Raw genomic sequence first — 42,985 nt, forward strand, 5'->3', positions numbered from 1 at the left:
GAGGGATACCATAGGTCCCAGGGTGGTACACTTTTCATTCCCGCTTTTGGGCCATTATTGCATTACCAGTGACAACAGGCGCTGAAAGCCATCCCCAACGTCGATAGGGTGTCCAAGGCCACTCCGGAAGACCTGCTCCTCATCTCGTTCTCCGGCCATGGCCATGTGGATGACAACGGCGTCTTCTACACCTTCAGCCACGACACCGGCCAGGGAGAGGGCAAAACTATCACTCCTGCACTGCTTGCCCATATAGTTTCCAGCGATGAGCTTTCCCGGTGGCTGCGCTATGTGGATGCCGGGGATATGGCCATGATTGTGGACGCCTGCCATTCCGCCGCAACCGTCGGCGACGGGTTCAAGCCCGGCCCCATGGGCAGCCGTGGCCTGGGGCAATTGGCCTACGACAAGGGGATGAGAATACTGGCCGCCAGTCAGGCCGACGACGTGGCCCTGGAGAGTGACAAACTCCAGCAGGGACTCCTTACCTATGCTCTGGTGCATGACGGCATGGATGCATTCCAGGCCGACTTCAAGCCGCAAAACAAGGCGATCACCCTGAGCGAATGGCTTGCCTACGGTGTCAATCGGGTGCCGACACTCTATGAAGAAATCAAGACCGGGACCCTCTCCAGTTTCGGTCGTGGCGAAGCCAGTCGCGGCACTGTGATTCAGCTGGGAAATCGGAAGCAAAGCTCCCCGGCAAAAAAGAATCCCTACCAAACCCCGGCACTGTTCGACTTCACGAGAAAGGCGAGGGGCGATATCAGTCTGGCGATACAATAGATTATTTGGAGAGAAGTTGCCTTTAAAGCGTTTTGCCGGAGAATGGCGAAAATTTAGTTAAAGCTATATTTGATTTAACCGATTAAATATTTGTGTGGGCATCCAAAAAAGATCTAAATGCTTTTCCGTAGAGAATTCTCCATGGGTAAATGAAGGGAGGTTTGAATGGTTAAACTTCAGAATTGTTGTTGAGATTCCGGGGGCAACCTCTAATTGCAGCAGATTAAATTCAAAACTAATCGGAGGAACATTCATGAGATTGCTTGTTTTCATCACCTTCTTATCGCTTGCTGTTGTCAATGTGTCTGCTGCTATGGCCGATGAACTGGCTGTTTTTTGCAATGATGGAGAATCATTCATCATACCTTCAGAATCTGATGCTGCTCAGGCTTGTGAGAACCATGGAGGCGTCGCTTTTATTGGTACGGTTAAAAATTAGTTCCATCTAAATGAAGGTGGGTAATGGTAAAACTTTACTTCTAGTCTTTCGAAGGAGAAAATATGAAAAATGCAATCTATTCAATTATCATTGCTTCGGTAGTCTTGATGAGCTCAACGGTTGCATTTTCTGGATGCGATGACATTTCTGATTACAATACCAGAAAAGCTTGTGAGGGTGATTGCTCTTATATTACAGATTATAATACCAGAAAGCTGTGCGAAGGCGACACAAGTTATGTAACTGATTACAATTTAAGAAAAGCCGCGGAAGGCGATTGTTCATACATCTCTAATTATGACAGGAGAAAAGCCTGCGAATCCTGCAGTGACAAAAGATGGTGGGTGACTATGTATATGCTCCATGAGGTGTTTGAGTGTAAATAATGGTCTTAGTGCCCTTGTAGGCTGCCGACAGGGTTGCAAACTCAGATGCTGATCCTGAAGGCTTCTCGGGTGTTGCTGAAAAGAAAAGCGCTATCTGGTAAACGCGAGGCCGCTGTGATCACCTTCCGCAACCTGTTCCTAATCACCGGCCTCGCGTTTCTTGCTGTCCTCCCTCTCGGAATTCTGGCTATCCATCTCCCCAGCGGTTTCAATTCAATCTACCTCTATGCCACAGCCTCGATCCTTGTCTCCTGGCTGTATCTATATTCTCTGCGCCGACTGCTCGATCGCCGAAACCTCGTCCTACGATCTGCTCTGGGCGCGGGATTATCGCGTTGATCCGGCCAAGCTTGGAGGGAGAACCCTCGTCACCGGCCACAGTCGGACACCGCTTTTTGCTATTCGCAATTCACTGCAGAGCCGCCACGTCAATCTGGACAACGGCTGTTTCAGTAAGGGAGAGCTGGGAGAGGGAGCGTTGGTGGCGCTGGATCTGGATATTCGAGAGCTGATTGTGGTGGAAAATTGTGAGCCGGTCTGAAGTTTTTGTCCGTCAAAACTATTATCGCCTCTGGCGAGGAGAGATGGTTTTCGATCAAGGTCTGGCCGGGACGTGAAAAGGAGAAACGATGTGATGAGATACGTTGCCATCACCGGATTGTTTGTGACGCTCATGCTGGCTTGCTCCGCCTGCACCCCGGCCATTTACGGCGTTCCGCAGCCCGAGTGGCAGAAGTTGACCGACGCGCAGAGGTTGGAGGCGATCCGGGGGTACAACGTGCGGGAAAAGCTGCGCGAGGAGCAGCGGCTGCGCCAGGCAGAGCGTGAAGCGAAGGAGGCAGAGATCCAGGCCATGGAGTCCCGCCGTCGGCAGGAGGACATGCAGCGCCAGGTGGAGGGTATCTACCGGGGCGATGCCGGTCATTACGGCGATCTGATCCGGGTCACCATACAAGGGGGGCAGTTCCGGTTTGGGAGCAAAAATCGTTCTTTTCAGCCGGTTGCCCTGAAGATTGCCAACGGCGAGACGAAGAGGGTTGAGATTGTCAGCCACGAGCGGTATGCCACCTACCGCGCCGAACTTTACCTGCGATATCTGGATGGTCTGCTCCTGTTTGACACCGATGGGCGTCTCGACGGGAATCTCTCCCGGTTGGTATATGAACCTGGTTGGCGCCGCGGCAGGTCGTACGTCGTGACCTCTCCGGAGGGCCGTGGCCTTCATGAAGTGCAGGTCAGCGTTGAGGTTGTTCCGCATCTCCGCGAAGGAGAGGTGCATCGGTAATGGCTGTCACTGGGGGCACTATGTCTGAAATGGAGGGGATGATGACGCAACTGACCTGGCAGGACCTGTATATCAAAGCCTACCGCTTCGCCGCACTGGCCCACAGCGGCCAGACCGTGCCGGATACCGACATCCCGTACCTCATGCACCTGAGCCTGGTCAGCATGGAGGTGATTGCCTCGTTCTCTGCGGAGCCGGATGTGGATACCGCGCTGGCGGTGCAGTGCGCACTGCTGCATGACGTGATTGAAGACACGGCGATTACCTATGAGCAGGTGCTGGCGGATTTCGGCCCGATGGTTGCCGCCGGGGTGCTGGCGCTGACCAAGGATGAACGGTTTCCCTCCAAGCAGGAGCAGCTGGCGGACAGCCTGCGCCGCATCAGGGAACAGTCCCGTGAAGTCTGGATGGTGAAACTGGCCGACCGGATTACAAACCTGCAGCCGCCGCCTTCCTACTGGACAACGGAAAAAAGACAATCTTACCGTGCCGAAGCGGTATCGATCCTTGACTCCCTTGGCGAAGCCAGTCCTTGCCTTGCAGGGCGACTGCGGGAGAAGATTGATGCCTACGCTGTGCATCTTTACCCGAAGAGCGAGACCCTGTGACCTCCTTCCGCAATCTCTTGCAGGCATCATGAGACCGTCTACGACGCGGCACAAAATCAGGACTTTCCTCTGGCGCCTGATCGGGCGGATTGCCTTCAACCGAATCCGTATCGTCGGTCGACCCCTGCCGGTGGCCGGGCCGGTGCTGTTTGTGGGCACCCACCGCAATGGCGCTCTGGATGCGGCGCCGTACGTCGCGACGGTTCCGGACGCCATTCCCATGGTATCCGCCCAACTGCACCGCCTTCCGCTGGGCCGCCTGCTGTTCGCCGGCATCGCCGTGTCCCGGCCAAAGGATCGGGCACGGGGCATCGAGGCCGACAATCTGGAGGCCATGGGACAGTGCCTCGGTGTCCTGAAAGAAGGAGGACAGCTGCTGATCATGCCGGAGGGGACCAGTACCCTCGGCCCCAGGCACCTGCCGCTTCAGCGCGGCGCTGCCTGGATAGGCGCCGCTGCTTTGGAGGCCGGGATTGCTCCGCTGATCGTCCCGCTCGGCGTCCATTATGAAGACCCGACCGCATGGCAGAGCCGGGTGGAGGTGCTGGTCGGCGAGGCGATTCGCCCGGCAGCCGGCGATACCGCAAGAGCCATTCACCAGCGCATCACTGAGGGGCTGGAGGTTGTGGGCGCCAACTTTGCCGACGAGGAGGAGCAGCGCCGTGCCGAGGCGCTGGCCTATGCCTGCACCCTTGGCACCACGGTATCCTATGCCCAGGCGCTCAAGCGATTTGAGCGGGATATGCCGCCTGACTTGCTCGGCATCGGCGGTGAACTGGACAGGATTGCCCGGCAGGAGAGGCTTTGCCGTCACCAGGGGATTCCGCTGATGCCGGTTGGTCCCTGGCCGCTGTATGCCGGTTACTGGCTGATTCTTGCGCCGCTGGTGGCGCTGTTTTCTCTGCTCAATGCCCCGGTCCTCTTCGCCGGTGTCGTTGCCAGCCAAAAGCTGCCGGACGACCGCAACGTGATTTCCTTCTGGCGCATGGTGATCGGTCTGCCAGCGGCACTGGTCTGGACCGCTGTCGTTTCGCTTCTGATCATCTGCTGGTCGGGCCCGATCGGGGGGATTGCCTATTGGTTCATTACCGTTGCCGGGGTAGTGGTGTGGTACCGGTTCCGCAAGCTGTCCATTGCCCTGTGCAACGGGCTGTGCCATGCTGCGGCCCGGCAACCCCTGCTGGCTGCGTACCGCACGCTGATGAGGTGTTTGTCCGATGAAACGTCTCCTTGATCCGCCGCTTCGCTATTTCAGCGTCTACCTTGCCGTCATTGCCGCCGCCGAGGCGCTGCGCCTGAGTAACTGGGCCGTGCTATTCGGCGTCATGCTGGTCATGATGCTCTGGCTCGGCAACCGGTACGCCAGCCGGCCGGGGTGGCGGAGCATGGCCGCCATCTGCGCCTTCCTGGCCATCGGGATGAATGTGTCCTACCAGGCCATGGCCGGCGCGATACCGGCGGTGCGGGCAACGCGTTTTGATGCCCAACTGCTGGCCATTGATCGGCTGCTGATGGGGGAAACGCCAGCGGTCCTGCTGGAGCGGGTCACCTCTCCTGTTCTTACCGAGCTGTTCAGCTTCTGCTACTTCTTTTTCATGCCGCTCCTGTTCGTCAGCCTGGTTCGCTATTTCTTCCGGCAGCGTGAACTCCTGGGGGAATTCTACACCGGGCTGTTCACCGTTTACGGCCTTGGCTTTCTGGGCTATCTGCTGCTGCCGGCGGCCGGGCCGTGGCTGGCCCACGCCGGGATGTTCAGCGTGCCCCTCTCCGGCGGGCCGATAACGCTGGCGAATCAGGCCATGGTCGAACATGGCAGCATCCGTGTCGACGTCTGGCCCAGCCTGCACTGCGCGGTCTCCGCCTACATCCTCGGTTTTGCCTGGCGGCACCATCGCCGCGAGTTTCTCTTCCTCGTGGTGCCCGTGACGGGGCTGTGGGTTTCCACCATGTACCTGCGCTACCACTATCTGATTGACGTCCTCAGCGGTTTTGCGTTGGCTGTCTTTGCCTTGTGTGAAGCGCGCCGCTATTCCCGTTACGCCATGAAGGAGGCCGCATATGTCACTGCTGCTTGAGTTCAAAGACCCGCTGCTGCTCGACCCAGCCGTTGCCGGGGGCAAGGGGGCCAACCTGGCCCGGTTGACGCAAGGGGGCTTCGCGGTACCCCCCGGCTTCGTGCTCCCTCCAGATACCTACCGGATATTTATGGCGCAGGATCCAGGCCTGGAGGACGAGTTCGATGCACTGCCGCTTGACGACCCCGCCGCCCTGGAACAGTCATGCCGGCATCTCTGCGCGCGCATTTCGCGGCTTCCCGTGCCGGTTCAGCTCTGTGACGCCGTTGCCGAAGCTCTGGCCGCCTTTTCGGACGGGACGGCATTTTCCGTGCGCAGCTCCGCCACGTCGGAGGATCTTGGGGGAGCGGCGTTCGCCGGACAGCACGAGACCTACCTGAACTGCGTGGGCACTGACAGCGTGCTTGAACGCATCCGCGACTGCTGGGCCTCTCTCTGGAGCGCCCGGGCCGTCAGCTATCGACTCCAGGCCGGGGTCGGCCTGACAGATACGGCCATGGCGGTCGTGGTGCAGAAGATGGCTTTCAACCGCGTAGCAGGGGTCGGCTTCTGTATCAATCCCGTTACCGGCAATCCTGCCGAACAGTCGATTGATGCAAACTACGGGCTGGGGGAATCGGTGGTTGGCGGCGAGTTCTCGGTCGATCACTGGGTGCTCGACAAAAAGGGCGGGGCAGTGCTTGCGGCCCATATTGCTTGCAAGACGGGGCAGATCGTCGCCGGCGCCGACGGCACCTGGGTAGCAGATGTACCGTCAGGTGACGCCGATCTTCCCTGTCTCTCGGAAAGCGAGCTGGCTACCCTCTCCGAACTGATGCGGCGGGTCGAGGCGTATTACGGCTACCCCCAAGACATCGAATGGGGGATTGAAGGAGGGCAGCTCTGGCTGCTGCAGGCCCGGCCGATCACCCGCATTCCGCCGCGCTGGACCCGCGACGAATCGGCGGAACGCTTCCCCTCGGTCATCACCCCCTTGGCATGGGATCTGGTCGAAGAGGGGTTTCACCAGTCGCTGGCCTACTCGTTTGAACTGATGGGGCTGCCGCCATTCCACGGTAAATGGTTTGCCCTGTTCGACAACTACGTGTATGGCAACCAGAATGCGGTGGAAATCTATGCCGAGGGGACGGCGCGGGCGCTGAGCGTCCGCTCGGCCGAAGAGCTGATCGCCGCCCTACCCACGTTGCGCAGCCGCTATGGCTGGGTGCAGGATCTGCCGTTCGCCTGGTCGCGTGATCTTGACCGCTACCTGCTCGGACTGGGGGAACTGATGGCCGAGCCGCTGGCCGGGCTGCCGGTGGACCGGTTGTGGGACTATGTGCTGCGGGTGAAACGGCTGGGGGCGGAATACTTCCTCCCCAACATCGCCATTTCCATCACCCAGCGCACCCTCTACAAACTGGTGTACGGCATCGTCGAGGCGGCGGTCGGAAAGCAGGCCGCCGCCGGTTGTTTCGACCGTCTGTTGGCCTATTGCGAGACCAAGACCGGCTTTGTCAACAAGGAACTGTACCGGCTGGCCCGCAAGATCGCCCAACGCCCCCGCCTGGCGAACACCCTTCGCAGCAGCGAAAGCCGGACGTTCCTCGCCAGGGGCGGATTCAGCCAGGAGCCGGACATCGCCGCCCTGTTCCAGCGGTTTTTGCAGGATCATGGCCACCGGGAGGTGGAGTTCGATCCCTACCACGCCACCTGGCTTGAGGCGCCCTGGCTGGTGCTGGAGAACCTGAAGGTGATGCTGGATTCTCACCTGGAAGACCCGGCCGAAAAGGAACGCTCGCTCAAGATCGCCATGGCCGAAACGGAGCGGCAACTGGTCGCCGTCTTGCCGGAGGGGCTCCGCTTCCCGGTGCAGGAGCTTCTGCGCCTGGCGCGGGTCTACACATCGCTGGATGATATCGAACATTACCAGACTACGCGGTTGACGCTGCCGTTCCGCCGGGGATTGCGTGCCATGGGTGAGGCCCTCATGGCCATGGGGGTGGTGCAGGAGCCGATGGACGTTTTTTTTGCCTCGGCAGCGATGCTTGATCATGCTGTGCGGGCAAATACAGCCACAGTGTGGCAAGACCTGGCGGAACAGATCAGTCGCGGGAAAGAGCACTATCTGGCCAATCGCACCCGCTCACCCGAATGGGAGCTGGGGAGGACCGCGACGGCAGCCGGCACGTCTGGCGAATATACCGGCTTGCCGGGTAGCCCGGGGATGGCCAGCGGACCGGTTTTCAAGGTGTTTTCCCATGACGACTTTGCGGATTTTCCCGCTGGTGCTGTGCTTGTGGCCCGAACTACCAACCCAGCCTGGACGCCGCTCTTTTACAAGGCCTGCGCGGTAATCACCGAGAGCGGCGGACCTCTGTCCCATGGTGCGGTCACGGCTCGCGAGGTGGGGCTGCCGGCGGTCATGAGCGTCCGTGGCGTGCTGGAAAACCTGATGAATGGCCAGATGGTAACTGTGGACGGCACGGTTGGCAGGGTGATTCCGGAGAGTTGGTAGCAACCTCAAAGGGTACGGTTCCAGACCATCCTCACTTAGGCTACTGGAGAAGCGAAGTCTCAAAGGACTGCGCCATTTTTCGTTCAATTTCAAAAGGAGTCTGAACTTTGAAACGTGAAAAGCCGCTCCGAAGCAGAGCGGCTTTTCTATGAAATAATAAAGTCTGCTACTGTGGAACTCATTCCCCGTTCAAAAAAGGTGGAAGTAAAATGTGCCCAAAACGGCCACATTATGCTTCAAGTTACACAGTATGTAACTAGAAGCATTGATTTGCAGGGAGTGGAAGCATAAAATGGCAATAAATGCCCTGATTTCCGGTTGTAAACGGAGCATCTGCTCTTTCTTGGGAACGTGACAAAAAGTTCAAATGCCTGAAAAGTAACCAATCACGGTTCGTCCGGATGTTACCTGGAATCAGAAAACCGAAGCTCTGCTGCCATCCTTTCGATGGTAGCTGTAAGGATTGGCAGGTCTTTCCGACAGATGCCATACACCGCCTCGGCGTTCAGGTCGAAATAGTGGTGGGATATGATGTCTCGCGCCCCCTTGGCACCTTTCCAGTCCACATTGGGGTACCTTCGCAGGAGCTCGCCGTTCGTTATCTTGTCCAAATTTTTCAGACTCTCTCCAATTGCAATCAGCATCATGCAAATGGCATCCAAGCGGTCGAGCCCGTCGTCGGTGGCCAGGAAATCGTCAGGTTGTCGAACGGGAGAAAATCGGCGCTCGATCCTTCTGCCTGCTTCAAGTATCTGTCGTAGTATCTCACAGACCAAATCTACGTCATACATAGATGGCATCCCGGTCGATGCGACTTTTGAGAAAACAGTTCATCTGTTCACGATAGTGGACGATGTCTACAGGTTCATGGAGAGCTTCCTCCAGGGTTTCTTTCACATGGACGAGGGTGAACAGGTTCGGGTCACGCATCTTCACCACCACATCAACGTCGCTAGTGCCGGTAGCCTGTGCACGTGCCACCGACCCGAAGATCCCTAGGGCACTGATACCGTAGCGTTCAGCAAATTCATCCTTGAAGCTTTTCAATACCGCGAGAGCTTCGTCTCTGTCTATCATTTGTCGCCTCCTTAACCGCCGCTTCAAATTTTACGATATTCCCTATGGATTAGCGAAGATTGCTTGAGTCTCTGATCGCAATATGTTTCTCAATCCATTATATAGCACGGAGTGGAAGAGAATACGGAGCAAATATCCTTCCTCTTCAAGCATGTGATTTATTTGTAGGGGAATATTTGGGGGTACCGGTAATTGGCCTTGCAGGCCAGCGTTCCCTAGTTCAATGGGAATTTCATTTATTAGCTTGCTCTTCTTGTCACTTCTCCGGTCGTTGAAACGTGAAAAGCCACTCTGAACCCGAGTGGCTTTTCTATGAAATAATAAAGTCTGTTCCCGGTGTAACTCACCCCCCCCGGCCACCCCGCGCAAAAAAGGTGGAAGTAAAACGTGTCAAACGGGGGTCGAAGTAAAACGTGTCCAAAACGGCCACATTATGCTTCAAGTTACACAGTCAAAGAATTTATGACTAGATGGCGGAAGCATATGAGAATCGAACTCACCGAGGAGATTTCTCATCCCCCCCACCGGTTTTGAAGACCGGGCCGCCCACCAGCGACGGACATGCTTCCATGTGTTAAGATAAATCTCAACATAGGATATTTCACCATGCAACACAACCCTAATTTCATACCGCATAACGCCTCCATACCCCGAGCATCGACACCGCTCGTTCAGTTGTAACTTGATGAATATGGTATTAAATGGTATCAGTTTGCCTGACGGACATTGTTGCGGAATCACCCAAGAATACTCATGGAGGAACTATGCGACTTCACCAGTTACGATGGATGGGAACCCTTTCCTTGGTAGTATGCCTTGCTGCACCGGCCGCTTTTGCGGCGCCGAAAGAACAAGCCAAGGGGGAAACCCCCGAGGCGGCCGTAAAGAGGCTCTTTCCGAAGCTTCCCGCCACCGCGGTGAAAAAAACCGATATTGACGGGTTCTATGAGGTTGTGGCTGACGGGAATATTCTCTATGTCAACGTGAAGACCGGTCACGTGTTTGTTGGCGACATTTTTACGCGGGAGGGGAAAAACCTGACGGCCGAGGCTCGCACCCGCCTGACTGCCGAGCGCTATAAGCTCATCACCGAGGCCGACAAGGAGAAGGCGGTGAAGGTGGGGAACGGCAAGCACGTGGTCATCGAGATAACGGACCCTGACTGCCCCTTCTGCCGCAAGATGCATGAGTACTGGGGAAACCGTCCCGACGTGACGCGTTACGTCTTCTTCCTCCCCCTCGCGATGCACAAGGATGCCGAAAAGAAGGCCCGCTATATCCTGGCGGCTGACAATAAGGAGCAAGCCCTCTGGGAAGTCTATTCGGGGGAACTCGACAATAACCGCGAGAAGCTGAACAAGCCCTATGACGACAAGGGTTTGCTCAATGCCCATAAGGCTGTTGTCGCAAAGCTCGGCATCCAGTCGACCCCTGCCTTCTGGGTCGACGGAACTTTCGTGAACGGCGCAAATATCCCGCTAATCGAAAAGGTCATCGGCAAGTGTAACCTCCGGCCAGGAACTACTCCTGGTGAGCCGAAGGTGTGTGATGAAGGGCAGGGGAAGTGACCGGGGAGCAGGTTAACCATCAGTGATCCCGATAAAGGACTATAATCCGACGCGACGCTTTCCCTTGGTGAGCGTCGCTTTTATCGTCCTGAATGTCATAATTTTCATCCTTGACCGCATCTCAGGTCACTACGAGCCTCTGATCATTGAAACCTCACGGGGGCTGATCAGGACGAGGCAGTTTGTCGGTGGGCTCTCCGCCGACTTTGCCCTCGTTCCGGCGGCCCTCACCTCCCACCCTCTCCTTGCCTGGCCCACCGTGTTCAGCTCCATGTTCCTCCACGGCAACTGGCTTCACATCGGCTCAAACATGCTTTACCTCTGGATCTTCGGCAACAATGTGGAAGATGTCCTGGGACGTGGACGGTTCATCCTCTTTTATTTCACCTGCGGTGGGGTAGCCGCCCTGGCACAGGTCATGAGCGCGCCCGGCTCGGACATCCCGATGGTGGGGGCGAGCGGCGCCGTGGCAGGGGTTATGGGTGCCTACCTCCTCCTTTTTCCCCGAGCGCGGATACTGACCCTGGTGCCGATTCTGTTCTTCTTTACGTTCCTGGAAATACCGGCGTTCATCATCATCGGTTACTGGGTGCTCATCCAGTTTCTGAATGCCACCTGGCTGGGGGGAGGAGAATTGCTGCGGGGAGGGGTCGCCTATTTTGCCCACATCGGCGGGTTCGTGGCCGGCGTGACCTTTGTCTTGCTTGCGAGGATGGGAGGGCGCGGTGGCTACGGCCGTCTGTAGGGCGATTACGGCGTCGCCTCGAAACTGTTGAAACGAGGAGAGCCAGACATCCCCTCCTCGGCGAGGCGGTAGCGGTAGGTGAACCTGATCCTTTTCGGAACCTCTCCTTCCTTTACGGGAATCCGGATGGTGAAGGGGGCAATTTCATCCAGGGAGAACTGGTGCGGAAAGAAAAGGAACGTGCCTTCGCCAATGATTTTCCCGTTGGCGTCAAGAAGCGTCGCCGTGATCTCCGGATCGCTCAGGTAGTAGTAGCTCTGATTTTTCAGGGTGCCGTCGATGGTGACGCTTCCCCTGTCGCCGGTCGTCTCCCAGGAGACCCGAAGATCGTAGAATGAGTGGCTGTGGGGATACGTGTGTGTGGTCATCATGGAGCGATCACCGGTAGCGCACCCGGTCAGGAAGAAGAACAGCGCCATTAGGGCAAGGCGGCGAAATCCCATGGGGGCACCTCTTTTGATGCTGAATTGTCCCCGCGTGCGTGGGAGCGCGGGCCGCGGTTTCACTATGCCAAAATTATGCTACTATTCAACTATTTAATTGCGCGTTGGTCCCGTGCTATGCGCTTGCTTTGTGGAGGTACTGTTTGGAGTCGGTTTTAGGCGAGTTGGTCGTCATATTCCTTCTTATCCTGGGTAACGGTTTTTTTGCCGGTTCAGAGCTTGCCATCATTTCTGCCCGTAAGAGCAGGATCGCGCAACTGGTCGCCGCCGGCGACCCGAAGGCGAAGATCGTCGAACAACTTCAGGACGACCCGCACCGGTTTCTCGCCACCGTTCAGATCGGGGTCACGCTGGTGGGCTCCCTTGCCTCGGCTGTCGGCGGCGCAACGGCGGTCCGTTACCTGAAGCCCCTCCTGGAGGGGAGTTCCATCAGGTTTCTCCATAATGCCGCAGAACCACTTTCCATCGGCATCGTGGTGGTCCTGATATCCTACTTTTCCCTCATTTTCGGCGAGTTGGTCCCCAAGACCGTGGGGCTCCAGTACGCGGACCGGATGGCCCTCCATGTGGCCAAGCCGATCAATTTCATGGCCCGCATCACCGGGGTGGTGGTAAGTTTTCTCACCCTTTCCAATCGGGCGGTCCTCGCCGTGCTGGGAATCAAGGCCGAAGGAGATCAGGCCTTCGTCACCCCCGAGGAGGTCCAGCATATCGTGGCGGAAGGTCACGAGGCGGGGGTGTTCAGTTCCACCGAGCAGGAGTTCATTCGCAATATCTTTGATTTTACCCACACCTGTGTCCGGGAGGTGATGGTGCCCCGTACCCGCGTTGTCGCCCTCGATCTGGGACTTTCGCGAGACGAACTTGTCAACACGGTGCTCGAAAACAAGTATTCCCGCTATCCCGTCTACCGGGGGAGCATCGAGAGCGTGACCGGTTTTATCCACGGCAAGGACCTCCTGGGGGGGATCGTGACTGACCCGGCCTTCGACATCGAGTCGATCATTCGTCCGCCGTTTTATGTCCCCGAGGGAAAGAAGGTCAATGAACTGCTGAAGGAAATGCAGCGCAAGCGGATTCACATGGCGCTGGTGGTGGACGAATACGGCGGCATCAGCGGCCTTGCCACGACGGAGGATCTCCTGGAGGAACTCGTGGGTGAGATCGAGGACGAGCACGACATCGGCGAGCCGGGGAGCATCCAGCGGCTTCCGGACGGCAGCCTCCTGGTGGACGCCCTCGTCTCCATCAGCGACCTTGCGGAGCATCTTGAGATAAAGCTTGGGGACGATATCCCCTACGATACCCTGGCTGGGCTCATTCTCGATCGGCTCGGCCGTTTTCCGGAAAAGGGTGAGCGCGTCGAGTGGGACCGATTTACCCTCATCTGCGAGGAGGTGAAAAAGACCGCCGTTGTCAAGGTCCGGATCGTGGAAACGGTACCGCCGGATTCAGGCCATGAAGAAGACGGGGCCGTGAAGGTCTGAGGTCAAGGATGGATAGAGGACACTTCTACGCGCTGGTGGCATTTTCCTTTTGTGCGATACTAGGTTACGTGGTCTATGCCATTGTCTCACCGTTTCTGAACTCCCTCGGCTGGGCTGCCGTGATCGGCATACTTACCTTCCCCATTTATCGGCGACTGCGTACGGGTCTCGGCGGACGGGACACGCTTGCCGCTGGACTCATGACTCCTGCCACAGTTCTCACCCTCGTCGTACCCTTTGTGGGTCTGACCTTTTTTCTCGTTCAGGAGGCGGCCGTCGCCTACGGCTTTCTCGAAAAGATCGCCGCCGACGGCGGCAAATCCCTGGTGATGAGCATTCAGAATCATCCTGTGGTGAGGCCGTGGCTTGCGCGGATCGAGGCCTACACCGGCCCCCTCGGCTTTGAGATCGACACCCGGTTCCTCCCCGAAATGAAGGAAGTGGCGGCAAGGGTGCTCAACTACTCCAAGGAGATCGTCAAGAACGTCTTCATCTTCAGCATCAAACTGATCCTGATGGTGGTAACCCTCTTTTTTATCTACCGTGACGGCGAGCGAGTCCAGCGCCACGTCCTTGCCGTTATCCCTCTCACGGACGCCAACAAACATATCCTCACCGACACGGTTCGGCGAGTCTTGAAGGCGGTCATGTATGGTGTCTTTCTCACCTGTCTCGTTCAGGGGGCTCTCGGCGGCATCGGGTTCTGGGCTGCGGGGCTCCCTTCGCCGCTTCTTTTCGGGGCCATCATGGCGGTCTGCGCCCTCATTCCGGTGGTGGGGACGGGGCTCATCTGGCTTCCCGCCGCCATTTACCTCCTGGCAAACGGCGAGGTCGCGAAGGGAATCGGGCTCATCATCTGGGGATTCGTGGCAGTGAGTTCCATCGACAATGTGATCAGGCCCTTCTTCATCAGCGGCAAGGCAAAGCTGCCAGTCCTGGTCATTGCCATCGGCGGACTCGGAGGGTTGGCCTCCTTCGGGCTTCTGGGCGCTGTGGCTGGTCCCATCGTGCTGGCGCTTTTCCTGGCGCTGTTCGAGATGTATCGGGATGAGGTGGAAACGGGGGAGGGTAGGGGCAATTCATGAACTGCCCCTACGGCACGAGAGCCCTATTGGTAACTTGTCGATATCAGGTCCGGTGCGCTGCCCTGGCCCGTCGGTTGCCTATGGTGACCGAGATGAGGATGGAGATGGCGAGCACTCCCACGATGGTGCCGAGAGAGAAAATGATGGGAATCTGGTAGACATCCACCAAGAGCATCTTCGCCCCCACGTAGACCAGGATGACGGAAACCCCCAGCTTGAGATAGACGAACATCTCCATGACGTTGGAGAGGAGATAGTAGAGGGACCGCAACCCCATGATCGCGAACACGTTTGATGTGTAGACGATGAACGGGTCATGGCTTACCGCCAGGACGGCGGGAATCGAGTCGACGGCAAAGATCAGGTCGCTGGACTCGATCATGACCAGGGTCAGGAAAAGCGGCGTGGCCGCCCTGATACCCCCCTTGTTGATGAAAAACCGGTCATCGCGAATCCGCTTGGTGACTGGCACGAACTTCCGTACGAGCCGGATGAGGAAGTTTTTCTCCGGATCGATCTTTTCGTCTCCCCCAAAGGCCATCTTGAAGCCGGTCACCACGAGAATCCCGCCGAAAAGGTAGATGATCCAGTGAAACCGTTCTATCAGCCCAATGCCGGTCATGATGAAGATGGCCCGCATGATAAGCGCGCCGATGATCCCCCATTTCAGTATCTTGGGCTGGTGGGCCTTCGTGATGTGGAAGAAGGAGAAGATCATGATGAAGACGAAGAGATTGTCTACCGACAGGGACTGCTCGATGAGATAGCCGGTGAAAAACTCCAGAGCCTTCGTGGAACCCATCTCAAAATAGATCCAGACGTTGAAGGCAAGGGCGAGGGAAACCCAGACGATGGTCCAGGCGAGGGCCTCGCGGAATCTGATCTCGTGGCTCTTGCGGCTGAAAACTCCCAGGTCGATGACGAACATCACGAGGATGATCGCTCCGAACCCGAGCCACATCATGGTCTGCAGTGACATGTGATTCTCCGTGGATGGTGGTCGTGGTGGAGGAGGGCGGGGACGGCCCGTTACCGTCACCGCAGTGAAGTGCGTCAGAAGGTTCTGCTGTAAGCCATCTGCTCAAGCCGTGCGATCCGCTCCTCCATCGGGGGATGGGTGGAGAAGAGGTTAAGGAGCGCACCGCCCGTAAGCGGATTCACGATGAAAAGGTGGGCCGAGGCGGGGGTCGCCTGCTGCATAGGGATCATTTGCGATGCCATTTGCAGCTTCTTGAGGGCGTTGGCCAGAGCCAGGGGATTGCCGCAGATGCGGGCCCCCGACTCGTCGGCCAGGTACTCGCGGGAGCGGGAGACCGCCATCTGGATCAGCATCGCGGCGATGGGGGCGATGATCGCCATGGCGAGCCCGCCGATCATGCCGCCGGCCCCCTCGTCGTCATCGCTGCGGCCGCCGCCGAAGATGGCGGCCCACTGGAGCATGTTGCCGAGCATGGAGATGGCCCCCGCGAAGGTGGCCGCGATGGTGGAAACGAGGATGTCGCGGTTCTTTACGTGGGAAAGCTCATGGGCCATGACCCCTTCCAGTTCCTCCATGGAGAGGATGCGGAGGATCCCCTCGGTGGCGGCTACTGCAGCGTGGTTCGGGTTGCGCCCCGTGGCGAAGGCGTTGGGACTGTCGCTCGGGATCACATAGACCCGCGGCATCGGCAGTCCTCCCTGGGTGGCCAGGCGCCGCACCATGCCGTAAAAGGCCGGGTTCTCCGCCTCGGTGATCTCCCTGGCTCCGTACATCTTCAGGACGATCTTGTCCGAAAACCAGTAGGAAAAGAAGTTCATGGCGCAGGCCATGAAGAAGGCGAAGACCATGCCGGACTTGCCGCCAATGGCGCTCCCCATGGCCACCATGAGGAGGGTGAGAAGGGTAAGGAGCAGGGTGGTCTTGAGTCGGTTCATCATGTTTGGTTCCTCCATTTACGCCGCCGACGCTTCTTTGCCCCCCAGAGGTGGGATGTGGCAGGCGCGTTTAGGGTCTTGCCGGGGCAAATAAAAAAGACCTTTACCCACGGCGTCAATTGGCCTTGGATAAAGGTCTTGCATGCCTCGACAATAGTCGGAAGCCCCTGGCCCGGGTGTTGCCACCGTGGTGACGGACTTTGGGTCGGCACGGTGTGCCGATTGCTACTCCCCTTTAACGTATTTCAGGGTAATGATTCCGCTTTCCCGTGTCAAGGGTTTTCCTTCAAGGCACGCCTGTCCTTGCTTTTGAAGATGGAATCCTATAGCATCCACGGTTCATTGGCGATTGATCCCATGACGCGCCATTCGTCATGACCCAGGAGGAACCGTGGATACCGCCGTTCTGATGACCACCTTCGGCATTATTTTTCTCGCCGAACTCGGCGACAAGACCCAGCTTACCGCCATGGCACTCGCCGTCCGCTACCCCTGGAAAAAAGTCTTTGTGGGCATTGCCGCAGCCTTTGCCCTCCTGAACGTGGGGGCGGTTCTCATTGGCAAGATTCTGTTCGCGGTCCTTCCGCTGTTCTGGATAAAGCTTGTCTCAGGGGGGCTCTTCCTTTTTTTCGGTGTCACCACCCTGCGAGGAGGGGAGGATGATGACGAGGAGAAAGGGAAGAAGGCGTCTGCCCGGGGGCCGGTGGTCACGTCGTTCGTGATGATTCTCCTGGCCGAGCTCGGGGACAAGACCCAACTCGTCACCACGAGTCTGGCTGCCCAGTACGATTCTCCTCTGGCGGTCTTCACGGGGTCCACCCTTGCCCTATGGCTCGTCTCTCTTGTCGGCATCTTCCTGGGAAGACAGCTTATCCGAGTCGTATCGCTTTATACCATCCAGAAGGCGGCAGGCGTCCTCTTCCTTGTCTTCGGTGCCATTGTTCTCTATCAGGCCTTTTCCGGCCGTTGACCGATTGCTTTTTCGGCATCGCATCCGTACAATGGTTGCCGGATACCTATCCTGGCAGAGAGCCTGATGCCTGATAAATACGTCGAAAAATCCTTTCTCTATCTCGTAGCCCTCTCACTCCTTCTTCACGCGGGTCTGTTCGCTCTGATCATCCTGTATCCCCAGGCAAAACCGGTGCTGCGCCAGGAGCCGATCATGATCGATCTGGAGGATATTCCCGATCTGCGCCAGGCACCGACGCCGACCGATTCGAGAAGGGAAGTGCGCCGCCAAGCCGAGCAGCCCCGGCGGGTGCCGCGGGAAATGGCGCCGCGGGGAGACCGGGAACGGGACCATACTGCCTCGCTGCCTCCCGTTGCGAGGCCGATACCATCCCGGCCTGCAGCTCCCTATCAGGCCGCGCCGCAACCCCGTCGGGGCGAGGGGGTGGGGCCGTCAGCCACAAACGGCAGGACAGGGGAGATTCCGGTGCGGGAGGCTCCCCGAGGAGGCGGCATTTTGAAACCACGCGCGTCGGCGGATGCGCCTGAACTGGCCCAGCTCATGCCGAGCGCCCAGCGGCTTGCGAAGATCGAGGAAAGTTACCGGAAGAAGTACCGGGATGATGTGGCGGACGGGGATACGAAGTTTCTCGACACCGACGACCTTCAGTTCGGCTCGTTCCTGCGCCGGTTCGAGAATGCAATCTACGGGGTATGGCGCTATCCCCAGGAAGCGGCTCGGCTCGGCATCGAGGGGGTTACGCCGGTAAAGATCACCTTCAACAGGAGTGGGGCCATCGTAAAGTATGAAATTCTGCAGAGCTCGGGGAGCAGAATCCTGGATGACGAGGTGCTGCGGACCCTGCGTATGGTGGGACCGGTCGGACCCTTTCCCAAGGGTTACGACCGGGACGAGTTTCACCTCATCGCCTTCTTCCAGTACGGCATCGTTCGGGGAGCGAGCAGATCCCTCCGCTGACCGGCCTCAATCCTGCCTTCTGCACAGCCGTTCCCGTAGATATTCCTCAAATTCCGTATTGAACTCTTCCCGCTTGAGCGCCATGTCAACCGTGGCCTTCAGGAATCCCAGCTTGTCGCCGCAGTCGTGGCGCTTTCCCTCGAAGAGGCAGCCGTAGATTGCTTCGTCCTTCGAGAGTTTGAGGAGGGCGTCGGTGAGTTGGATTTCCCCGCCTTTGCCCGGTTCCTGCCGCTCCAGGATCGGAAATATCTCGGGGGTAAGGACATAGCGGCCGATGATGGCCATGTCCGAGGGGGCCTCCTCCCGTTTCGGCTTTTCCACCAGATCAGTAACCTCATATATACGATCGGTTATGCCGTTGGCCCTGACGCAGCCGTAGGAGGAGATGTTCTCCATGGGCACCTTTTCCAGGGCGAGAACCGGCCCCCGGTACTTGCGGTAGACATCAAGAAGCTGGCCGAGGCACGGTTTCTCGGCATCGATGATGTCGTCGCCGAGGAGCACGGCAAAGGGCTCGTTACCCACGAACTCCCGGGCGCAGAGGATTGCATGGCCAAGACCCATGGCCTGTTTCTGGCGGACGTAGAAGATGTTCACCATTTCGGCGATGTCCCGCACTTCGCGGAGGGTGTCGTTCTTCCCCTTTTCCTGGAGGAGCGCCTCCAACTCGAAGGAGATGTCGAAGTGGTCCTCAATGGCCCGCTTGCCGCGGCCGGTCACGAAGAGTATCTGCTCGATGCCGGCAGCCACCGCCTCTTCCACCACGTACTGGACCAGGGGCTTGTCGATGAGGGGGAGCATCTCCTTGGGTGAAGCCTTGGTGGCCGGAAGGAAGCGGGTGCCGAGGCCCGCCACGGGGAAGACTGCCTTTTTTACCTGCATCGGTGCACTCCTTGCGTTTCTCGTCAATTGTCTTCGTTTCGCAGTCCCGCCGCGATGTCCGGAATAAGCTCTTCCCTTCCCATGGCCATGATATGGATGCCGTCACAGAAGGGACGCGCCGCTGCCGCAAGCCGCCGGGCAATCGCCACTCCTGTTTCGAGGGGGCTCTCGGCGGCTTCCAGTTCGGCAACGACCTCGGGGGGAACCTTGAGTCCGGGGATGTTTTTCGTGATGTAGCGGGCCATGCCCGCCGATTTCAGAAGAATGATGCCGGCGATGATTTTGACGCCCAGTGGGCGCACCGCCTCGGTGAACCGGGCAAGCCGATCGGGAGAGAAAACCGCCTGGGTCTGGAAGAATCGTGCCCCCGCCGCGGCTTTCTTGGCCAATTTGGGAAGGATGAGGTCGAATGGTTCCGCCTCCGGCGCCGCGGCCGCCCCTGCGAAGAACGACGGGGCTCCCTCCAGGGGGGCGCCGGAGATGTCTCTCCCGGCGTTCAGGGTTGCGATGGTCTGGAGGAGTTGCACCGAGTCTAGGTCAAAGACCGGCTTCGCACCAGCGTGATCGCCGAAGGAGATGTAGTCGCCTGATAGTGACAGGATGTTGGTTACGCCAAGGGCTGCGGCTGCCAGAAGCTCGCTCTGGAGGGCCATGCGGTTGCGGTCCCGGCAGGTGAGCTGGAGGATCGGTTCGATCCCTTCCCTGGTCAGGAGGGCAGCAGGGGCAAGGGGGGAGATCCGCACGTTTGCCCCCTGGTTGTCGGTCACGTTGACGGCGTCGACAAGGCCCTTGAGGCTTCGCGCCTTCTCCATGAACTCGCCGCAGTCGCATCCCTTGGGGGGACAGACCTCGGCCGTGACGACAAAATGGTTCGATTCGAGCTTTTCCCGAAGGGTTGAGGACATGGGGGCCGGAGTAATCATTTGTCGAGTTTCAGGCTGCCGGGCCTGAGGTTCCTGGCGAAGTCGCGGGGCGGCTTGATGGCAGTGAGCGGGGCCTCCTCGCCCCTCTCCCGAAGGCGGAGGTATATCTGGTACCAGACGCACTCCGCGTCGCCGTTCACTTCGCACCGTCCCTCGTCCATTCCGCCGCAGGGCCCATTGAGGAGTCCCTTGGGGCAGACGGTGACCGGACAGATGCCGGCCGTTTCGTTGAGGAGGCATTGCCCGCAGAGGGAGCAGCGTTGCTCGAACTGGCCGAATCTGCGGATGTTGCCGAGGAAGAGGGTGTCGAGGCCGGCGATTGTCAACCGGTCCGAACCGGCGGAGACCGACTGGACACCTGCCCCGCAGGCAAGGACGAGGAGCGCTTCAGCGCCCTTCACCATTTCCCCTTTTGCCCGCAGGTCCCGCTGGACCCGGAGCATGTGGCACGCCTCGTCGATCACCACCGATCCGGTCACATCCTTGCCGGCAGCGATCAAATCCTCCTGCATCTGCCAGATCTGCTCTTCGCCGCCGGCCTTGCAGACCGTGGCGCATTTGGCGCAGCCGATCAGAAAGACCCGGGAAACGGGCTCCAGGGCGGAGAGGATTTCGATAAAGGGTTTCTGTTTGCTGACTATCATAAAAGAATCCGGGACTGGGGACCAGGGACCAGTAAAAAAATAGGGGTTTTACCGGTCCCCGGTCCCGGCTTTTTTCGCCGCCTCAAGGGTGTTGTAGAGGAGCATGGTGATGGTCATGGGGCCGACGCCGCCGGGAACGGGGGTTATGGCCGATGCCCGCTGGGATGCTGCGGCGAACTCCACATCTCCCACGAGCTTCTTCTCGCCGATCCGGTTGACCCCCACATCGATGACCACTGCTCCTTCCTTGATCCACTCTCCCTTGATCATCTCGGGAACCCCCACGGCGGCGATGACCACGTCGGCCCCTTTGACCTTCGCTGGCAAATCACGGGTTTTCGAGTGGCAGATGGTGACGGTGGCATGCTGCTGGAGGCACATGAGCGCCACCGGCTTGCCGACGATATTTGAGCGCCCCACGACGACCACTTCCTTGCCGGCTAGGTCAACGCCCGCTTCACGCAGCATGACCATCACGCCATAGGGGGTGCAGGGCTGGAAGGTGGGCTTGCCGACCATAAGCCGACCGACGTTGTAGGGGTGGAAGCCGTCTACGTCCTTCACCGGCGAGATGGCCTCGAGAATCGTGTCGGAATTGATTTGCTTCGGGAGGGGGAGTTGAACGAGGATTCCGTGGATGGTCGGGTCGCTGTTGAGCCGGGCCACGAGAGCGAGGAGTTCTGCCTCGGTCGTAGTCGCCGGCAGGGTGTGCTTAACGGAGTGCATCCCCAACTCCTGGCAGGCATTGCCTTTCATCCGTACATAGACCTCGCTGGCGGGGTCTTCCCCCACGAGGACCGTGGCAAGGCCGGGGATAATCCCCTTTTCCTTGAGAATCTTAACTTCAGTGGCAATTTCCGCCCTTAGCTTGGCAGCGATGGCTTTTCCGTCAATGATTGTCGACATGCTACGGCTCCTTTGCCAGGAACGGTCCCAAACCGGCACCGTTAATGGATTGGTAACAATCCCAAAATAGTACGGAAGCGTCGCTGTGATGTAAAGATTTTTAACCGGGAGCTAAACGAAAAATCCCCCGACTCACTGAGCCGGGGGATGTGATGGTGTGGAAAAAGAAGTGGGGTTGCCAGGTTATGCTGCTGCCGATGGGCAGCCGGCGCAGCTTCCGCCCGAGGGGCAGGACGGGGCTTCAGACTTCTTGCCGCCGCTGTTGTACCCTTCGGCGTACCATCCTCCTCCCTTGAGGGCGAACCCCGACTGGGAGATGAGCTTTTGCACGGGACCGCCGCACGAAGGACATTCCTTCGCCGGTTCGTCGGAAAACTTCTGGCGCAGCTCGAACTGCTTGTTGCACTCGGTGCATTGGTATTCGTAGAGTGGCATGACACAACCTCCTGCGGTAATCGTTGATTCACTATAGTAATTCACTACGGAAGTTGTCAACCCCGTGTGTGGATGATTGGTGGCGCAATGTATGAACGGTGGGGAAACTAGGGGAGTAGGTCGCGAACAGACTGAGACGTGGCACCGGCAACCCGAATCGTCTTGTGCCGCGATTTATCCCCGGCAATTATGGTGACGGCTGACTTGGGGACCCTAAGAAGTTTTGCGAGGTATTCAGTGCAGAGGCGGTTCGCTTCCCCCTCAACGGGGGGGGATGTCAGGCGAAGCTTGATGGCATCCCCCTGGATGCCGCAGATTCCGTTTTTTGAGGCACGGGGTTGAACGTATACGGAGAAGGTGACGCCATCAGTGTTTTCCGTGATTCTGAGTTCCCCGGAAGGGGTGTCACTCTTCATCAAGGGCGAGCATTTTGTAGTGAGTGTCGAGGAGGGACTTGAAGGAACTCTCGAATTGGAGCCGCTGGCGACGGATTTCCTGGATCTGGTCGTTGAGTTGGGAGAGCCTGCGTTCGGCATCGGCCACGATCTTCTCTGCCTTCACCTCGGCCTCGGAGACGACCAGCGCCGCTTCTTTCTGGGCGTTCGCCTTCATTTCCTCGGTGATCTTCTGGGCGGCGAGCATGGTTTCCCGCAGGTTCTTCTCCTGCTGGGCCATCTGTTCCATCTCGACGGTTGCCCTCTTGCACTGCTCCTTCAGTTCGGCGTTCTCCCGCACGAGGCTTTCCATCTCCTCCGCGACCGTCTGGAGAAAGGCGTCCACTTCATGGGGATCGAGCCCGCCAAGCATCTTGCCCTTGAACTGCTGCTGCTGGATGTCAAGCGGGGTAATTCTCACGGCATCCCTCCCATTCCGAGTTTCATCTTGTAGGCAAGGTCGTAGATGCTTCGCACCAGGAAGCTTTGAAGAAAGTAAATGGCGACGAGCACGATGATCGGTGACAGGTCGAGCCCACCCATGTCGGGAAGGAACCTGCGAACTCGCGAGAGGATCGGCTCGGTGCTCCGGTAGAGGAAGTTCACGATGGGGTTGTAGGGGTCGGGATTAACCCAGGAGATGATTGCCCGGGCGATGAGGATGTAGAGATAGATGGTGAGGAGGATGTCGGCAATCTTGGCGACGGCCAGGAGGAAGTTGGCAAGCACGAACATGGTGTGCCCCTTGGTGGTGGATGAACGACTGTCGCGTTATACAGGAAACAGCGGCCAAGTGTCAAGAAAGCGTCAGCTTTGAGCGGCTTTTTCACCTGTGTAGACCGTCGCGATTCCAAAGGTGAGATCGCGGTGGGTGGTGGAACGGAAACCAACGGAGCCCATGAGAGCCTTGAATTCCTCTTGCGACGGAAACTCCAGCACGGAATCGGGAAGGTACTTGTAGGCGCTGAAGTTGGAGAAAAGCCCGCCGATCGCAGGCAGCAAACGGAGAAAGTAGAAATAATAGACCCGTTTGAAGAACTGTGAGCGGGGAGTGGAGAATTCGAGAATGACGGCCCGGCCACCGGGTTTCAGGATCCGCAGCATTTCCGCCAGCCCCTGGCGCCGGTCGACCACGTTGCGGATGCCGAAGGCGATGGTGACCGAGTCAAACGTATTGTCGGGAAAGGGGATCGCCTCGCAGGGTGCGATTTCCAGGGTGATTCGGCGGGCATAGGGGGATTGCGCAACCTTCTCGCGGCCGAGCACCACCATTCCTTCCGTGATGTCGATGCCGACGATGGAGACCGAGTCGGGGGTTTGGCGGGCAATTTCCAGCGCCACGTCGCCGGTTCCGGTGGCAACGTCGAGGATTTTCCCCCCCTCGCTCCATCGGACGCACTTCACGGCGATGCGCCGCCAGCGCCGGTCAATGCCGAAGCTCAGAAGCCGGTTGAGGAAGTCGTACCGGGGGGCAATGTCGGAGAACATCTCCCGGATTTGCTCGCCTTTTTCGCTCAGTTTATACATCGTAAATTTTCTATCCTTTTGTGGGTAATGGTGGTATAAATCCTGATTCTTTCTGGGCATACAGCCCGATGTTTTTAGCACAAAACCTCACTCCATGCCAGAAAAAAGGGATTTTCGGAGCGTGGTGGTGCGGGTTCCCAGGGGCGTCCCCCTGCATGGACTTGGGGCGAATCGAGAAAGGGAAGGGTAAGTGGAGATGGTTCCCGTGATCCGGTGGCAGGATGTCGCCGACATCATCATTATGAGCTTTCTTGCCTATCAGCTTTACAGCTGGTTCAGGCATACCAGGGCCATGCAGGTTCTTATCGGCATGGTCTTTCTGGTGGGGGTATATTTTGTTACCAAGAACCTGGGGCTCTTTATGACGAGCTGGATACTCCAGGAACTCGGCACGGTCCTCTTTGTTCTCATTATTGTCATTTTTCAGGCGGAGATCCGGCAGGCTCTCTACCGCTTCAGTCTGTTGCGGAATTTCTTCGGAAGGCAGGATGGCGGAGGGTTGATTGACCTTGCGGATATTTCCGCAACAATCTTTCGCCTTGCCAAAGAGCGCACCGGCGCAATCGTTGTCTTTCAGCGGCATGAATCGCTCGATGATTACCTTCTTCATGGTGTCCCCCTCGACAGTATTCCGAACGGGCAGCTCATCGAATGCATTTTCCAGGACGGAACTCCTCTCCATGACGGCGCCGTAATCGTTAAGGAGGGGCGTATAACCCAGGCATCGTGCCACCTTCCCCTTTCGATGAAGACAGAACTCCCCCGTCATTTCGGTACCAGGCATCGTGCAGGAATCGGCCTCAGTGAGCGCTGTGATGCCGCCGTGGTAATCGTGTCCGAAGAACGGGGGGAGGTTGGCCTGGCACTTGCAGGAGAGATTGAGACAATTGCAACAGCCGAGAGTCTAGCGGAAAAACTCCAGGGACTCCTCTATCCCCAGCGCCAGGAGAAGGTTCATATTTCGCTGGGACAGCGGTTGGTTAGCAATCTTGTCCCCAAGCTTGTGACTACGTTGGTGGTGTTTGTCAGCTGGCTCATTATTACGACTAAGCAGGGGGCGATTTTTACGGTCACTGTCCCGATCAAATTCCATAACTTGCCGGGAAATGCGGTGCTGTTGAAAAGCAGTCCCGAGGAGGTGGAGGCCCAACTCAAGGTCTTTTCGAGCCTCATCCCGTCGCCGAAGCAACTCGACGTCGTAGCCGACCTGGATCTCGCCAACGTAAGGGAGGGGAGCAATACTCTGGCTATCACGGAGAGTGACCTGAACCTTCCTCTCGGGGTTGTGGTCACCAGCGTGAATCCGTCGGTGGTAAAAGTGAGCATCAGCAAGAAGATCAAGAAGACTCTCCAGGTCCGACCTGTACTAAAGGGGATCCCCTCGGGGCGGCAACGGCTGCAACGGGTGCGTGTTGAGCCTCAGGAGGTGGTTGTGGAGGGGCCGGAACATGTGTTGGCGGGCCTCGATACCCTTAACACCGAAGTAATTAACCTGGAGGGAATCCGCCAAAGTGCCGTTGTCGAGTCAAGGCTTGTCTCGCCGTCGTCGCAGCTCAGGATCCTGAATGACGAGCCCGTCAGGGTGCGGATCGTGACCACGGGAAGACGCTGATGCCGGCCGGGGGGAATAAAGGTTGACAGATGAGAGATGGTTTGTTATAAAAAGCACGTTTTCGTTTCGATTTAATAAAACAAATAAAGGAGGGGATATGAGCCTGCGATTGCGACTTACTGCGCTTTCCGTAATCCTCTTAGCCTTTCCCGCCCTGTCCCACGCCGCAAAAACCCACAAGATCAGAAAAAGCGAAACCGTTTACTCCATCGCAAAGAAGTACCACGTTAGTGCGAAAGATCTAAAGTCGGCCAACAACCTCACTAATGCCCGGATAAAGCCGGGAGCTGTGCTCGTCATTCCGTCTCGCGCCGCAGCAGAGTCAAGCGCCGACTCTTCCACGCCTGCCAGCTATAAGGTGAAAAAAGGTGATACTCTGGCGAAGGTTGCGCGAAAAACCGGTGTTTCCGTGGCTGAGCTGCGACGTTTGAACGGCATAGGGAAAGGCAGGCTCAAGCCTGGCCGTCTCCTTGCGCTCCGGGCAGTGGAATCCGATGAAGCGGTTACCGCGAAGCTTTCCCTGAAAAAGCCCCTGAAAAACCTTGATATCTATGATGAAAAAGAATACGAGCAGAGTTTGAGCGAGTTGGTGGAGCTGGACCCGAACCGTCCAGCTGACTTCACGAAGAGCGTAAAACTCGATGTCGATGGCGTCTCTGAACTCAAAAAAACTGCCTACAGCTTCATCGGCACCAAGTATCGTTTCGGCGGCACCACCCGTCGGGGGCTCGACTGCTCCAGTTTTGTCCAGCACGTCTTCCGTGAGCTCGACGTAGCTCTTCCCCGCACGGCCCGGGAACAGTTTCATGTGGGAAATGCGGTTGCTCCCGGTGACCTGCAGAGGGGTGACCTCCTCTTCTTCCAGACCTACGCGCGTTTCCCGTCCCATGTTGGCATCTATCTCGGCAACAACAAGATGATTCACGCCTCGTCGCGAGACCGTCGGGTCGTTATTTCCTCTGTCGATACTCCCTACTACCGTTCCCGCTTCCTTGGCGCGAAGAGGATTGCCGAAGTTAATCCTGATATCCTGAAACTCGATGACCTGATTTCCGGTGTTGAGGAAGAAGGGCTCGAGGAAATTTTGACGAATGACACCCTTGGGGTCAGTCTTTTGAAATAGGGTTTTCGCCCTGCGTCGTTTGCGCACGAAAAAATCCGGCTCTTGCGGCCGGATTTTTTTTTGAGGTGTCCATGCTTCCTCTTATCGTGACAGCCGCCGTTATTGAGCATGAAGGCAAGATCCTTTTAACCAGGAGAAAGCCCGATGCTCCCTATCCGCTGCTCTGGGAGTTCCCCGGTGGCAAGCTGGAGCCCGAGGAACACCCCGAAGCTTGCATTGTTCGGGAGGTTCGCGAGGAACTGGCCATGGATGTTTCTGTTCAGGGGATATATGATGTGGTCTATTACCGTTATCCCGAGCGGCCAGTGTTGGTTTTGGCCTACCGGTGCGCCTGGACCGGTGGGGAATTACGCGAACTGGACGTGGCCGGCCACAGTTGGGCTGATCCCGCGGATATTCTCCGGTTCGATCTCCTTCCCGCCGACTACCCTCTGGCAAAGAAGATAGTTCACGAGTTCAGCGATGCGGATACTACTCGTCTCTAGGCCCCATCCCGAAGGTGCCCGTGACCCGTTCACCTCACTCCTGCCCACGGGGCTCGGCTACCTCAACGCTGTTCTGAGCGAAAACGGTTTTGCGTCCTCCCTTGCCAACCTCTCTGCTGCTTCCTGGCGCCAAGTGGAAGAACTGCTCCGACGGGAGCGTCCTGCCATCCTTGGCATCTCAGTTTTTACCCACAACCGTTTTGAATCCCTTCGTCTGGCCGCTTTGGCGAAGAAAGTCGACCCCGCCTGTCTGACAATCTTTGGTGGTCCCCATGCAACCCATGCTTTCGAGTCGATCCTGATTAAGTATCGGGAGGTGGACGCGGTGATCCTCGGTGAGGGAGAGGAGACTTTTCTCGACCTCGCACGGGCTGTCGAGCGGGGCGATCGCAGTCTGGCCGGCATAGCGGGACTGGCTTATCGCAAGGGCACCAAGGTTCACTACGCGAAGCGCCTCCCTGTTGCGGACCTCGACGCGCTCCCGCTGCCGGCACTTCACATGGATGATGCCTGGGGATGCGACGTGCGCCGCCAGTTGGAATTCATCATCACCTCCCGCGGATGTCCCGCTGCCTGCCGCTTCTGTTCGTCGCCGCGCTTTTGGGGGAAGTCGCTCCGTTTCCGCTCGCCACGAGTCATGGTCGATGAGATCCGCGCCATTCGCGACCGCTACGGCCTTATCTATTTTTCTCTCCGTGACGATACCTTTACTGTCCGCAAGGATCGGGTGATTGACTTTTGCCGGTTGCTCCTGGAGGAAAAGGTCCATATCCTCTGGAACTGCCAGTCGCGGGTGAATGCCGTGGACGAGGAGATGCTCATCTGGATGCGTAGGGCCGGGTGCGAATGCGTCCAGTACGGCGTCGAGTCGGGGTCGGAGAAAATACTCGCCTATCTCGGTAAGCAGATCACCCCTGAGCAGGTGCGAAGGGCGGCTAGGGCCACCCGCCGTGCCGGGATAAGCCTCTCCATTTACCTGATCACCGGAGTGCCCGGGGAAACCGACGATGACCTGCAGGCGACCCTTACGCTCGTCAACGACGTCCTCCCCCATGACGGCCATGTGGCGCCCTTGGCATACTACCCCGGGACTGCTCTCTTCGATGAAGCGGTGAGAGAGGGGAGGGTGAGCGCTGATCTCTTTGAAAGGGAGAGGGGAGCGGCCCTGTATGTGCGAAGCGATCCGTTCGTTACCCGCTCGATGGAGACGCTTTTGCGGGCATTAACCCGTGTCGGGAGGAAAGCCCGGTTTGGGCCGGCCGATTTCGCTGCCCAGCGCGAGTTCCTTGGCTACTGCCACGGGACGAATCTTGGGCAGGGTGAGTGGCTTGAAGTCAAAGGAGATATAGGAAAGGCTGAGACCCTGTATCGTGAGATCGTGGAGCGGCAACCGGAAAATCCCTGGGGGTGGCTGGCCCTTGGAGGTCTCCATGGTTCACGGGGAGAGGTGACGCGGGCAGGAAAGGCTTTTGAGCGGGCTATGTCACTTGTTCCCGCACATGTTCCCGCTTACCTGGCTCTTGGTGACCTGCGCCTAGAGGAGGGTGATCAAAGGGGAGCGAAGCAGCTATACGAGACGGCGAAAAGGCTTAATCCGCGGGATCCCGATGTCGGGGAGCGTTTGCGTATGGCGGTGGGGAAGCGTGGTACGAAAAAAGGCGACACCTGAAGGATGTCGCCTTTTTTTCGTTGCGGTGTTACCGGAAATTACTTGCCGGCAATCCGGACGCCCGGAGCGAAAATAATCTTTTCGAAGGTCCGGTTGAGGGTCTTGCTGTGGAAGTTGACCATCGGCGGTGAGTCGGGGAATTCGACTTCGTCGCCAACCTTGACCTTGGTTTGCATGACGGCAACCCAAAGTTTCTGGCCCTTTTCCTCTACCTCAAGATAGGTGTATCCGGCAGCGTCCATGGTGGAGACAACCTTTCCCTTATGGCCTGCACCGGCAGGTACTTCGACGGCCTTCAGGCCGGCGTGGGGGTTGGCGCCGCCGTGGACTGCATCACTGGGCATTTGGCCTTGGCCAGGCTGGGCGGGCATGCCGCTCTGCTGCGGTGCGGTAGTCTCAGGGGCTTTCGGCTTCTCCTTGCATCCGGCTGCGGCAAGCGATGCAACTGCAAGAGCGACCAATACTGTCTTTTTCACCTGTGTCCTCCTGTATGGTGTACGTTTCTCAACTGCTGAACAGTACCATAGGTCCCAAATAATTTACAACAGCAAAAAAAACCCTTTATTTCCCGATGATGACTTCACCCGTGTCGGTAATGAGTTTGGCGGGAAGCTGGAATAACCGTATAAAGATTCCGAGCACTCCCTTGGCCATGGACTTGACCGGCACGGCCTTGACGACGGGGTCGCTCCACTTCCCCTTGGCCTCGAAATAGGTGGAGATGAGGTGTTTGTCCTTGCCGGTAAGGATCCAGCCGACGATCGGTATCCGGTTTACCACCTTGTCGACGGTCTGGAGCGGCTGAACGCCCACTGTTGCGTCGATCTCTTCCTTGACGAGGTCAATGGAACCCACAGCCGAAATATTCATGGCGTTGCTGTCGATGAAGAAGTCTTTTGAAGACATGATCCCATCCCTGAGAGAGAGGGTTGCGTCGATCCGGTTATAGGGCATGCCGTCGGCAACCATGTCGGGGAGATGGAATGTGAAGAGTTGCGACACGTTCAGGAGGGAGAATATTTTGGAGAGCACCGAGTACCGCCGCAGTTTGCCGTTTTCGAGATGGAGCTTGACGCTGCCGAGGATGGTCCGCTTCAGTTCATCGGCGGTTTCTCCCTTGGCGGTGACGTCTGCATGAAGCGACAGGGAGCCGGTGATTATTTCATTGTGGAGCCTCAGGTTCAGCGCCTGGACCAGGTCATCGGCGGAAATTTTATCAGCCTTGAGATTTGTTTGGTAGCGGGTCGGGCCGTTAGAGCCGAAGTCGGCCCTGAAAGTTCCCGCAACCTGGCCACCGAAGGCGCCGCATTCGAAGGGCTGGAGATAGAGAATCCGGTTGTCGAGCATGGCAACCGTATGGAGCTTCCTGAACCGAAATCCTTTGAATTTTCCCTCTTCCGCAGTGACCGACGCCTTGATGGTGGCGGTGCCATTCTGGGCCGATGCTTTTGTGCTCCGTTCCAGACCGGCAAGAAGGAGGACATCTTCGACATTCAGGAAGGGAGAGGTAACCGTCATGTCGACCCGCGGGCTTTGTAGCCGTTCCACTGCCCCCTTCAAATTCAGGGCAGAATCATTCACCATGCCGGACAGTGACTTTACCTGGAGGGTGTCTTGGGCAAGGGTGACGGAACCTTGCACCTTCTTGATCTTCAGGCTCTTTCCCTCAGGGGCCTTTAGCCCCAGGTCGGCCACGTCGAGAGCGGGAGCGGAGAATTCGAGGGAGATGGCCGGGTTGTCAAAGTTGGTCACGGTTCCCGTGCCGACGAGGAGAGAGTTCCCCAGCATGGCTGAGAGCCGCGGTGTTTCCAGGGCGGTGCCCTTGAAGCGGATAGCACCGTTGATGTTGTGGACGCGCTTGATGCCCCCCGGTGGTTGGAATGCCGCTCCGGCAAGAAGGACATCCCCTGTCCAGTTCAGTCCGCCGATGGTTTCCGCGCTCCCGTCGGCACGGGCCGCAACCTGTATCCTCCCCTGGGGCTGATAGGACTTCACCCGTGGGAGCAGGGGGGCAAGGGTCGCCATCTCGAACTGGTTCGTCCGTATGTCGATATGGTTGGGAACATCTTTTCCCGGCCGATACCGGGTCGACAGGGCCAGCGAGAGGGGGGGGAGATTGTATTGGCAGGCAAAGGCGCTCATTCCTGGCTTTGAGAGGCTCATGCTAAAGGACAGCTGGTTGGCCACCCCAGCCGGCTTGGCGATGACATTGGTTACGTTGTAGCCGGCATTTGCCAGATTCCACTGGCCGGATAGGGTGTACGCGGACGTAAACCCGGCACCGGTAATGGTTAATGGCGTGTGTCCCGAGAACGAAAGTCCTCCGCCCAGGTGTTTTCCCAGGAGCCAAGCAAGTTCCTGCTGTTGAGGGGTGAATGCCGCGTTGAACGGATAGGACGATGGTGTGTCGAGGGGGTAGTCGGCAATCATTCCGTTCAGGGTGAATGGTGACGTACCAAACTTTCCCGACATGTTGCGCAGGATGAAGTTCTTGCCCGACAGCAACAGATCCCCTTTGATGCTGTTGAAGGAGGGGACGCCATTCCCCAGGTCCACGACACCCCCTTCCAGTGCCCGGGCCTTGATGGAGAGGATGTTGTAGTTCTGGTCCTTCTCCATGTGGAGGATCTGGCTCACCCTGCCATCGAGCCGTCCCTCGTCCAACCGGTACGTTCCCGCCTTGATGTACCGTTCGATGAACTGGGACGCATCGTCGGCGATGATGCCGAAGGGGATGTAGTAAAAGAACCTCTCCAGCTTGAAGGGATCGATGACGGCCCGGGCCACGATCCGCGGATCGTTGGTGTCGATGTCTCTGATGGCGCAATTCCCCTTGACCATGAGCCCGTCCATCCGGAAATCGACCGCTGAGACGTCAACCTGACGCCGGTCCCGCTTCAGCTTGTAGTCCAGTTGCAGGTCGCGGGGGGTGAGAACGGCGTGGAAGACCTTGGGATAGGAAAAGCGGAGACCGGCGACGTGGACTGTCCCCTTTGAGGTGAAGTCCGCCGCCGACCCGTGGATGGACGCCTTGACATCGAAGAGCCCCGCGAGGGGATCGAAGGGGACGAACCGGCCATAGTAGGGCCAGTAATGGGCAGCGGAAAGGTTCCTGGCCTCGACCTTCGCATCGATACGCGTTTCCGTCATGGGATGCCCCGCTCGCGGGAGATCTGCCGAACCGCGGGCGAAAAGCATCCCGGTGGTCGCTCCTTGCGCCAGGGTGGTTGCTAGGGTGAATTCTGTCTCTTTGCCGCGGACGATCCGGTCCAGTTCCAGATCGGTTTTCTCCAGTTTGGTCACAACTCCATTGGCGGTTGCCGCCTGGTCGGTGAAGGTAATCCTCCCGTCGTGGATACTGATCCCTCTCATACGGAGAGGAGGGGTCCCCTTTTTTTCTTCCAGCAGGTCGCTGATGTTGAAGGTGCCATCCTTGTTGCGGATGATCTGGATGGTCGGCCGTTCCACCATGAGCTTTCCAACGACGACTTTCCCTTCAAGGAGTGGCAGGAGCGCAAGGCGGAAGCTGACACGGTCTGCTGTGGCGAACGTTGTCAGACCGTCCCGTTCCTTGATGACAACCTTGGTAAAGCTGAATGCAGGGGTAAAGTGGAACGTTACCTCCCCTTTCTCGTACGTGACCTGGCGGTTAAGGTTCTTCTGGACTTCGGCAAGGATCTGGTCCTTGTAGGTGTCGAGTTCGTGGAAGCGCGCCAGAAAAAAGGTCGCGACACCGCCGGCAGCTATGCCCAGGATGAGCAGTATGGAGATGAGAAGGGTCTTTGCGCCGCGGGAGATCATGGGAAGGGGACCTTTCGTTTAGTCTGGGCCGCTGGAGAGTATACTCTTCGGCGGTCCGGGGAGGCAACCATCTTCGTGTCATGGGGGAAGGCCGGACACGGTGCCGGTCTGGTTGCATTGACACCCTCCTCTCTGATAGTATGACACGATTTATGAAAATCAAACGCCTCGACATATCCGGCTTCAAATCGTTTGTGGACAAGGTATCCCTCGACTTTCAGCAGGGGATAACCAGCATCGTCGGCCCCAACGGTTGCGGCAAATCCAATGTGGTGGACGCCATCCGCTGGGTCATGGGGGAGCAGTCGGCGAAGAACCTCCGTGGCAAGTCCATGGAGGACATTATCTTCGGCGGGAGCGAGTCCCGCAAACCCCTCGGCATGGCCGAGGTTTCCATGGTCTTCTCCACCGAAGACGGAAGGGTGCCGGCGAAATACCTGAACTACAGCGAAATTCAGGTGACGCGCCGCCTTTACCGCGACGGCGAGAGCGACTACTTCCTCAACAAGACCCCCTGCCGGCTCATGGATATCACCGAGCTTTTCATGGATACCGGTGTCGGTGCCCGGGCCTACTCCATCATCGAGCAGGGGAAGATCGGGATGATCCTCCACTCCAAGCCCGAGGAGAGGCGATTCCTCATCGAAGAGGCGGCCGGCGTCACCAAGTTCAAGGCCAAGAAGCAGGTGGCCCTGAAAAAGATCGATCTCACCCGTCAGAATCTTCTGCGTATCGGTGACATTCTGGCTGAGATTCGGCGGCAGCTCAACTCGCTCCAGCGCCAGGTCAAGAAGGCCGAGCGGTTCCGGGAGTACCGGGAGGAACTCAGGGAGATCGAGGTGGCCGCCATGGTCAGGCGCTTCTTGACCCTCAATACTGCCAAGGAGCAGGTGGAGGAGGCGCTTCGTCAGAGCGTTTCCCGGGCCTCCACCCTGGCGACGGACCTGGAGCAGCGCGAGCTGGGGCTCGACGAGCGGCGTCTAGCGCTGGTGGAGCGGGAACGGTCCCTGGCCTCCGCTCAGGAAGTGGTTTTTTCCCTCAAGGGGGAGATCCAGGGGCATGAGAGCAGGATCGAGTTCCAGCGAAAAGAGCTCGGGGGGCTTGAACGGCAGGAAGAACGGCTTGCAGGAGAGCTTGAGGGGTTGGAGAGCCAGCTTGCTGCGGCTGGTGAAGAACTCACCCGCCTCGTGGAGCAGAGCGGCACCTATGCTGTCGAGGCGGCGGGAGAAGAAGGCACCCTCGCCACCCGTGAGAAAGAACTGGAAGAGATGGCTGCTGCCGAACGGGAGCTCTCCACCGACCTGGAGGAGGTGCGGCGGGAGCATTTTTCCCTCCTGGCCGAGGTGGCACAGCTCAACAACCAGCGCACCGCCGCTGCCCGGCGCCTGGAAGGGCTTGCCGAACGGGCTGAGCGGAACCGTCGCGAGGGGCTCCTCCTCAACGAGCGGCTCGTGGAATCGTCGGGTCGGGCCACTGAGCTCGAGAAGGCCGTTGCAGGACTGGGCGACCAGAAGACTGAGCTTCAGGAGCGCCTGCCGTTGCTCACCCGCCGGGAGACGGAGTTGCGGGAACGCCTAGCCGACCTTGACCGGGAGATCGCTTCCCACCGTGATGAACTGAGCAGGAAATCATCACGCCTCCACTCACTCCAGGAACTGGAGGCCCAGTTTGCCGGCTATGGCCAGGGGGTCAGGAATCTTCTGCTGGCAGATACGTTCAGGGGGCGTTTCGCCGTCATTGCTGATTTCGTTGAAACCGCGCCCGAGTTCGAGACCGCCCTTGAGGCGGTACTGGCCGAGCGGCTCCAGTTCGTGGTCTGTCCCCAGGAGTCTGATGCCTTCGAGGCGCTCGCGTACCTCTCCGAGAGCGGCGGTGGACGCTGTTCCCTTGTTGCGGGAATCCCCTCCATGTCGGGCAGTGACGCCGCGCCCGACGGAGCGGTACCGATTCTCACCCACGTTACCATTGCCGAAGGACGAAACCCCGTTGTGGAGCACATCCTGGCGGGCACCTATCTGGTGGGGGACCTTGCGACGGCCTGTTCCCTTTCGCGGCTTCACCCCCGCAGCACCTTCGTAACCCCCCGTGGTGACGTTGCCTTTGGCGGCGGCATCGTGAGCGGCGGGTCGACTGAAGCTGCAGGTCCGGGGCTGGTCCACAAGAAGCGGGAGATTCGGGAGCTTACCGGCGAGGTGGAGCGTCTTGCTGCCGTGTTGAATGATCTCGACGCCACGCGGGACCGGACGCAGCAGGAACAGTCCGGCACCGAGGAGGAGTTGCGGGAGGTGCGCCAGAGCCTCCACCAGACTGATATCCAGCTCGTCAACGCCGAGAAGGATCTCATTCGGGCGAAGGAGGAAGTCCAGCGCGTCGAGGAGCGGCTTGCCGTCACCGGCATGGAGGACGATCAGCTCCGGGAGGAGCGTGAGACCCTTGAAGGTGAGATCGTGGACGCCGATACCCGGAAAGCCGTTCGCGAAGAGAAAAAAGGGGTCCTTGAGGCAGAGCTTGAGCGGCTCCAGGAAACCATCACAGTCAGGAAGCGCGAGATTGACGCAGCCCGTGAGGCGGTCACCACCCTCAAGGTCAGGGGAGCCCAGCTTCGGGAGAAAAAGGAGGCGGCCAGCCGCGCCCTGAAGCGGACCGAAGAACTCCAGTCAGACCTTCAGGCGCGGATTACCCGACATCGGGAAGAGCGGGAGCGGTGCGTTCAGGAACGCGAGCGGCTGGTTGCTTCTCTCGCCTGCGGTGATGGCGAGCTGAAATCCCTTCTGGCGCGCCACGCCGAAGCTGAAGGTGCCAGCGCGGCCTTCAAGCGCGAGTTCGACGGCCAGGCCGAGGCGGTCCGGGTCGAGGAAGGTGCTCTCCGGGAACTCCGTGTCCTTGCCGAGCAGGCGAAAAATGCCGTTGCCGCCGACAGGCTCAGGCAATCGGAGCTTACCCTGGAACTCAACCATCTCGTCACATCGCTCATGGAGAAGTACCGGCTTGAGATGCAGCCCCTCCTCCCGAAGTATGCCGACACCCCCTTCGACGAGGAAACGGCATCCCAGCGCCAGGAAGAGCTTTCGCGTCTCATCGATGAGATGGGGGAAGTGAACCTAACCGCCATCGAGGAGTACCGGGAACTGGACGAGCGTTTCACCTTCCTGGCGGGCCAGAAGGCCGACCTGGAGGAGTCGCTCCATTCGCTCCAGCAGGCGATCCAGCGGATCAACCGCACCACGCGCAAGCGGTTTCTCGAAACTTTCAACCTTGTGAATGAGAAATTTCAGGAGGTGTTCCCGCGCCTCTTTTGCGGCGGTCGGGCCGAGCTCAAGCTTACCAACGAAGAGGACCTTTTGGAAACCGGCATCGACATCATCGTCCAGCCTCCCGGAAAGAAACTCCAGAACGTGACCCTCCTCTCGGGGGGGGAAAAGGCCCTGACCGCCGTGGCGCTCATCTTTTCCATCTTCCTCATCAAACCGTCACCCTTTTGTCTGCTTGACGAGGTTGATGCTCCCCTCGATGACGCCAATATCGGGCGCTTCAACGACATGGTGCGAGAAATGAGCGAGATTTCCCAGTTCATCATCATCACCCACAACAAGGCGACCATGGCGGTTGCCGACACCCTCTACGGCGTTACCATGGAGGAGCCGGGGGTGTCCAAGATCGTTTCCGTCAAACTGAATTAGAGGAGGTCGACCGGTGTCGTTCAAAGCGATCCTGACCGAGCTGGTGCAGTCCGTTCCCGGGGCCACCGGTGCGATCATTGCCGACTGGGAGGGGGAGACGGTGGATCATGTCGCCCTCAGGGACGACTACGAGTTGAAAATCACCGCAGCCCATCTGGGAATCATTCTGACCCGGATGAAGGAGCTTCAGGGTCGGCTCTCTGCCGATCCCGTCCGTGAGGCGGTTATCACGCTGGCTGACCAGCGCGTGATTCTTGGTCCCATTGGAGACGACTATTTGTTGGTGTTGACCCTCGACAGGGAAGCCATCGCCGGTCGGGCTATGGTCAAATTCGAGCAGGTGCGGGATATTTTGCTCAAGGAGATTTACTGATATGGCGGAGGAAAAAAAGAGCTTCTTCAAGGGGTTGTGGAACAAGATTGCCGGTGCCGAAGGGGCAGAAGAGAGCCCGATTCCCGAGCGGAAGGCAGAAATGGTTGAACATCCTGTTCAGGCCGAGGAGCCGGAGGAGCCCAAGCCGGGGTTGTTCGAGCGCTTGCGCCAGGGGCTCAGCAAGACCCGCGACAGCCTCGTGGGGCGGATTGACCGGCTTGTTCTCGGCAAAAAAGAGATCGATGCTGACACTCTGGAGGAACTCGAAGAGATCCTCATCACCGCCGACATCGGTGTCCAGACCACGGTGGAACTTATCCGGATTCTGGAAGAGCGGCTCTCCCGCAATGAATTGAATGACGGTGCGGCTCTCCGTCAGACCCTCAAGGATGAGATTCTCAAACGGTTGAGCCGGGAGGTGAGACCCCTCGCCGTTGATTCCGCCTCCCCCTTCGTCATCATGGTCATTGGTGTCAATGGCGTTGGCAAGACGACCACCATTGGCAAGCTCGCCGCCCGGTTCTCGCGGGAAGGGAAAAAAGTAGTACTCGCGGCCGGCGATACGTTCAGGGCCGCTGCGGCCGAGCAGCTCGAGATCTGGGGCGAGCGGACCGGGTGCGATGTGGTTCGCCACAAGGAGGGAGCCGATCCCTCTGCCGTGGTCTTTGACGGCATCAAGGCCGCCGTGGCCCGCAAGGCGGACATCCTCATCGTCGACACGGCGGGGCGGCTCCATACCAAGGTAAACCTCATGGAAGAGCTCAAGAAGGTCCGCCGCATCATGGGCCGCGAGATCCCCGGCGCCCCCCACGAGACGCTGCTGGTTCTCGATGCCGCCACCGGCCAGAACGCCCTCTCACAGGCCAAGCTCTTCAAAGAGGCTGCCGAGGTGACCGGCATCGCCCTTACCAAGCTTGACGGCACGGCCAAGGGAGGGATCGTCGCAGCCATTTGCAATGAGTTCCGAATTCCGGTCCGCTATATCGGTGTCGGGGAAGGTGTCGACGACCTCCGGGACTTCGATCCGGCCGAGTTCGTGGATGCGCTCTTCCAATAATTGCCTTGACTTCACAGGGGCTCTGCAATAATATTTTAGGCCAAAAAAGGTATCCCAATGGACACAGAACTGTTCGCCGATCTCGAACGGCGCGTTGAGACTCTCGTGGAACGATACACCGCCCTTAAGCGGGAGAATGACGTCCTTCGCGAGGAAAACGGTCGGCTCCTGCAGGAGCGGGATGCCGTCAAGTCAAGAATAGACGGTGTTCTGAGGAAGCTCGAAGGGATCTGATGTCCGTGAAGGCTTCGCACCGCATCAGCGTGCTCGGCAAGGAGATTACCGTTAAGAGTTCGGCTTCCTTCGAGCATGTGCGTGAAGTGGAGGCACTCGTTAACCGCAAGCTGGCCGAAGCTCAGGCGTCGGTGCCGGTAGTCGGCGATCCCCAGGTTCCAATAATTCTTGCACTAATGAATTTGGCTGAATCATGCATCTCCCTTTCCCGGGAACTTGAGGAAAAGGGACAGGCCGATAAGGAAGTCATGAGTCGGTTGGTCAAACGTATCGACAGCGCTCTTCCCTGAAAGTATAGGCGGATGTAAGTGGTTTCGCGGTCTCCCCTGGGGAGATTTCACCATAAAGCAGTACGGTTTGGTCTGGAAAGTTCGATCAGTTACGACAGAAATGGCTTTGAGGCTGTTTCAAGGCACTACTGTTTCACTGATAGCAGGCTGCAGAAGTTCATCCGATGCTGAAAGGGTAAGCACGATTGACGTAATGCCGTAACCACACGCCATATTCGATTTACTCTAAAGCATACGCCCCCTCTGTTGCTGGTCACGCTTTCCTCCCCCCGTTCTCCTGCCGGAGACCCCGATTCCGGGACGATTTCCGTCCCGCGAAGCTTCTTTTTATTCAACTCAGCTGTGACAAGGTTCCATGCCCAAGAGAAAGCTTCGGCAATGCATGCTCGATAAACGGCGCACCTTGGTCGCCGAAGAACGGCTCTTTTTGGGGCACCTTATCCAGCAGGCATTTGTTGCGCTTCCTGAGTTTGCCGAGGCCCGTATTGTTGCTCTCTATTCGCCTATCGGAGGAGAGGTGGAGACGGGTGAGGTGATGGAGGCCGCCCTTAAGGAAGGAAAAATTGTGATCTTTCCGGTGGTCTGTGGGGATTGCCTCCGCTTTATCAAGGTTTCAGATCCAAGCGAGATGACCAAGGGAGCTTTCGGGATTGCCGAGCCCTGCCTTACCGGCGAAGCCTATCCCCCGGATGCTGCTGACCTTGTTGTCGTTCCCGGTGTCGCGTTCGATCGCGCCGGAAAACGAATAGGCTTCGGGAAAGGTTACTACGACAGGGCGCTCCATCATCTTGAGGGGAGCGGGAAACTTGTTGCTTTTTGCTACGACTTCCAACTTGTGGACGAGATTGTCGCTGAACCCCATGACGTCGCAGTCGATGTCATTATCACCGAGAAGAGAGTTATCGCTCTTCACGGTTATCAATAGATCAAGGGAGGTATCAAGACATTGAAGATAGAAATCGCCATTGTCCTAATCCTTGCAGCCGCCGGGCTCGGATACTTCGTGGGAAACATGCTGCGCAAGCGTATTTCCGACACCCTCGTCAGCAAGGCAGAAGAGCTTGCGTCAAAGATTGTCGATGACGCAAAGCGTGAAGCGGAAACGATAACCAAGGAAGCAGATCTCAAGGCCAAGGATGAAGTATTTCAGGCAAAGGCTGAGGCGGAGCGTGATGCCAAGGAGAAGCGCAAGGATCTTCAGGCTCTGGAAAAACGTCTCCAGCAGAAGGAAGAGAATCTCGACAAGAAGATGAACCTCTTTGACCAGCGCGACGCTGACCTTACGAAAAAGGATCAGGCGCTTCTTAACCGCGAGCAAGGACTTGTGCAGAAGGAAGAGAGGCTTGACGGTCTCATTGCAGAGCAAAGGGAAAAACTTGAGAGTATTTCCGGCCTTTCGTCTGCAGAAGCAAAGAAAATCCTTATGGATGCCATGGAGAGCGAGGCCAAGCTCGATGCCGCCAAGCGGATCAAGGTCATCGAGGAGGAGGCCCGCGAGACGGCCGACAAGAAGTCGAAGGAGATCATAGCCCTGGCCATCCAACGTTACGCGGGCGAGTACGTTGCCGAGCGGTCCGTGTCGGTCGTGGCGCTCCCTTCGGATGAGATGAAAGGGAGGATTATCGGTCGCGAGGGTCGGAATATCAGGGCACTGGAGGCTGCTACCGGCATCGATCTCATCATCGATGACACTCCCGAGGCGGTCATTCTGTCCGGGTTCAACCCGGTTCGTCGCGAAGTGGCAAAGATTGCCCTGGAAAAACTCATCACTGATGGCCGCATTCATCCCGGCCGCATTGAAGAAGTTGTGGCCAAGGCCGAAGAAGAAGTTGAGCTGACTATCAAAGAAGCTGGCGACCAGGCTGCTTTCGACCTTGGTGTACACGGCATTCACCCTGAAATATTGAAGCTGATCGGTCGCCTCAAGTATCGCACCTCTTACAGCCAGAATGTCTACCAACACTCTCTGGAGGTCGCGTTCCTCTGCGGCATCATGGCTTCCGAGCTTGGTGTCAACGTTAAGCAAGCCAAGCGCGCCGGCCTTCTTCACGATTTGGGCAAGGCGGTTGATCACGAGGTCGAGGGGTCCCATGCGGTTATTGGTGCGGAGCTTGCGCGCAAGTATGGCGAATCCCCCAAGATCGTTCACGCTATCATGGCTCACCACGAAGACGAGAAACCCAATACCGTTCTGGCGGTCCTTGTCCAAGCCGCCGACGCCTTGTCCGGTGCCCGCCCCGGAGCCCGGCGCGAGATGATGGAAACATACGTGAAACGTCTTGATGATCTGGAGCGTATTGCCACGTCGTTTGTCGGTGTCAACAATTCTTTCGCCATTCAGGCAGGACGCGAAATAAGGGTTATGGTTTCGAGTGATGAAGTCACCGACGAGCGGGCTGTTGTTCTCGCCAAAGACATAGCTAAGAAGATCGAAGCCGAGATGACCTACCCGGGGCAGATCAAGGTTAACGTGATCCGGGAAACCCGGGCCATTGAGTATGCCCGTTAATATCCTTTTTATTGGCGACATCGTTGGCGCCCCGGGCCGTCAGGCCGTGTCCCGTGAGCTCCATCGCCTCATTGACCGTTACCGGATAGATCTGGTCATAGCCAATGGTGAGAACGCGGCCGGCGGTTTCGGCATTACCGAAGAGAAGGCCCGCGAACTCTTTTCTCTCGGTATTGATGTGTTAACGAGCGGGAACCACGTCTGGGATAAAAAGGAATCATATTCCTATATCAGACGGGAGGAGCGTCTTGTGCGACCGGCTAACTATCCACCTGAGACGATTGGTCGAGGGAGCACGATCGTGCGAACCGCCGGAGGAATTAGTATCGGTATCCTCAACCTCGAAGGCCGCGTATTCATGAACAGTCTTGATTGTCCATTCCGTACGGCTGACCGGGAGATAGTTCGGCTTAAGGAACAAGCCAACATTGTCTTTGTTGATTTTCATGCCGAAGCCACTTCCGAGAAAGTTGCCTTGGGTTGGTACCTGGACGGCAAGGTGAGTGCCGTTATCGGAACGCACACCCATGTTCAGACAGCCGACGAGCGGATTCTTCCCGGTGGTACCGCCTATATGACAGACGCTGGAATGACGGGGAGTTTCGATTCGGTAATTGGTGTCAAAAAAGAGCTTGCTGTTGAGCGCTTCACAACCCAGATGCCGGTCCGGTTCGAAGTAGCAAAAAAAGATATACGTCTAAACGGAGCAGTCCTTGGAATCGATGAGATGAGCGGTTCCGCGCTTTCAGTTGAACGGATTTCACTTACGTGTTCGTGAGGAGGGAGAGAGTTCCATGTCGGTAGCTGAACAGATGGCGATCATCAAGCGCGGAGCGACAGAAATACTCCTTGAGAAAGAACTTGAGGAAAAGATCGAAAAATCACGGAGTACCGGGATTTCGTTGCGAATCAAGGCCGGATTTGATCCAACCGCACCCGACCTCCATCTCGGCCATACAGTTCTCTTGCACAAAATGCGTCAGTTTCAGCAGTTGGGCCACGAAGTCTGCTTTCTTATCGGCGACTTCACAGGGATGATCGGTGACCCCACAGGCAAGTCGGAGACCCGTAAGGCTCTTACCCGTGAAGATGTTCTTAAAAATGCTGAAACCTATAAAGAACAGGTGTTCAAGATACTGGATCCGGAGAAGACGCGGGTCGTCTTCAACTCCGAGTGGCTTGGGAAAATGACGGCCTCCGACATGATCGGGCTTGCGGCACAATCTACCGTAGCGCGGATGCTGGAGCGTGACGACTTCGGTAAACGATTTGCCAATCAGCTTCCTATCAGCATCCACGAATTTCTCTACCCACTCATCCAGGGATACGATTCTGTCGCACTCAAGGCTGATGTTGAACTCGGAGGGACGGATCAAAAGTTCAATCTCCTTGTTGGCCGCGAATTGCAGCGTGAATGGAAACAATCTCCCCAGAGCGTTATAACCATGCCTCTTCTTGAAGGTCTTGATGGTGTCAACAAGATGAGCAAGTCACTGGGAAACTATATCGGTATCAATGAGCCTGCCGATGAAATTTTTGGGAAAATCATGTCCATTTCGGACGAACTCATGCTCCGTTATTACGAGCTGCTCAGCGATCTGACGCTTGCGGAAATCGAAAAACTCAAAGTCTCTATCCGGGATGGTGAGGTGCATCCCATGGCGGCTAAGAAGCAGCTTGCTCGCGAAATTGTTGCTCGCTATCACAGTGCAGTTGCAGCCGATAATGCGGAGGAGGGTTTTGTCAGACGATTCCGTGATAACCAAACTCCGGAAGAAATGCCTGAATACATCTTGTCGGCTGAGGACGGCAAGGTGCTGCTGGGCAGATTGCTGGCTGAAGCAGGACTCGTAAAATCGAACAGTGAGGGGCGCCGCGCAATCAACCAGGGTGGCGTGAAGGTAAATGGAGAAAAGGTCACCAACGATATGCTCGAGCTTCCCGGTGTCGGAGAGTATGTCTTGCAGTTTGGCAAGCGGCGTTTCGCGAAGATTATATTTAAGTAAAAGCTAATCAAAATAAATCTTGACCGAATGTGGTGGGGGTGGTATAAACGCGTTTCCTTTTGACGGGGCG

General features: G+C 57.7%; 44 protein-coding genes and 1 tRNA gene. 28 read left to right on the forward strand and 17 right to left on the reverse strand.

The genetic code is table 11. The features are described 5' to 3' along the window. Window positions 1–108 precede the first annotated feature (108 nt). The 9 genes from KI811_RS17790 (at window position 109) to KI811_RS17830 (ending at window position 8,076) form a co-directional block, all read left to right on the forward strand. Window positions 109–786 (forward strand): caspase family protein, encoded by a 678-nt coding sequence (locus tag KI811_RS17790; protein WP_214187815.1) that lies wholly within the window; start codon window positions 109–111, stop codon window positions 784–786. 253 nt (window positions 787–1,039) lie between these two features. Continuing rightward, window positions 1,040–1,225, forward strand: coding sequence for a hypothetical protein (locus KI811_RS17795; protein WP_214187816.1), 186 nt, complete (start codon window positions 1,040–1,042; stop codon window positions 1,223–1,225). Window positions 1,226–1,287: 62 nt separating this feature from the next. Then, window positions 1,288–1,611: a hypothetical protein gene (locus KI811_RS17800; RefSeq protein ID WP_214187817.1), complete on the forward strand. Its 324-nt coding sequence runs from the start codon at window positions 1,288–1,290 to the stop codon at window positions 1,609–1,611. A 244-nt stretch (window positions 1,612–1,855) separates the two neighbouring features. After that, window positions 1,856–2,152 carry a hypothetical protein gene (locus KI811_RS17805; RefSeq protein WP_214187818.1) on the forward strand — a complete coding sequence of 99 codons (297 nt, stop codon included), beginning with the start codon at window positions 1,856–1,858 and terminating at the stop codon, window positions 2,150–2,152. Window positions 2,153–2,242: 90 nt separating this feature from the next. Continuing rightward, a complete protein-coding gene (locus tag KI811_RS17810; protein ID WP_214187819.1) occupies window positions 2,243–2,896 on the forward strand; it encodes a hypothetical protein in 654 nt (217 codons plus the stop codon). Window positions 2,897–2,937: 41 nt separating this feature from the next. Beyond that, window positions 2,938–3,504, forward strand: coding sequence for an HD domain-containing protein (locus tag KI811_RS17815; RefSeq protein WP_214187820.1), 567 nt, complete (start codon window positions 2,938–2,940; stop codon window positions 3,502–3,504). 28 nt (window positions 3,505–3,532) lie between these two features. Further along, window positions 3,533–4,738, forward strand: coding sequence for a 1-acyl-sn-glycerol-3-phosphate acyltransferase (locus tag KI811_RS17820; protein ID WP_214187821.1), 1,206 nt, complete (start codon window positions 3,533–3,535; stop codon window positions 4,736–4,738). Beyond that, a complete protein-coding gene (locus KI811_RS17825) occupies window positions 4,722–5,579 on the forward strand; it encodes a phosphatase PAP2 family protein (RefSeq protein WP_214187822.1) in 858 nt (285 codons plus the stop codon). The genes KI811_RS17820 and KI811_RS17825 overlap by 17 nt, the downstream gene beginning before the upstream one ends. Continuing rightward, window positions 5,563–8,076: a PEP/pyruvate-binding domain-containing protein gene (locus tag KI811_RS17830; protein WP_214187823.1), complete on the forward strand. Its 2,514-nt coding sequence runs from the start codon at window positions 5,563–5,565 to the stop codon at window positions 8,074–8,076. Before KI811_RS17825 ends, KI811_RS17830 begins: the two co-directional genes overlap by 17 nt. 404 nt (window positions 8,077–8,480) lie before the next feature. Here KI811_RS17830 and KI811_RS17835 read toward each other — a convergent pair whose 3' ends face one another. The 3 genes from KI811_RS17835 to KI811_RS17845 form a co-directional block, all read right to left on the reverse strand. Continuing rightward, window positions 8,481–8,867, reverse strand: a complete 387-nt coding sequence (locus tag KI811_RS17835; RefSeq protein WP_246551863.1) for a HepT-like ribonuclease domain-containing protein — start codon at window positions 8,865–8,867, stop codon at window positions 8,481–8,483. Then, window positions 8,860–9,153 carry a nucleotidyltransferase family protein gene (locus tag KI811_RS17840; protein WP_214187825.1) on the reverse strand — a complete coding sequence of 98 codons (294 nt, stop codon included), beginning with the start codon at window positions 9,151–9,153 and terminating at the stop codon, window positions 8,860–8,862. The genes KI811_RS17835 and KI811_RS17840 overlap by 8 nt, the downstream gene beginning before the upstream one ends. Before the next feature lie 471 nt (window positions 9,154–9,624). Further along, window positions 9,625–9,722: transfer RNA gene (locus tag KI811_RS17845), tRNA-Sec, on the reverse strand. 195 nt (window positions 9,723–9,917) lie between these two features. Here KI811_RS17845 and KI811_RS17850 point away from each other — a divergent pair. Together KI811_RS17850 and KI811_RS17855 are read left to right on the forward strand one after the other, a co-directional pair. Further along, complete coding sequence (locus tag KI811_RS17850) at window positions 9,918–10,721, forward strand: DsbC family protein (protein WP_214187826.1); 804 nt, start codon at window positions 9,918–9,920, stop codon at window positions 10,719–10,721. Between the two features lie 22 nt (window positions 10,722–10,743). Next, window positions 10,744–11,466 (forward strand): rhomboid family intramembrane serine protease, encoded by a 723-nt coding sequence (locus tag KI811_RS17855; RefSeq protein WP_214187827.1) that lies wholly within the window; start codon window positions 10,744–10,746, stop codon window positions 11,464–11,466. Window positions 11,467–11,471: 5 nt separating this feature from the next. Here the strand turns inward: KI811_RS17855 and KI811_RS17860 are convergent, their stop codons facing one another. Next, window positions 11,472–11,909, reverse strand: coding sequence for an FxLYD domain-containing protein (locus KI811_RS17860; RefSeq protein ID WP_214187828.1), 438 nt, complete (start codon window positions 11,907–11,909; stop codon window positions 11,472–11,474). A 143-nt stretch (window positions 11,910–12,052) separates the two neighbouring features. Between KI811_RS17860 and KI811_RS17865 the strand changes: the two genes are divergently transcribed. Both KI811_RS17865 and KI811_RS17870 read left to right on the forward strand, forming a co-directional pair. After that, window positions 12,053–13,396, forward strand: coding sequence for a hemolysin family protein (locus KI811_RS17865; RefSeq protein WP_214187829.1), 1,344 nt, complete (start codon window positions 12,053–12,055; stop codon window positions 13,394–13,396). 8 nt (window positions 13,397–13,404) lie between these two features. Continuing rightward, the gene (locus KI811_RS17870; RefSeq protein WP_214187830.1) at window positions 13,405–14,481 is read left to right on the forward strand and encodes an AI-2E family transporter; all 1,077 of its coding nucleotides are present in this window, start codon (window positions 13,405–13,407) and stop codon (window positions 14,479–14,481) included. Between the two features lie 43 nt (window positions 14,482–14,524). On the opposite strand, the gene KI811_RS17875 is transcribed toward KI811_RS17870, so the two are convergent. Beyond that, a complete protein-coding gene (locus KI811_RS17875) occupies window positions 14,525–15,460 on the reverse strand; it encodes a TerC family protein (RefSeq protein ID WP_214187831.1) in 936 nt (311 codons plus the stop codon). A gap of 74 nt (window positions 15,461–15,534) precedes the next feature. Continuing rightward, on the reverse strand, window positions 15,535–16,395 hold the full coding sequence (htpX, locus tag KI811_RS17880) for a zinc metalloprotease HtpX (RefSeq protein WP_214187855.1): 861 nt from the start codon (window positions 16,393–16,395) through the stop codon (window positions 15,535–15,537). Between the two features lie 391 nt (window positions 16,396–16,786). On the opposite strand from htpX, the gene KI811_RS17885 reads away from it, so the two are divergent. Both KI811_RS17885 and KI811_RS17890 read left to right on the forward strand, forming a co-directional pair. After that, window positions 16,787–17,365 carry a TMEM165/GDT1 family protein gene (locus tag KI811_RS17885; protein WP_214187832.1) on the forward strand — a complete coding sequence of 193 codons (579 nt, stop codon included), beginning with the start codon at window positions 16,787–16,789 and terminating at the stop codon, window positions 17,363–17,365. Between the two features lie 66 nt (window positions 17,366–17,431). Further along, a complete protein-coding gene (locus KI811_RS17890) occupies window positions 17,432–18,325 on the forward strand; it encodes an energy transducer TonB (RefSeq protein ID WP_214187833.1) in 894 nt (297 codons plus the stop codon). A gap of 6 nt (window positions 18,326–18,331) precedes the next feature. Here the strand turns inward: KI811_RS17890 and galU are convergent, their stop codons facing one another. The 9 genes from galU to ubiE form a co-directional block, all read right to left on the reverse strand. Continuing rightward, window positions 18,332–19,207, reverse strand: coding sequence for a UTP--glucose-1-phosphate uridylyltransferase GalU (gene galU / locus KI811_RS17895; RefSeq protein ID WP_214187834.1), 876 nt, complete (start codon window positions 19,205–19,207; stop codon window positions 18,332–18,334). Between the two features lie 23 nt (window positions 19,208–19,230). Then, window positions 19,231–20,112: a methylenetetrahydrofolate reductase gene (locus KI811_RS17900; RefSeq protein WP_214187835.1), complete on the reverse strand. Its 882-nt coding sequence runs from the start codon at window positions 20,110–20,112 to the stop codon at window positions 19,231–19,233. Between the two features lie 14 nt (window positions 20,113–20,126). Further along, the gene (locus KI811_RS17905; RefSeq protein ID WP_214187836.1) at window positions 20,127–20,774 is read right to left on the reverse strand and encodes a methylenetetrahydrofolate reductase C-terminal domain-containing protein; all 648 of its coding nucleotides are present in this window, start codon (window positions 20,772–20,774) and stop codon (window positions 20,127–20,129) included. Window positions 20,775–20,822: 48 nt separating this feature from the next. Continuing rightward, window positions 20,823–21,680 (reverse strand): bifunctional methylenetetrahydrofolate dehydrogenase/methenyltetrahydrofolate cyclohydrolase FolD, encoded by an 858-nt coding sequence (gene folD, locus KI811_RS17910; protein ID WP_214187837.1) that lies wholly within the window; start codon window positions 21,678–21,680, stop codon window positions 20,823–20,825. A gap of 183 nt (window positions 21,681–21,863) precedes the next feature. Beyond that, entirely contained in the window at window positions 21,864–22,115 is a 252-nt protein-coding gene (locus tag KI811_RS17915; RefSeq protein ID WP_004513428.1) for an FmdB family zinc ribbon protein, read from the reverse strand. A 107-nt stretch (window positions 22,116–22,222) separates the two neighbouring features. Next, the gene (locus KI811_RS17920) at window positions 22,223–22,531 is read right to left on the reverse strand and encodes a DUF167 domain-containing protein (protein WP_214187838.1); all 309 of its coding nucleotides are present in this window, start codon (window positions 22,529–22,531) and stop codon (window positions 22,223–22,225) included. Further along, window positions 22,521–22,970: a DivIVA domain-containing protein gene (locus KI811_RS17925; protein WP_214187839.1), complete on the reverse strand. Its 450-nt coding sequence runs from the start codon at window positions 22,968–22,970 to the stop codon at window positions 22,521–22,523. Before KI811_RS17925 ends, KI811_RS17920 begins: the two co-directional genes overlap by 11 nt. Beyond that, on the reverse strand, window positions 22,967–23,284 hold the full coding sequence (locus KI811_RS17930; protein WP_214187840.1) for a YggT family protein: 318 nt from the start codon (window positions 23,282–23,284) through the stop codon (window positions 22,967–22,969). The genes KI811_RS17925 and KI811_RS17930 overlap by 4 nt, the downstream gene beginning before the upstream one ends. Before the next feature lie 72 nt (window positions 23,285–23,356). Beyond that, window positions 23,357–24,076, reverse strand: a complete 720-nt coding sequence (ubiE, locus tag KI811_RS17935; RefSeq protein ID WP_214187841.1) for a bifunctional demethylmenaquinone methyltransferase/2-methoxy-6-polyprenyl-1,4-benzoquinol methylase UbiE — start codon at window positions 24,074–24,076, stop codon at window positions 23,357–23,359. Between the two features lie 196 nt (window positions 24,077–24,272). Here ubiE and cdaA point away from each other — a divergent pair, with 196 nt between their 5' ends. The 4 genes from cdaA (at window position 24,273) to KI811_RS17955 (ending at window position 28,965) form a co-directional block, all read left to right on the forward strand. Beyond that, entirely contained in the window at window positions 24,273–25,688 is a 1,416-nt protein-coding gene (gene cdaA / locus KI811_RS17940) for a diadenylate cyclase CdaA (protein WP_214187856.1), read from the forward strand. Between the two features lie 97 nt (window positions 25,689–25,785). Continuing rightward, entirely contained in the window at window positions 25,786–26,811 is a 1,026-nt protein-coding gene (locus KI811_RS17945) for a C40 family peptidase (RefSeq protein WP_214187842.1), read from the forward strand. 71 nt (window positions 26,812–26,882) lie between these two features. Further along, the gene (locus KI811_RS17950) at window positions 26,883–27,296 is read left to right on the forward strand and encodes a (deoxy)nucleoside triphosphate pyrophosphohydrolase (protein WP_214187843.1); all 414 of its coding nucleotides are present in this window, start codon (window positions 26,883–26,885) and stop codon (window positions 27,294–27,296) included. Further along, the gene (locus tag KI811_RS17955; protein ID WP_214187844.1) at window positions 27,274–28,965 is read left to right on the forward strand and encodes a B12-binding domain-containing radical SAM protein; all 1,692 of its coding nucleotides are present in this window, start codon (window positions 27,274–27,276) and stop codon (window positions 28,963–28,965) included. Before KI811_RS17950 ends, KI811_RS17955 begins: the two co-directional genes overlap by 23 nt. Window positions 28,966–29,003: 38 nt before the next feature. On the opposite strand, the gene KI811_RS17960 is transcribed toward KI811_RS17955, so the two are convergent. Both KI811_RS17960 and KI811_RS17965 read right to left on the reverse strand, forming a co-directional pair. Continuing rightward, window positions 29,004–29,441, reverse strand: a complete 438-nt coding sequence (locus tag KI811_RS17960) for a hypothetical protein (protein ID WP_004513438.1) — start codon at window positions 29,439–29,441, stop codon at window positions 29,004–29,006. Between the two features lie 85 nt (window positions 29,442–29,526). Beyond that, a complete protein-coding gene (locus KI811_RS17965) occupies window positions 29,527–32,766 on the reverse strand; it encodes a YhdP family protein (protein ID WP_214187845.1) in 3,240 nt (1,079 codons plus the stop codon). A gap of 152 nt (window positions 32,767–32,918) precedes the next feature. On the opposite strand from KI811_RS17965, the gene smc reads away from it, so the two are divergent. From smc to tyrS, 9 genes are all read left to right on the forward strand, one after another. Then, the gene (gene smc / locus KI811_RS17970) at window positions 32,919–36,446 is read left to right on the forward strand and encodes a chromosome segregation protein SMC (protein ID WP_214187846.1); all 3,528 of its coding nucleotides are present in this window, start codon (window positions 32,919–32,921) and stop codon (window positions 36,444–36,446) included. 13 nt (window positions 36,447–36,459) lie between these two features. Further along, the gene (locus KI811_RS17975) at window positions 36,460–36,819 is read left to right on the forward strand and encodes a roadblock/LC7 domain-containing protein (RefSeq protein ID WP_214187847.1); all 360 of its coding nucleotides are present in this window, start codon (window positions 36,460–36,462) and stop codon (window positions 36,817–36,819) included. Between the two features lies 1 nt (window position 36,820). Continuing rightward, on the forward strand, window positions 36,821–37,876 hold the full coding sequence (gene ftsY / locus KI811_RS17980) for a signal recognition particle-docking protein FtsY (protein ID WP_214187848.1): 1,056 nt from the start codon (window positions 36,821–36,823) through the stop codon (window positions 37,874–37,876). A gap of 57 nt (window positions 37,877–37,933) precedes the next feature. Then, window positions 37,934–38,110, forward strand: coding sequence for a cell division protein ZapB (locus tag KI811_RS17985; RefSeq protein ID WP_214187849.1), 177 nt, complete (start codon window positions 37,934–37,936; stop codon window positions 38,108–38,110). Continuing rightward, window positions 38,110–38,400, forward strand: a complete 291-nt coding sequence (locus KI811_RS17990; protein ID WP_214187850.1) for a cell division protein ZapA — start codon at window positions 38,110–38,112, stop codon at window positions 38,398–38,400. Before KI811_RS17985 ends, KI811_RS17990 begins: the two co-directional genes overlap by 1 nt. Before the next feature lie 355 nt (window positions 38,401–38,755). After that, the gene (locus KI811_RS17995) at window positions 38,756–39,325 is read left to right on the forward strand and encodes a 5-formyltetrahydrofolate cyclo-ligase (protein WP_214187851.1); all 570 of its coding nucleotides are present in this window, start codon (window positions 38,756–38,758) and stop codon (window positions 39,323–39,325) included. A gap of 21 nt (window positions 39,326–39,346) precedes the next feature. Continuing rightward, a complete protein-coding gene (gene rny / locus KI811_RS18000) occupies window positions 39,347–40,909 on the forward strand; it encodes a ribonuclease Y (protein ID WP_214187852.1) in 1,563 nt (520 codons plus the stop codon). Continuing rightward, entirely contained in the window at window positions 40,899–41,687 is a 789-nt protein-coding gene (locus KI811_RS18005) for a TIGR00282 family metallophosphoesterase (protein ID WP_214187853.1), read from the forward strand. The genes rny and KI811_RS18005 overlap by 11 nt, the downstream gene beginning before the upstream one ends. A 16-nt stretch (window positions 41,688–41,703) precedes the next feature. After that, entirely contained in the window at window positions 41,704–42,915 is a 1,212-nt protein-coding gene (gene tyrS, locus KI811_RS18010; protein WP_214187854.1) for a tyrosine--tRNA ligase, read from the forward strand. Window positions 42,916–42,985: the final 70 nt, after the last annotated feature.

Origin of the sequence: Geobacter hydrogenophilus (assembly GCF_018501225.1) — a bacterium.
Lineage (GTDB): Bacteria > Desulfobacterota > Desulfuromonadia > Geobacterales > Geobacteraceae > Geobacter > Geobacter hydrogenophilus.

What these genes read in the sequence shown, in the direction of transcription:
- KI811_RS17795 (WP_214187816.1), top strand. Translation starts at nt 1,040, where the DNA reads ATGAGATTGCTTGTTTTCATCACCTTCTTATCGCTTGCTGTTGTCAAT.
- KI811_RS17800 (WP_214187817.1), top strand. Translation starts at nt 1,288, where the DNA reads ATGAAAAATGCAATCTATTCAATTATCATTGCTTCGGTAGTCTTGATG.
- KI811_RS17815 (WP_214187820.1), top strand. Translation starts at nt 2,938, where the DNA reads ATGACGCAACTGACCTGGCAGGACCTGTATATCAAAGCCTACCGCTTC.
- KI811_RS17820 (WP_214187821.1), top strand. Translation starts at nt 3,533, where the DNA reads ATGAGACCGTCTACGACGCGGCACAAAATCAGGACTTTCCTCTGGCGC.
- KI811_RS17825 (WP_214187822.1), top strand. Translation starts at nt 4,722, where the DNA reads ATGAAACGTCTCCTTGATCCGCCGCTTCGCTATTTCAGCGTCTACCTT.
- KI811_RS17830 (WP_214187823.1), top strand. Translation starts at nt 5,563, where the DNA reads ATGTCACTGCTGCTTGAGTTCAAAGACCCGCTGCTGCTCGACCCAGCC.
- KI811_RS17835 (WP_246551863.1), bottom strand. Translation starts at nt 8,867, where the DNA reads ATGTATGACGTAGATTTGGTCTGTGAGATACTACGACAGATACTTGAA.
- KI811_RS17840 (WP_214187825.1), bottom strand. Translation starts at nt 9,153, where the DNA reads ATGATAGACAGAGACGAAGCTCTCGCGGTATTGAAAAGCTTCAAGGAT.
- KI811_RS17850 (WP_214187826.1), top strand. Translation starts at nt 9,918, where the DNA reads ATGCGACTTCACCAGTTACGATGGATGGGAACCCTTTCCTTGGTAGTA.
- KI811_RS17860 (WP_214187828.1), bottom strand. Translation starts at nt 11,909, where the DNA reads ATGGGATTTCGCCGCCTTGCCCTAATGGCGCTGTTCTTCTTCCTGACC.
- KI811_RS17870 (WP_214187830.1), top strand. Translation starts at nt 13,405, where the DNA reads ATGGATAGAGGACACTTCTACGCGCTGGTGGCATTTTCCTTTTGTGCG.
- KI811_RS17875 (WP_214187831.1), bottom strand. Translation starts at nt 15,460, where the DNA reads ATGTCACTGCAGACCATGATGTGGCTCGGGTTCGGAGCGATCATCCTC.
- htpX (WP_214187855.1), bottom strand. Translation starts at nt 16,395, where the DNA reads ATGAACCGACTCAAGACCACCCTGCTCCTTACCCTTCTCACCCTCCTC.
- KI811_RS17890 (WP_214187833.1), top strand. Translation starts at nt 17,432, where the DNA reads ATGCCTGATAAATACGTCGAAAAATCCTTTCTCTATCTCGTAGCCCTC.
- galU (WP_214187834.1), bottom strand. Translation starts at nt 19,207, where the DNA reads ATGCAGGTAAAAAAGGCAGTCTTCCCCGTGGCGGGCCTCGGCACCCGC.
- KI811_RS17900 (WP_214187835.1), bottom strand. Translation starts at nt 20,112, where the DNA reads ATGTCCTCAACCCTTCGGGAAAAGCTCGAATCGAACCATTTTGTCGTC.
- KI811_RS17905 (WP_214187836.1), bottom strand. Translation starts at nt 20,774, where the DNA reads ATGATAGTCAGCAAACAGAAACCCTTTATCGAAATCCTCTCCGCCCTG.
- folD (WP_214187837.1), bottom strand. Translation starts at nt 21,680, where the DNA reads ATGTCGACAATCATTGACGGAAAAGCCATCGCTGCCAAGCTAAGGGCG.
- KI811_RS17915 (WP_004513428.1), bottom strand. Translation starts at nt 22,115, where the DNA reads ATGCCACTCTACGAATACCAATGCACCGAGTGCAACAAGCAGTTCGAG.
- KI811_RS17920 (WP_214187838.1), bottom strand. Translation starts at nt 22,531, where the DNA reads ATGAAGAGTGACACCCCTTCCGGGGAACTCAGAATCACGGAAAACACT.
- KI811_RS17930 (WP_214187840.1), bottom strand. Translation starts at nt 23,284, where the DNA reads ATGTTCGTGCTTGCCAACTTCCTCCTGGCCGTCGCCAAGATTGCCGAC.
- ubiE (WP_214187841.1), bottom strand. Translation starts at nt 24,076, where the DNA reads ATGTATAAACTGAGCGAAAAAGGCGAGCAAATCCGGGAGATGTTCTCC.
- cdaA (WP_214187856.1), top strand. Translation starts at nt 24,273, where the DNA reads ATGGTTCCCGTGATCCGGTGGCAGGATGTCGCCGACATCATCATTATG.
- KI811_RS17945 (WP_214187842.1), top strand. Translation starts at nt 25,786, where the DNA reads ATGAGCCTGCGATTGCGACTTACTGCGCTTTCCGTAATCCTCTTAGCC.
- KI811_RS17950 (WP_214187843.1), top strand. Translation starts at nt 26,883, where the DNA reads ATGCTTCCTCTTATCGTGACAGCCGCCGTTATTGAGCATGAAGGCAAG.
- KI811_RS17955 (WP_214187844.1), top strand. Translation starts at nt 27,274, where the DNA reads ATGCGGATACTACTCGTCTCTAGGCCCCATCCCGAAGGTGCCCGTGAC.
- KI811_RS17965 (WP_214187845.1), bottom strand. Translation starts at nt 32,766, where the DNA reads ATGATCTCCCGCGGCGCAAAGACCCTTCTCATCTCCATACTGCTCATC.
- smc (WP_214187846.1), top strand. Translation starts at nt 32,919, where the DNA reads ATGAAAATCAAACGCCTCGACATATCCGGCTTCAAATCGTTTGTGGAC.
- ftsY (WP_214187848.1), top strand. Translation starts at nt 36,821, where the DNA reads ATGGCGGAGGAAAAAAAGAGCTTCTTCAAGGGGTTGTGGAACAAGATT.
- KI811_RS17985 (WP_214187849.1), top strand. Translation starts at nt 37,934, where the DNA reads ATGGACACAGAACTGTTCGCCGATCTCGAACGGCGCGTTGAGACTCTC.
- KI811_RS17990 (WP_214187850.1), top strand. Translation starts at nt 38,110, where the DNA reads ATGTCCGTGAAGGCTTCGCACCGCATCAGCGTGCTCGGCAAGGAGATT.
- KI811_RS17995 (WP_214187851.1), top strand. Translation starts at nt 38,756, where the DNA reads ATGCCCAAGAGAAAGCTTCGGCAATGCATGCTCGATAAACGGCGCACC.
- KI811_RS18005 (WP_214187853.1), top strand. Translation starts at nt 40,899, where the DNA reads ATGCCCGTTAATATCCTTTTTATTGGCGACATCGTTGGCGCCCCGGGC.
- tyrS (WP_214187854.1), top strand. Translation starts at nt 41,704, where the DNA reads ATGTCGGTAGCTGAACAGATGGCGATCATCAAGCGCGGAGCGACAGAA.